Source organism: Brachybacterium sp. P6-10-X1 (genome assembly GCF_001969445.1).
GTDB lineage: Bacteria > Actinomycetota > Actinomycetes > Actinomycetales > Dermabacteraceae > Brachybacterium.
Genome location: NZ_CP017297.1, coordinates 515,693 through 571,565, shown reverse-complemented (window position 1 = coordinate 571,565; position 55,873 = coordinate 515,693). Strand labels below are relative to the sequence as shown.

The 55,873-nt window shown below is 68.1% G+C and carries 55 protein-coding genes and 3 pseudogenes (2 of these 58 cut by a window edge); 23 read left to right on the top strand and 35 right to left on the bottom strand.

All coding sequences use genetic code 11. From position 1 onward, the window contains the following. Positions 1–394: the final stretch of a M20/M25/M40 family metallo-hydrolase gene (locus BH708_RS02545; RefSeq protein WP_076806363.1), read on the top strand. 953 nt of this gene lie to the left of the window's left edge; 394 of the gene's 1,347 nt are visible here — the last part of the coding sequence; the start codon falls outside the window, past its left edge; its stop codon occupies positions 392–394. A 346-nt stretch (positions 395–740) separates the two neighbouring features. Here the strand turns inward: BH708_RS02545 and BH708_RS02540 are convergent, their stop codons facing one another. Genes BH708_RS02540 through BH708_RS02525 form a run of 5 tightly spaced genes read right to left on the bottom strand, consistent with a single transcriptional unit; the run spans position 741 to position 3,204 of the window. Next, positions 741–1,103: a hypothetical protein gene (locus tag BH708_RS02540; protein ID WP_076806362.1), complete on the bottom strand. Its 363-nt coding sequence runs from the start codon at positions 1,101–1,103 to the stop codon at positions 741–743. A 25-nt stretch (positions 1,104–1,128) separates the two neighbouring features. Next, complete coding sequence (locus BH708_RS02535; RefSeq protein ID WP_076806360.1) at positions 1,129–1,455, bottom strand: hypothetical protein; 327 nt, start codon at positions 1,453–1,455, stop codon at positions 1,129–1,131. Continuing rightward, positions 1,452–1,745: a helix-turn-helix transcriptional regulator gene (locus BH708_RS02530; protein WP_076806359.1), complete on the bottom strand. Its 294-nt coding sequence runs from the start codon at positions 1,743–1,745 to the stop codon at positions 1,452–1,454. The genes BH708_RS02535 and BH708_RS02530 overlap by 4 nt, the downstream gene beginning before the upstream one ends. After that, a complete protein-coding gene (locus BH708_RS19685) occupies positions 1,742–1,897 on the bottom strand; it encodes a hypothetical protein (protein ID WP_157235673.1) in 156 nt (51 codons plus the stop codon). Before BH708_RS19685 ends, BH708_RS02530 begins: the two co-directional genes overlap by 4 nt. Beyond that, a complete protein-coding gene (locus BH708_RS02525) occupies positions 1,894–3,204 on the bottom strand; it encodes an ISL3 family transposase (RefSeq protein ID WP_076806357.1) in 1,311 nt (436 codons plus the stop codon). Before BH708_RS02525 ends, BH708_RS19685 begins: the two co-directional genes overlap by 4 nt. 191 nt (positions 3,205–3,395) lie before the next feature. Between BH708_RS02525 and BH708_RS20215 the strand changes: the two genes are divergently transcribed. Together BH708_RS20215 and BH708_RS02520 are read left to right on the top strand one after the other, a co-directional pair. Then, entirely contained in the window at positions 3,396–3,611 is a 216-nt protein-coding gene (locus BH708_RS20215; protein ID WP_253705444.1) for a hypothetical protein, read from the top strand. Next, a complete protein-coding gene (locus tag BH708_RS02520) occupies positions 3,611–4,180 on the top strand; it encodes a DJ-1/PfpI family protein (RefSeq protein WP_253705443.1) in 570 nt (189 codons plus the stop codon). Before BH708_RS20215 ends, BH708_RS02520 begins: the two co-directional genes overlap by 1 nt. A gap of 746 nt (positions 4,181–4,926) precedes the next feature. On the opposite strand, the gene BH708_RS02510 is transcribed toward BH708_RS02520, so the two are convergent. The 4 genes and pseudogenes from BH708_RS02510 to BH708_RS02500 form a co-directional block, all read right to left on the bottom strand. Beyond that, on the bottom strand, positions 4,927–5,145 hold the full coding sequence (locus BH708_RS02510) for a ferredoxin (RefSeq protein ID WP_076806354.1): 219 nt from the start codon (positions 5,143–5,145) through the stop codon (positions 4,927–4,929). Between the two features lie 64 nt (positions 5,146–5,209). Beyond that, entirely contained in the window at positions 5,210–6,253 is a 1,044-nt protein-coding gene (locus tag BH708_RS02505; RefSeq protein WP_076806353.1) for an acyl-CoA desaturase, read from the bottom strand. Positions 6,254–6,409: 156 nt separating this feature from the next. Next, positions 6,410–6,592, bottom strand: a complete 183-nt coding sequence (locus BH708_RS20595; RefSeq protein ID WP_371330003.1) for a DUF4383 domain-containing protein — start codon at positions 6,590–6,592, stop codon at positions 6,410–6,412. Further along, a pseudogene (locus tag BH708_RS02500) lies at positions 6,589–7,427 on the bottom strand (NAD-dependent epimerase/dehydratase family protein). Before BH708_RS02500 ends, BH708_RS20595 begins: the two are co-directional and overlap by 4 nt. Between BH708_RS02500 and BH708_RS20210 the strand changes: the two are divergent. Beyond that, positions 7,353–7,562: pseudogene (locus BH708_RS20210) on the top strand (hypothetical protein); the annotation flags it as partial. The pseudogenes BH708_RS02500 and BH708_RS20210 sit on opposite strands and share 75 nt — an antisense overlap. A gap of 115 nt (positions 7,563–7,677) precedes the next feature. On the opposite strand, the gene istB reads toward BH708_RS20210, so the two are convergent. Genes istB through BH708_RS02470 form a run of 5 tightly spaced genes read right to left on the bottom strand, consistent with a single transcriptional unit; the run spans position 7,678 to position 13,169 of the window. Then, positions 7,678–8,436, bottom strand: a complete 759-nt coding sequence (gene istB, locus BH708_RS02490; RefSeq protein ID WP_216639522.1) for an IS21-like element helper ATPase IstB — start codon at positions 8,434–8,436, stop codon at positions 7,678–7,680. 17 nt (positions 8,437–8,453) lie between these two features. Continuing rightward, a complete protein-coding gene (istA, locus tag BH708_RS02485) occupies positions 8,454–10,097 on the bottom strand; it encodes an IS21 family transposase (RefSeq protein ID WP_076806349.1) in 1,644 nt (547 codons plus the stop codon). Between the two features lie 56 nt (positions 10,098–10,153). Then, positions 10,154–10,765 carry an NADPH-dependent FMN reductase gene (locus BH708_RS02480; RefSeq protein ID WP_076806347.1) on the bottom strand — a complete coding sequence of 204 codons (612 nt, stop codon included), beginning with the start codon at positions 10,763–10,765 and terminating at the stop codon, positions 10,154–10,156. Then, a complete protein-coding gene (locus BH708_RS02475) occupies positions 10,762–11,682 on the bottom strand; it encodes a zinc-binding dehydrogenase (RefSeq protein ID WP_216639493.1) in 921 nt (306 codons plus the stop codon). The genes BH708_RS02480 and BH708_RS02475 overlap by 4 nt, the downstream gene beginning before the upstream one ends. Before the next feature lie 26 nt (positions 11,683–11,708). Next, positions 11,709–13,169 carry a DHA2 family efflux MFS transporter permease subunit gene (locus BH708_RS02470; protein WP_076806343.1) on the bottom strand — a complete coding sequence of 487 codons (1,461 nt, stop codon included), beginning with the start codon at positions 13,167–13,169 and terminating at the stop codon, positions 11,709–11,711. Between the two features lie 54 nt (positions 13,170–13,223). On the opposite strand from BH708_RS02470, the gene BH708_RS02465 reads away from it, so the two are divergent. After that, the gene (locus BH708_RS02465; protein WP_083713221.1) at positions 13,224–13,721 is read left to right on the top strand and encodes a MarR family winged helix-turn-helix transcriptional regulator; all 498 of its coding nucleotides are present in this window, start codon (positions 13,224–13,226) and stop codon (positions 13,719–13,721) included. 43 nt (positions 13,722–13,764) lie between these two features. After that, positions 13,765–14,569: pseudogene (locus BH708_RS02460) on the top strand (SDR family oxidoreductase). A gap of 175 nt (positions 14,570–14,744) precedes the next feature. Here the strand turns inward: BH708_RS02460 and BH708_RS20490 are convergent. Then, positions 14,745–15,413 carry a PGPGW domain-containing protein gene (locus BH708_RS20490; RefSeq protein WP_083713220.1) on the bottom strand — a complete coding sequence of 223 codons (669 nt, stop codon included), beginning with the start codon at positions 15,411–15,413 and terminating at the stop codon, positions 14,745–14,747. Between the two features lie 73 nt (positions 15,414–15,486). Between BH708_RS20490 and BH708_RS02450 the strand changes: the two genes are divergently transcribed. After that, positions 15,487–16,245, top strand: a complete 759-nt coding sequence (locus tag BH708_RS02450) for a GAF and ANTAR domain-containing protein (RefSeq protein WP_253705441.1) — start codon at positions 15,487–15,489, stop codon at positions 16,243–16,245. A 38-nt stretch (positions 16,246–16,283) separates the two neighbouring features. On the opposite strand, the gene BH708_RS02445 is transcribed toward BH708_RS02450, so the two are convergent. Next, positions 16,284–16,712 carry a hypothetical protein gene (locus tag BH708_RS02445; protein ID WP_076806341.1) on the bottom strand — a complete coding sequence of 143 codons (429 nt, stop codon included), beginning with the start codon at positions 16,710–16,712 and terminating at the stop codon, positions 16,284–16,286. A gap of 113 nt (positions 16,713–16,825) precedes the next feature. On the opposite strand from BH708_RS02445, the gene BH708_RS02440 reads away from it, so the two are divergent. From BH708_RS02440 to BH708_RS02410, 7 genes are all read left to right on the top strand, one after another. After that, complete coding sequence (locus BH708_RS02440) at positions 16,826–17,221, top strand: hypothetical protein (protein ID WP_172805728.1); 396 nt, start codon at positions 16,826–16,828, stop codon at positions 17,219–17,221. Continuing rightward, positions 17,218–17,955 carry a TetR/AcrR family transcriptional regulator gene (locus BH708_RS02435; protein WP_076806336.1) on the top strand — a complete coding sequence of 246 codons (738 nt, stop codon included), beginning with the start codon at positions 17,218–17,220 and terminating at the stop codon, positions 17,953–17,955. The genes BH708_RS02440 and BH708_RS02435 overlap by 4 nt, the downstream gene beginning before the upstream one ends. An 18-nt stretch (positions 17,956–17,973) precedes the next feature. Beyond that, positions 17,974–18,810, top strand: a complete 837-nt coding sequence (locus tag BH708_RS02430; RefSeq protein WP_083713218.1) for a GAF and ANTAR domain-containing protein — start codon at positions 17,974–17,976, stop codon at positions 18,808–18,810. Continuing rightward, positions 18,807–19,520, top strand: a complete 714-nt coding sequence (locus tag BH708_RS02425; protein WP_076806333.1) for a GAF and ANTAR domain-containing protein — start codon at positions 18,807–18,809, stop codon at positions 19,518–19,520. Before BH708_RS02430 ends, BH708_RS02425 begins: the two co-directional genes overlap by 4 nt. A gap of 886 nt (positions 19,521–20,406) precedes the next feature. Continuing rightward, positions 20,407–20,871 (top strand): glycosyltransferase, encoded by a 465-nt coding sequence (locus BH708_RS20590; RefSeq protein WP_083713217.1) that lies wholly within the window; start codon positions 20,407–20,409, stop codon positions 20,869–20,871. Then, positions 20,871–21,527, top strand: a complete 657-nt coding sequence (locus BH708_RS02415) for a hypothetical protein (RefSeq protein WP_083713215.1) — start codon at positions 20,871–20,873, stop codon at positions 21,525–21,527. The genes BH708_RS20590 and BH708_RS02415 overlap by 1 nt, the downstream gene beginning before the upstream one ends. A 538-nt stretch (positions 21,528–22,065) precedes the next feature. After that, a complete protein-coding gene (locus tag BH708_RS02410; protein WP_076806330.1) occupies positions 22,066–22,878 on the top strand; it encodes an SRPBCC domain-containing protein in 813 nt (270 codons plus the stop codon). 245 nt (positions 22,879–23,123) lie between these two features. On the opposite strand, the gene BH708_RS19675 is transcribed toward BH708_RS02410, so the two are convergent. Then, the gene (locus BH708_RS19675; protein ID WP_076806328.1) at positions 23,124–23,756 is read right to left on the bottom strand and encodes a hypothetical protein; all 633 of its coding nucleotides are present in this window, start codon (positions 23,754–23,756) and stop codon (positions 23,124–23,126) included. 65 nt (positions 23,757–23,821) lie between these two features. Then, the gene (locus BH708_RS02400) at positions 23,822–24,892 is read right to left on the bottom strand and encodes a hypothetical protein (RefSeq protein ID WP_157235669.1); all 1,071 of its coding nucleotides are present in this window, start codon (positions 24,890–24,892) and stop codon (positions 23,822–23,824) included. A gap of 145 nt (positions 24,893–25,037) precedes the next feature. On the opposite strand from BH708_RS02400, the gene BH708_RS02395 reads away from it, so the two are divergent. Beyond that, on the top strand, positions 25,038–25,289 hold the full coding sequence (locus BH708_RS02395) for a type II toxin-antitoxin system Phd/YefM family antitoxin (protein ID WP_076806325.1): 252 nt from the start codon (positions 25,038–25,040) through the stop codon (positions 25,287–25,289). Beyond that, positions 25,290–25,544: a Txe/YoeB family addiction module toxin gene (locus BH708_RS02390; protein WP_076806323.1), complete on the top strand. Its 255-nt coding sequence runs from the start codon at positions 25,290–25,292 to the stop codon at positions 25,542–25,544. Positions 25,545–25,583: 39 nt separating this feature from the next. On the opposite strand, the gene BH708_RS02385 is transcribed toward BH708_RS02390, so the two are convergent. From BH708_RS02385 to BH708_RS02335, 11 genes are all read right to left on the bottom strand, one after another. After that, positions 25,584–27,752, bottom strand: coding sequence for a DEAD/DEAH box helicase (locus BH708_RS02385; protein ID WP_076806321.1), 2,169 nt, complete (start codon positions 27,750–27,752; stop codon positions 25,584–25,586). Between the two features lie 5 nt (positions 27,753–27,757). Beyond that, the gene (locus BH708_RS02380) at positions 27,758–28,135 is read right to left on the bottom strand and encodes a hypothetical protein (protein WP_076806319.1); all 378 of its coding nucleotides are present in this window, start codon (positions 28,133–28,135) and stop codon (positions 27,758–27,760) included. Next, entirely contained in the window at positions 28,132–29,289 is a 1,158-nt protein-coding gene (locus tag BH708_RS02375; RefSeq protein WP_076806317.1) for a hypothetical protein, read from the bottom strand. Before BH708_RS02375 ends, BH708_RS02380 begins: the two co-directional genes overlap by 4 nt. A gap of 57 nt (positions 29,290–29,346) precedes the next feature. Continuing rightward, positions 29,347–33,027, bottom strand: coding sequence for an ATP-binding protein (locus BH708_RS02370; protein WP_076806315.1), 3,681 nt, complete (start codon positions 33,025–33,027; stop codon positions 29,347–29,349). Position 33,028: 1 nt separating this feature from the next. Beyond that, a complete protein-coding gene (locus BH708_RS02365; RefSeq protein WP_076806313.1) occupies positions 33,029–34,111 on the bottom strand; it encodes a hypothetical protein in 1,083 nt (360 codons plus the stop codon). Beyond that, positions 34,111–34,392, bottom strand: a complete 282-nt coding sequence (locus BH708_RS02360; protein WP_076806311.1) for a hypothetical protein — start codon at positions 34,390–34,392, stop codon at positions 34,111–34,113. The genes BH708_RS02365 and BH708_RS02360 overlap by 1 nt, the downstream gene beginning before the upstream one ends. An 83-nt stretch (positions 34,393–34,475) precedes the next feature. Next, the gene (locus BH708_RS02355; RefSeq protein WP_076806309.1) at positions 34,476–35,054 is read right to left on the bottom strand and encodes a hypothetical protein; all 579 of its coding nucleotides are present in this window, start codon (positions 35,052–35,054) and stop codon (positions 34,476–34,478) included. 170 nt (positions 35,055–35,224) lie between these two features. Then, complete coding sequence (locus BH708_RS02350) at positions 35,225–35,803, bottom strand: hypothetical protein (RefSeq protein ID WP_076806307.1); 579 nt, start codon at positions 35,801–35,803, stop codon at positions 35,225–35,227. 3 nt (positions 35,804–35,806) lie between these two features. Next, positions 35,807–37,294 (bottom strand): PD-(D/E)XK nuclease family protein, encoded by a 1,488-nt coding sequence (locus tag BH708_RS02345; RefSeq protein WP_083713214.1) that lies wholly within the window; start codon positions 37,292–37,294, stop codon positions 35,807–35,809. Positions 37,295–37,357: 63 nt separating this feature from the next. Further along, positions 37,358–40,426 (bottom strand): DUF3854 domain-containing protein, encoded by a 3,069-nt coding sequence (locus tag BH708_RS02340; protein ID WP_076806303.1) that lies wholly within the window; start codon positions 40,424–40,426, stop codon positions 37,358–37,360. A 763-nt stretch (positions 40,427–41,189) separates the two neighbouring features. Next, positions 41,190–41,930 carry a hypothetical protein gene (locus BH708_RS02335; RefSeq protein ID WP_076806301.1) on the bottom strand — a complete coding sequence of 247 codons (741 nt, stop codon included), beginning with the start codon at positions 41,928–41,930 and terminating at the stop codon, positions 41,190–41,192. A gap of 78 nt (positions 41,931–42,008) precedes the next feature. Between BH708_RS02335 and BH708_RS02330 the strand changes: the two genes are divergently transcribed. From BH708_RS02330 to BH708_RS02310, 5 genes are all read left to right on the top strand, one after another. Continuing rightward, positions 42,009–43,892, top strand: a complete 1,884-nt coding sequence (locus tag BH708_RS02330) for an AAA family ATPase (RefSeq protein WP_076806300.1) — start codon at positions 42,009–42,011, stop codon at positions 43,890–43,892. A gap of 134 nt (positions 43,893–44,026) precedes the next feature. After that, entirely contained in the window at positions 44,027–44,839 is an 813-nt protein-coding gene (locus BH708_RS02325) for a hypothetical protein (protein ID WP_157235663.1), read from the top strand. A 4-nt stretch (positions 44,840–44,843) separates the two neighbouring features. After that, positions 44,844–45,290, top strand: a complete 447-nt coding sequence (locus BH708_RS02320) for a hypothetical protein (RefSeq protein WP_076806295.1) — start codon at positions 44,844–44,846, stop codon at positions 45,288–45,290. After that, complete coding sequence (locus BH708_RS02315) at positions 45,287–46,273, top strand: hypothetical protein (RefSeq protein WP_076806293.1); 987 nt, start codon at positions 45,287–45,289, stop codon at positions 46,271–46,273. Before BH708_RS02320 ends, BH708_RS02315 begins: the two co-directional genes overlap by 4 nt. 27 nt (positions 46,274–46,300) lie before the next feature. Continuing rightward, the gene (locus BH708_RS02310) at positions 46,301–46,612 is read left to right on the top strand and encodes an Lsr2 family protein (RefSeq protein ID WP_076810688.1); all 312 of its coding nucleotides are present in this window, start codon (positions 46,301–46,303) and stop codon (positions 46,610–46,612) included. 18 nt (positions 46,613–46,630) lie between these two features. On the opposite strand, the gene BH708_RS02305 is transcribed toward BH708_RS02310, so the two are convergent. Both BH708_RS02305 and BH708_RS02300 read right to left on the bottom strand, forming a co-directional pair. Continuing rightward, positions 46,631–47,647: a site-specific integrase gene (locus BH708_RS02305; protein WP_216639491.1), complete on the bottom strand. Its 1,017-nt coding sequence runs from the start codon at positions 47,645–47,647 to the stop codon at positions 46,631–46,633. A gap of 152 nt (positions 47,648–47,799) precedes the next feature. After that, positions 47,800–48,018, bottom strand: coding sequence for an AlpA family transcriptional regulator (locus BH708_RS02300; RefSeq protein ID WP_172805726.1), 219 nt, complete (start codon positions 48,016–48,018; stop codon positions 47,800–47,802). Positions 48,019–48,334: 316 nt separating this feature from the next. Between BH708_RS02300 and BH708_RS02295 the strand changes: the two genes are divergently transcribed. After that, complete coding sequence (locus BH708_RS02295; protein ID WP_157235661.1) at positions 48,335–49,600, top strand: tyrosine-type recombinase/integrase; 1,266 nt, start codon at positions 48,335–48,337, stop codon at positions 49,598–49,600. Between the two features lie 282 nt (positions 49,601–49,882). On the opposite strand, the gene BH708_RS02290 is transcribed toward BH708_RS02295, so the two are convergent. From BH708_RS02290 to BH708_RS02275, 4 genes are all read right to left on the bottom strand, one after another. After that, a complete protein-coding gene (locus BH708_RS02290; protein WP_076806289.1) occupies positions 49,883–51,259 on the bottom strand; it encodes an NAD-dependent succinate-semialdehyde dehydrogenase in 1,377 nt (458 codons plus the stop codon). Between the two features lie 13 nt (positions 51,260–51,272). Further along, a complete protein-coding gene (gene doeA / locus BH708_RS02285; protein ID WP_076806287.1) occupies positions 51,273–52,481 on the bottom strand; it encodes an ectoine hydrolase in 1,209 nt (402 codons plus the stop codon). Further along, complete coding sequence (locus tag BH708_RS02280) at positions 52,481–53,740, bottom strand: aspartate aminotransferase family protein (protein ID WP_076806285.1); 1,260 nt, start codon at positions 53,738–53,740, stop codon at positions 52,481–52,483. The genes doeA and BH708_RS02280 overlap by 1 nt, the downstream gene beginning before the upstream one ends. Positions 53,741–54,019: 279 nt before the next feature. After that, positions 54,020–54,622 carry a MarR family winged helix-turn-helix transcriptional regulator gene (locus BH708_RS02275; protein WP_076806283.1) on the bottom strand — a complete coding sequence of 201 codons (603 nt, stop codon included), beginning with the start codon at positions 54,620–54,622 and terminating at the stop codon, positions 54,020–54,022. Positions 54,623–54,730: 108 nt separating this feature from the next. Here BH708_RS02275 and BH708_RS02270 point away from each other — a divergent pair, with 108 nt between their 5' ends. After that, positions 54,731–55,873, top strand: partial view of an efflux RND transporter permease subunit gene (locus BH708_RS02270; protein WP_371329953.1) — the 5' portion only. The gene runs 1,053 nt beyond the window's last position; the window shows 1,143 of its 2,196 coding nt (coding positions 1–1,143); it begins with the start codon at positions 54,731–54,733; its stop codon lies beyond the right edge, outside the window.

Sequence of the window (55,873 nt, the reverse complement as noted above, 5' to 3'; positions counted from 1 at the left end):
GGCCACTGCCGCCATCGACGGTCGATTCCTCCCCGGCCAGGAGGAGGCATTTCTCGAAGAGATCGACAGTCTCCTGCCGGAGGGCGTCACCCGGGAGTTCGTACACCGTGACGTCGCGATGGAAACACCATTCGAGGGCAAGCTCGTCGAGGCGATGCAAGCCGCGATCCTGGCGGAGGACCCAGGGTCATCCACCTCAAGCTATTGCAATCCGGGCGGGACAGATGCAAAAGCATTCGCTGATCTTGACATCCGTTGCTTTGGATTCAAGGCACTCCGACTACCTCACGACCTCGACTACGTGCGCCTGTTCCACGGGGTCGATGAGAGGGTGCCGCTTGACGGGCTCACCTTCGGAGTTCGTGTGGTCGGGCGACTCGTGATGTCTTCCTGATCCCAGGACCTGAGGAGGACCTGCCCGTCGAGGCATGCCCACCACCCCGCTCGGGCGTCGAGAACTCTCGGGCAGCGTAGTCATGGAATGTCTCTTTCAGTCCTCGCCGGCGGGCGTGCCGCTCTCGTCCCGCGGGAGCGACGCGCCGCCCACCTCCAGGTGTATAAGGGATCCGACTTCGCGTGACCATTCCTCGACCTCGGGTCTCGACGGACCGTAGAGACTCGGCCCGTCGTCCGGGAGGGACTGGCCCCATCCGCCTCCCATCAGGGCCCCGCCGGCCGCTCACCCCCGGTCGTGGCGGGGCTCTTCACGCGCCCCAAGCAGATACTTCGCTGCCCGAGGATCAGCCACCCCAGGGATGCGCTCGGCGCCATTGGTCGGTCCAGTACGGGTCACGCCGACGGGAGCTGGACTTCAGCTTGGCCCGCTCGAGGTGGACGCGCTGGCGGATCCATTCGCGTAGGAACGGCCGCACCTCCCCGAGGCGGTCACCCCAGTCGTCGACCGACAGCGTGATCTCGTCGTCGCCGGCACGAACGCGCACCGAGTAGCGGTCCATCGAGGTGTCTCGGTGCCAGGGCGTGGAGTCGACGGGCGGGGCGCCTGCCAGGGTCAGCCGGTAGTCGATCAGCGCCGAGCTGACCTCCTGCTCCAGCTTCTCGCCGGCGAAGTGGATGGAGTAGGGGTCATCAGGGCACTCGTTCACTGGCCGAGGATCCCATGCGTGCCTGTCAGGCGATGTCGCGCAAAGGTGCCACGGCGGCCCCGGCCGACTGGTCGGCGTGGCTGGACCACCACTGGGCCTCGAACTGTTCGACGGTGGGTCGGCCGTGCTGGGCGAACCACCGCTGCAGCTCGTCGGAGGCGTAGGCCTCTACCCGGTTCTGCGGACCCATGAACAGGGAGTACGGGTCGATGCGTGCGGCGCGGCCGCGGGCGCCCAGCAGCTCACCGCGCAGCTCCGCGTGCGCGCGGGTGAAGGTGGCGCGCCGGTGCAGCTCGAAGTCCTCGCGCATGCGCTGGTAGGCGGCGAACGCATCGGACAGGATCACGCTCATCGCGACCCCACTTGTCGTGGCCTGGACGCCGATGGACAGGGGTCGCCGCCGATCGATCCGGGGGTCATCGCCAGGGCGGTCTCCAGGCGCGGGATGAGGGCCAGTCTGGGGTCGTACCTGCCCGCCTCGATGGCGACGACGGTAGCGGTCGGAACGCCGAGGCGTGCGGCGAGATCGGCCTGGTCCAGTTCGAGCTCGCTGCGGCGGATCGCGACGACAGCGCCGATGCAGCGCAGCTTCCAGTAACTCGAGGCACTGGCGTCTCGCTGCGGCTGCGTGCGCGGGCTCATGCGGCCCGGTCCGTCCTGGTGACGGTGCCGTCGATCCGGCAGATCCAGGCCCCCGGGGCGGCGCGCATCGGCCAGCCGTGGCACTCCGGCACGTCCTCGGGGGCGATCTGCGAGGCGGGTTCGGTGGCGCGGTGGAGGTGTTCCCGGCTCATCGCATTTGAGGGTGTAGCAGGGGTCTGAAGCCTCCTGCTTCGAGGAGGCCGCGGGCGATGTAGTGGGTGAGGTTGCGGAACCCGAGGGCGGAGCCGCGGAGGTGTTCGAGTCGGCCGTTGATGGCCTCGGTCGGGCCGTTGCTGGTGCCGGGCCGATCGAAGAACGCCAGCACGTCCGCGGCCCTTTTCGTCAGGGTTCGGCCGAGCTTGGCCAGCTCGGGCAGGGCGTCGGGGACCTTCTTGCCAAGCGCCCCGATCAACTTCTCCATCATCACTCTGGCCTTCGCTCGGTCGGGCTCTCGATAGGCGGCGACCATGGCCTGGTAGATCTCCCAGGTCACCTCGACCGCGACGTGCTTCTCGCGCTCGAACAGCGCGCTGAGGCGCTCGCATTGGCGATCGGTGAGCAGCTTGGTGCCGGTGTGGAGGGTGCGGCGGGACTTGTAGAGGGGGTCGTGCTTGCGGCCTCGGCGCTGGTGGAGCTGCTGCTGGACGCGTCGCCGGCAGTCATCCAGCGCGTCCCCGGCGAGGCGGACGACGTGGAAGGGATCCATGACCGCGACCGCGCCCGGGAGCGCCTCGCCGGTCGCGGTCTTGAAGCCGGTGAAACCGTCCATCGCGACCACCTCGATCCGGTCCTTCCACTCTTCGGGGCGCGCCTGGAGCCAGGCCTTGAACGCGGCTTTGGAGCGGCCGGGGATCATGTCCAGGAGCCTGGCCGGCCCGGTCTTGTCCCTGGCGGGGGTGAGATCGATGATCACGGTGACGTACTTGTCGCCGCGCCGGGTATGACGCCAGACGTGCTCGTCGACCCCGATCACGCGGACGGCGTCGAAGCGGGTCGGGTCATCGATCAGCAGCCGCTGGCCCTCGGCCAGGACGGCGTCGTTGGCGGTGTGCCAGGCCACCCCGAGCCCGGCGGCGATCCGCGCGATCGTGAGGTGATCGACGACCAGGGCTTCCAGCGCCCAGCGCATCCCGCCGCGAGAGAGTTTCGCCCGCTCGGGTGCCGCAGCGGTGGTGTCCTCGCGCCACCGGTTCCCGCAGTGATCACACCGGTACCGGCGGATCCGCAGCAGCAGCGTGGTGGGCCGGTGACCGAACGGCTCGTGAGCGAGGGACCGGGTGATCGAGCCCCGCGAGGTCGCTCGTGCCCCGCAGGCGCGGCACCACGGATCCTCCTCAGCGAGCCGGCACTCGAGCACCGCCCGTGAGGCCGTGATCCGCTGCCCCACGGCGACCAGGCCAAGCTCCGCCAGGCGCGTGAAGGTCGTCAGATCGGGGTCGTCAAAGGTAGCGTTGAGCATGTCGAGGTCTTCCAGATGGCGAGCGTCAGAACTTCCATCATCGGGAGACCTCGACGTCTATCCCGGCAATGACGCGCCCACCCCACGCCCCGCGACTACCCCCTCAACTGCGATGAGCCTCAAAAGAGCCCACACCCGATCAGGCCGGGCACAATGCATTCTTCCCCTCCCCCTACTCGCTGGGTGAATACGTGCCGCCCCGCACTGACTTCAACGGGGCCGACCACCCGGAGACCACCGCCGCTCGGCGCAAGGTACTGCTGATCGGAGCCGATGAGCGATACCTGCGGGTAGGAGGCGACCGCTTCTTCTCCACAGGCAACCACCCAGTCGAGACGCTGTTGCCGGTGCTGCACCTGCAGGCCGCTGGCTACGAGATCGAGGTCGCGACCGCATCGGCAATCTGATGAAGTACGAGTTGTGGGCCTTCCCTGCCGAGGACGAGGCCGTCACGGACGCCTACGAGCGACTGCTGCCGCAGACCGAGAGCCCCAGGAAGCTCTCCGACGTGCTCGAGAACGACCTCGGTGACGGCAGCGACTACGCTGCGGTGTTCATCCCCGGCGGGCACGGCGCCATGATCAACATGGCCGATGATCCAATGATCGGCGAGACCGTCGCGTGGTTCCTCAAGAATGACCGCGTGATGATCACTCTGTGCCACGGCCCGGCCGCGCTGTTGGCCGCCAAGGATGACAACGGGAACTCACGGTTCGCCGGATACAGCATCTGCGCCTTCCCCGACGCGCTCGACTCCGGCGCCAACGTCGACATCGGCTACCTGCCCGGCCCGATGACCTGGCTGCTCTCCGAGCGGCTGCGCGAGCGCGGTGTGACCGTGGTCAACAACGCCATGACCGGGGCAGTGCACCGCGACCGCCTCGTAGTCACCGGTGACAGCCCCCTGGCTGGCAATGCCCTGGGCAATCTCGCGGTCGAAACCCTCGCGGAAGCGGCCCAGGGCGGCCGTACATGAGCAGATCACCCCGCGTCCCACTCGTCACCGACACGCTCCGCGCGACCACCCCGCTGCGGGATCGTCAGGCGGTGGTCTTGGCGATGACGTGTTCAGTGCCGCGCCAGCCCCAGTAGATGCGGTGCCGCCGCAACAGCTAGAATCGCCGCGGGTTCCCGGCCTCCCTTCCCCCAAGTCGAGGGCGGGAACCCTCCAGCAGCGACTCGACCGCCCCCGATCTGGCCGTATCGCAGGATCTGGAGCGGTTCGTCATCCGCGACCAACCGTTTGTTCGGTGGTGCAGCGGCATTCGCTTGTAGTCTGTCCCGGTCGCTTCGCGGTGTCCTTGAAACCCCATGGCGAGGCGACCCCTGGGAAGGGACGCCCCATCCTTCTACGGCGGGATGGGGCATCTGCCTCCGGCAGAACAGTCCGGTCATGGGGTAGCACGCAGCATCGACACGACCGGACACGAAAAGCGCCCCCACCCTCCCCTCCTGGGAGGTGGGGGCGCTTTCGTGCGTTGAGAGCTTCGTCCTCAGGCTGTACCGGGCCAGGTCCCCTGCCGCTACGTTGCCGGTTTGGGCTCTCGGGTGAGGGCCTCGTAGTGGAGCGTCTCGAACTCTATTGGGGTGAGCATCCTGAGGGAGCCGTGGAAGTGCCTGAGACGAGTGCGGGAACAAGATAAGAGGGCCTCATGCATATAGTTACGGCTCCGGTTGCCGGTCTTGTCGGTGTCGGGATTGCGTCCGATCTGGTACGTCACCTCACTGCCGCGGCGGGATCGGCTGGTTCTCGATCTGGATCGTCCCTGATGGGCAGAGATACTCTGCCTCCCGGGCCGCGTCCCATTCAGACTCTGGCGGGTTCGAATCCCGAAGTTCGACGAATCCGCCGTTCTCCTCGCGGTTCTGGAAGACATCCGGAGCAACTCGGCTGCAGTTGCCGGATGCGACGCACATGGCAGAGTGAACGGTGATTTTCATCGGGGAGCTTCTCTCGGTGTGTTCAGCGTTTGCATGATGTCTTGCGCCTGTTACGGGCTTCGCGTCACCCGCGGTAGCGCCGCACGAGTGGGCAGACGTACGGGTCGCGGTGCTTGAGGCCGACCTGGTTGAGATAGGACACCACCGTGGTCGAGGCGTCGGTCAACGATCGCTGCGTGTACGGGATGTCGAGTCGGGCGCAGTAGTCGCGCACGTAAGTCTGCAGTGCCGGGAGGGCGGGCCGGGGCGCGGCCGGGAAGAGATGGTGCTCGATCTGGTAGTGCAGACCGCCCATGAGGAAGCGCACGAGGAGGCCGTCCGTGATGTTGCGCGACATCCGCACCTGCCGGTTCAGGAAGTCGAGATGGAGTCCGGCGGGGACAGTGGGCATGCCGATGTGGTTCAGCGCGAACGCGCCGCCCAGGAAGAGCCCGAAGGAGCCGATCTGCACCCCGAGGAAGGCGAGCGCCATACCCCAGGGCAGAACAAGGAACAGCAGCGTCAGGTACGCGGCGAACCGGGTGATGATCAGCGTGAACTCGACGACGCGGTGCTGGACATCCTCGGCAGTGAGGAGCGACCTCAGCGAGGCGACGTGCAGGTTCAGGCCCTCAAGGAACAGCAGGGGGACGAAGAAGTATCCCTGCCGCGCGGCCAGCGCGGAGCGCAGACCGGTGCGCTGATCACTGGCGTCGGGGGTGAAGGCCAACGTGTTGGAGGCGATGTCCGGGTCCTCGCCCTCCTGATTCGGATGCGCGTGATGGGTGTTGTGCTTGACCATCCACCAGTGATAGCCGACGCCCATGAGCAGGCCGGAGATCAGTCGGGAGGCCCACTCGTTCGCGGCCCGGGACGCGAAAACCTCGCGATGCGCGGCCTCGTGGGACAGGAAACCGAGCTGCGCCATCACCAGCCCGATCGTCACGGCCAGAAGCAGCTGGAACCAGGACTCGCCCAGCAGGACCACGCCGACCACCAGCGCCGCCAGAGCCAGCACCCAGCCGATGATCCGGGTCCAGTAGAACCCGTAGCGGCGACGTATTAGCCCCGCATCGTGCACCGCGCGGCTCAGCTCGCGGTAGGACTCCACGTACCGGTCAGCAACCATGGCGGAACCTTATGCAGGCTGGACCTCGTCGTTCAAGCAGGACATCGTAGACGAGGAGTTGATAGCACGCCCACTTGCGGGCAGGGAATCTACCTGGGGAAAACGAGAGTCAGCGACGATCGACCGGCGGCGGACGCCGGTCTGCGCAGCGGCCACCTACGTGAGAAGGAAAAATGGTCCGATCATGCTCACGCCGGGTACGACGTGCAGCCAGTCGTCAGCACTGTTCAGCCGAACGCAGCTCGCCATCGACTCCTTGTCGAAGACCAGACGGTAGAGCCACAGCACCAAGTGGGTACCTCCGCCACCTAGCTCGTCGACCCTCGCGTGGCCGCTCAGCGCCAGCTGTGCTGCTGGTCGAAGCCCAAAACGGTGCGCGCCTTCTCGATTGACAGCAGGGGGCCGTTGCCCCTATGTCGCCATTGACTGGGACGCCCGGAGATGCACTCGGCGACGAGCTCGGTGTTGTCGCGGGACATGACTGTGTCGGCAGCGGGGACGATGAAGAGGTCGAAGCCCGTGGCCCGGTGCGCGAGCGCGAGCCGCTCGGCCTCAGCCCCGTCGCGGCCGTCGGTATAGCCCCACAGGTTCCACTTGCGCAGCGTCGCATCGGCGTCGAACGAGCCGAACGTCTCGTAGTCCGCCTCGTCCATCACGTTCGAGAAGCGCAGCGCGATAATCTTCAGCCCGGGATGCCAGCGCGTGAGCTCGATCGCCATCTGCTCCTCGAGGTGCTTGGAGAGGGAGTACGTCGACTCGGGACGCGCCGCGTACTCCTCGTCGACCGGGATATAGGGCGGCGGGGTGTCGAACGGCAGTCCGAGGACTGTTTCGCTCGAGGCCGTGACGATGTTCGTGATGCTGGCCTTGATCGCGGCGGTGAACACGTTGTACGTGCTGATGAGATTGTTCTGGAACGTCGCGGTGTTGGTCGCGAGGCCAGGGGCCGGGATCGCGCTGAGGTGGACGACCGCGTCGAAACCGTCGGGTGTCTGTTCGTCGATGCCCGTGAGCTCATCGAGCACCTGGCCGGCGTCGCGCAGATCGATGCGCTCGAAGCCCGCTCCCCGGCCCCTGCCTGGTCGAGGTTGATCACCAGGTGACCTGGGCCCCGGGTAGCGGCCGCGCCCGCGAGAGATCCACCCGAGACGGAGAGGCATCCTTCCCGGCCCAGGACCAGCAACCGCCCGGTCTGACGGCGCCGATGGACCCCGAGCCCGACCACGGTGAGCACACCTATGTGGGCCACAGCCGGCTCGACGGTCTGGCAGCCCTGATCACCGGCGGCGATTCAGGGATCGGGCGGGCTGGCTTCGCCGGTCTCGTCCGACACCGCTTGTCGGTGAGTTCTGACACCGCTGGGGCGGATTCGTGCTGGTGATATAGGTTTGGGTCGACACCACGTCCCGCGCTTGGGCAGCCAGTCAGGTCGTCCGCTGCTTGGTGGCTTGGGCCAGGCGGTACGAGTCGGTGCCGGTCTCGAGGATGGTGCCGCCGAAGGTGAGCCGGTCGACGATGGCGGCACATAGCCGAGGATCGGTGAAGGTCTTGGTCCAGCCGCCGAAGGACTCGTTCGAGGCGATCGCGACCGAGGCCTTCTCCTCGCGCTCGGTGAGGACCTGGAAGAGCAGTTCCGCGCCGCGGCGGTCGAGTTGCATGTAGCCGAGTTCGTCGATGCACAGCAGGTCGACGCGGCCGTAGCGGGCGATGGTCTTCGCCAGCGTCATCTCGTCGGCGGCCTCGACGAGCTCGTTGGCGAGCTGGGTGGCCAGGGTGTACTTCACCCGGTAACCGGCCATGGCGGCCTCGGTGCCGAGTGCGATGAGCAGATGAGACTTGCCGGTGCCGGAGTCCCCGATCAGGCAGAGCGGCTGTCCCTTCTGGACCCAATCGCACTTCGCGAGCGTGTGGATCACGGCGGGGTCGATGTTGGGATTGGCGTCGAAGTCGAAAGCTCGTAGCGACTTCTCGCGGGGGAACTTGGCCGCCTTGACCCGGCGCTCGGACCGGCGTCGGGCGCGGTCGTCGCACTCGGCGAGCAGTAGTTCGGCGAGGAACCCGCGGTAGGACATCTGCTCCCGGCTGGCCCGGTCGGCGTACTCGGTGAAGGAGTTGCGGATGGTGGGCATCCTCAGCATCCTGCACGCCTGGTCGATCGCGGCGTCGGCTGCTTCCTCGGTCATTCCACGGCGCTTGGTGGTCACGGTGCGGCTCCTTCGTTCGGGTTCTCGCGGCGGCTGGGCAGCAGCTGGTCGTACTGGTCCACGGTCGGTAGCGGACGATCGTCAGCGGGTAGGTGGGCACGGAGCCGGTGCTCGGTCAGCGACCTGACTGCGGGGGCCTCCTGCGACGCCAAAGGCTCGCCGCTGATCTCGATGACGGCGTCTTCCGTCGAGTCGTCGTGTTTGCGTGCTTCAAGTGCGACGGCGTCGGCGGTGAGCGCGCCAGCTTGCAGCGCCGCGGCAAGGCCTGCGACGACCTGATCGTGTCGCAGATGACGGTGCAGCATCAGCACCTCGATCAGCGCGCGCGTTCCCTCGGCATCACCGTGCGCCTTACAGGCTGCGGCCCACCAGGTGTCGTGGACTGGAGTGAACCGGCCCGCGGCCCGCGCTTGTTCCAGCGCGGTCGCGCCGGGCAGTGCACCGGGCTTGCGGAGCAGGACTTCGAGGTAGTGGTCGAGATCGACACCTGTGCCGCCCTTGGTCATCAGCCGTTCGTGGCGTGCGATCTCGGCCTTGCCGTCGAACACGACCAGGTCGCTGGCGTGAAGCAGGACCCGGACCTGGCGTCCGACGTACTTCACGGGGACGGAGTAGGTGTTCATCCGGACTGTGATCTGGGCGTAGCGGTCGACGCGCGGGGTGAACCAGCGGCCGGTCTCGAATGCCTCGTCGGGGAGGGACTGCAGGAGGGGTTGCTCGGTGGCGAAGTGTTCGGCGACGGTGTGGGCACGGGTGCCGATGCGGCGTTGTTCGTCCTCGATGTCCCAGGTGTCGACCATCGCGTTCAGCACGGTGATCGAGTCAACCTCGGGGATGGGGACGAGGTGGTTGCGGCGGAACCATCCGATCTGGCCCTCGACGCCGCCCTTCTCGTGAGCGCCTTGGATGCCGGGCTGGCAGTAGAAGGCCTCGATGCCGTAGTGGGACCGGAATGCGGTCCATCGGTCGGTCTCGGCGCGCTGGCGGGAGAAGCCGACGACTGATGCGACGGCGGCCTTGAGGTTGTCGTAGCGGATTTTGCCGGTCGGTACGCCGCCCAGCACGTTGAAAGCGTGCGCGTGGCCTTCGAAGAAGGCCTCCTGCCCGGCCGAGGCACTGATCCGGTGGACGGCCTTGCCGGAGTAGGAGAGCCGAAGGCAGAACATCGTGCACGTGACGAGTTGCCCGCGCAGTCGGATGGTCACATCGCCGAAGTCGACCTCTGCCTCGCGGCCGGGAAGATGCTCCTGAGGGACGTACGCGTCCGCCGGCTCGCGTCCGGCCTCGATGCGGATCTCACGGCGGCGGGTCGCGACGTAGTCCCGGACCATGCCATACGACACAGTCTCGCTGGCGTGGTGCTCGTCCAAGAGTCGGTCAAAGATCCTCTTGGCCGTGTGGCGCTGCTTGCGCGGGGCGTCCAGATCGTCGCGCAGCCATCCGTCGATGATCCCCTTGTACGGGTCCAGACGCGAGCCCCGCTTCGGGAGCGGCTTGCGCGGCTCAGGCCACGCCGACGCAAATGCGGCCGAGACCGTGCGGTACCCGACGCCGTGCTTGCGCTGAAGAGCACGGTTGGACATGCCGGTCCTCGCGTCGCGGCGGATCGCGGCGTAGAGGTCAACACGTCGACCGGTCATCTTCGGTCCTTCACCGTGGCAGCTACGTCCATCACGACTCCCAGCGGTTGGCCGATTTACTGGTGGGGGTAGGGCCGCGCTGCTCTTGCGTTTGCTAGCGCAGTAGCCCACCACGTCATTTCGTTGAGAAGGCGCTCGGCCGCGTCGCTGGCCGCTACCGGGTGAGGTGGAAGGCCAGTCTCAGCGAATGCGCCGTGGGGGTTGTGGAAACTGACTGTCTCCCGCAACGTCGCGGCGCGGAGTTCGGCAAAGACCAGGCGTAGGTGTTCGATGGAACGCAGGCCCCCAGATACGCCGCCGTAGCCGACGAACCCGATGGGCCTGCCGGCCCACTCGGTGTGGAAGTGGTCAATGAAGTTCTTCAGGGTGCCGGGGTAGCTGTGGTTGTACTCGGGGGTGACGATCACGATCCCGTCGGCGGCCTCGATCTCAGCGGCGGCATCCCTGAGTTGCGTGCTGGTTCCGATGTGCGCGGGGATGTCGAGTTCGGTGAGGTCAATGTGATGAGTGGTGAAGACCGGGTGTGCCTCGACGTGCTTAAGGAGCCAATCGGCAACCTGGTGGCCGAATCGCTGGGGTCGCGTGCTGGCGGTGATCACGAGCATTCGGAGCACGGCTGCCGTCTGGGACGAGGCGTCGGAGGTCGTCTTCGTGGTCGTTGTTGTCATGGGAGAAGGAGCGTCTTTCCGATCGTGTGGCGGTGTTCGATGGCGGCGTGAGCGTCGGCAGCCTGGTCGAGGGGGAAGGTCTGTCCGACGGTCGGGCGGATGACGCCGTGGGCGGCGAGGTCGAGCGCGCGTTCGGTGAGGTCGAACATGCCCGTCGCCCCGATGGCTGAGAGGCCGATTAGCGTGACTCCGCGTGCGGCTGCTGCGTTCTCGTCGATCGTGCCCCAGCTCCCTCCGGCCGCGCCGTGGGACAGGTAGCGGCCTCCTCGTCGGACGAGGGGAAACAGGGCGTTGGTGGTGTCCGCACCGACGCCATCGAAGGCGACCCTGACTCCGTCGCCGGCAGATTCCTGGATGCGGGTGGGCCAGTCCGCGTCGCGGTAGTTCACGGTCACGTCAGCGCCGAGGGCACGAGCGTGGTCAAGCTTGGTGCGGCTTCCTGCGAGGGCGATCACGCGCGCGCCGGAGGACTTGGCGAGTTGGACGAGGATGCTCCCCACGCCGCCGGCCGCGGCGGTCACGACCACGGTCTCGTCCGACTCGATACTGGCGGCCTGGTGCAGACCCACGGCGGTGCGGCCGTCGGCAAGCAATGCGGTCGCCTCACGCAGACTCAGCCTGTCGGGCACCCGGTGCAGATCGTGCGTGGACGCGATGGCGAGGCTGGCGTAGCCACAGCTGCCTCCTGTGGTGGTGACGACACGGGTGCCGATGCATGTGGGGTCCACGTCTGGGCCGACCTGGTCGACGGTGCCGCCGACGCCGTTGCCGAGGATGACGGGAAACGTCACAGGCGGCGCAACCGGACTGCCTGCACGGATCAGGGTGTCGACGAAGGTGATCGCGGCGACCTCGACGTTCACACGAACTTGCCCGGCGTCGGGATCGGGGTCCAGCAGGGTGACCGGGTGCAGCACCTGTGGGGCTCCGGGGTGGTCGGCGACTACTGCTCGCATGTGGCGGTCCTCGATTCGGGTGTCGTGCGGTCAATGGAGGGCGGCGTTGGTGGTGTGTTGGGTAGGAAGAACACCAGGAAGAGCACGATGGCAAGGAGGCCTAGTGTCCAGGCGAAGGTGAAGGCGAACGCTTCGTACACGGCGCGCTGTCCGGCCGTTGCGTCGAGCGAGGCGAGCTGCTGGTGGAGGATGCTCGCCACGACGACTGTGCCGAAGGATGCGCCGACACGCTGGACGATGTTGAGCAGGCTCGTTGCCCGAGGTATTGCCGTGGGCTGGACATCGCGGTAGCTCGTCGCCGAGACCGCAACCCCGACCGCACCGAGCCCGGCCCCCAACGACACCAACCCGACGGAGAGCACGAACAGGGATGCGTCGCTTGCGATGACAAACACGGTGACGCCAGCAGCGGCCAGGATCGTCCCGGCGAGTGCCACGACTCGTGGGCCGATGCGATCTGCTGATCGTCCCGCCACCCAGAGCCCGGCCATCAGCCCGAGACCTTGGGGAGCCAGCAGCAGTCCGACCTCGGAGACCGGGATGCCGCGGGCCTGTTGGTAGAATAGAGGCAGGAGCAGCATCGGGCCGTACAGGCAAGCTCCAGACAGCAGCATCAGCAGGGCGGCGACGCGGAACGACCGAAACCCCAACAGTTTGAGATCGATGATCGCTCGGTCGCCGCGGCTCTTGGCGTGCAGGACGAAGCCCGCGAGCAGCACCACCCCGACGACCAGCAGTCCCGCCGGACCCGCAGACGCGCTCGACACCCCCTCGATCATCGACAAGCCGGCCAAGATCGTGACGATCGCCGGGATCATCAGCAATGCACCGGTCCACTCCAGCCCTGCCGGACCTCGATGGTCTCTCACGTGCAGGTGACGGTGCGCCAACACGATCGCGAGCAGGCAGATGGGGATGTTGATCCAGAAGATCCACCGCCAGCCGAGGGAGCCGAGGATCAATCCACCCAGCACGGGGCCGAGGATCGGCGCGAGCTGCCCGGGGATGCCGATCGTCCCCATGACCCTGCCCATCCGTTGCGGTCCGGCAGCACCGGCAAGGACGGCCTGGACCATGGGAAGGATGAGGCCACCCCCTAGGCCCTGCACCACCCGAGCGGCAATCAGGCTCTCGATGGACCAGGCGAGCCCGCACAGCAGCGAGCCGAGCAGGAACAGAGTCAGCGTCGCCAGCCAGACTTGCCGGGCACCCCAGCGGTCGGTCAGCCAGCCCATCATCGGGATCGCCGCTGCCATCGCGAGCAGGTAGCCGGTAGTAGTCCACTGCGCCGTCTGGACCGTCGTGCCGAATGCCTGAGTCAGGTCGTCGATCGCGATGGCCACGATCGTCGTGTCCAGCAGTGCGACGGACGCGCCAACTAGCAACACACCCATGAGACGCCAAAGGTCTCGGTCCAGGCGTCCGGCGACCGCAGGGGTTGTTGGCATGCCAACAGAATAGCAAATTGCTGGCCTGCCAACAATCCCGCTATCCTGTGACTTGTGACTGGCTTGCCGGACGACCCCACGACGGAGACCCGACCGCACGTCGGCACCAGCATCGAAGGCGCCCCTATCGGGTCGCTGCTTCTTCAGGTCATCCGTGCCCACGCACGGGTAGGCACCGAGCTCCTCAACGAAGCAGGAGTCGCGTCGCCGCACGAGATCGTGCTGCTATACCTCGACGCCCACGGCCCCTTACCCCAGACGGACCTCGTCCACTACATGGGCCGCGATCGCTCCACCGTCACGGCCACGCTCCAGGCGATGGAGCGAGCCGGGCTCGTCACCCGGGCCTCGTCCCCGTCTGACAAGCGCGCCATGATCGTTCAACTCTCCCGGAAGGGACGCGCCGCCGTCCCGCGCGCGCAGGCAGCATGGCACGAACTCGAACGCCGCACCACGAGCGCTCTCACGCCAAAGCAGCAGGCCGACTTGATGAGCGCGCTCTCAGCAATTCGCGACGCACTCAACGACCCCACAAAACAGAACCGTCGCTGAGCGTCACCGGCGCCATCCGCCACCTGGATCGAAGTCCTCACGGGTGGTGTCGAAACTGATCGACAACACCACAGGGAGTAAACGGAGTGGTGCCGAGACTCACCGACATCTGCTGTCGGTTGAGACCGACGGAGCCAGGCGGGCTGTCGCCATCGCCTATGCCCGAGAGGGGGCCGACGTCGCGATCTCCTACCTGCCCGAAGAGCAGCTCGACGCCGAGGAGACCGCATCGTGGGGCGAGGAAGCGGGTCGCGACCCCATGTTGCTACCCGGCGACATCCAGGACCAGCAGCACACCCGCTCGCTGGTGCGACGAACGGTCGAGACCTTCGGGCGACTCGACGTGTTGGTCAACCACGCCGCCTTCCAGTGGGGGCGAGCCGAGCCTCAGGGCCTGGCAGGCATCGACCCGCAGTGACTGCACCGCACGCTGACCACGAACCTGGAGGCGATATTCTGGATCAGCCAGGAAGCCCTGGAGCATCTCCGCCCCGGATCCTCGTCCATCAACTGCTCCTCGATCCAGTCCTACGACCCATCGGTGATCCTGATGGACTAAGCGGCCACGAAGTCCGCCATCAACAACGTCACGGTCAACCTCGCCTCGGACCTGGGCCCGAAAGGCATCTGCGTCAACGCCGTCGCCCCCCGGGCCGATCTGGACACCGCTGAACGGGGCGACCCGCACCAGCGAGGATTACGTGGCCTTCGGCGGCAATACGCCGCTGGGACGCGCCGGCCAGCCCGCCGAGTGCGCACCCGCCTTCGTGTTCCTGGCCAGCCCAGCCGAAGCGAGCTACGTGTCCGGAGCGGTGCTCGGGGTGACCGGCGGCCAGCCCGTCTTCTGAGCCCTGATGTACCGTGTCAGAGACGTTCCGCGCTTGAAGCATCCCGGGTCTGGTAGAGGCTCTGAGCCGACGTCGGCGGCGGGCGCAGGCAGGTGCGGGCGAGCGTTGAGGTCTTCGAGGCCCTGGGATGGTCCGTGAGGACGTGACTCATTCCAGCGCAGGCTGAGCTGCGTTCTCACGTGCACTGGTCATCGTCGGCCCCGGTCGCTTCCGCCTCGGGGTCGGAGGCATTGCGGAACCTGCGGTAGCTGTAGACCAGAATCGCCAGCGCGACGAGGCCGGAGAAGATGAGTGTCGCGCCGGTGCCCCACCCTCCCAGGAGCCACCAGCCCTGGGGCAGGGGCCACCAGTTCGGTGCGGCCGGGCGGACGCCCCACACGATCCCTGCCCCGATCAGCGCGCTGATGCCGAGCAGGCTCGCCAGGATCCGTGGCGTCGTCTGCACGCTGTTGGCGGCGGACTTGAACGCGGCGCGCTTGAGCGGCTGCACTCGGCGCCTGGCCCACTGGTACTGCTGGGACAGCAGGACCATGCCGGCGAACAGCGCCAGCAGGCCCGGGCCGGGAAGGACCAGCGCCGTCAGCCCGAACACGACCAGCACCCACCCGAGGGCGACCTTGGCGATGCGTGTGCTGGGTCCCGCTGCGATAGCGTTCCTCGTTCGTCGTCTCAAGTCACTGCGCCCGGGCAGTGCATGGCGCTGACTGTACTCGGGGTGCCTGTCGGGCCCCGCGTGGGGGCAAGAGGCAGCGCAACCGGAGGACAAGAGCTCGGGACGAGGCAGCTGGAGGCGGGGTCGCGCCCTGGCCTGGCCCCGCGCGGCCGTAACGAAGGCTTGTGTCATATCATGGCAGCACCGCTCAGGGGCGCCGGGAAACAATGACGTCCTGGTCAGCGAGCAGGAGGAGGAAAGTGACATGCAGGCTCGGAGCGAGGCCGGCCACGAGCAACGGTCGACACACAATGAGGGTCAGTGGTCTGGTCAGGACGAACTGGCTATTGCGCTGGCTGATCTGGCGCGTGAGCTGCAGCAGCAGGATCCAGAAGACACGTTGGAGGCGATGGTTCGCTCGGCAGTGGAGATGATCCCGGGGGTCGAGGAAGGGTCGATCAGCATCGTGCTGGGGCGAAAGACGGTCACCGCGCAGGTTCCCACCAGTGAGCTGCCCAGCAGAGTCGACGCGATCCAGACGGAAGAGGGCGAGGGGCCGTGTCTGTCTGCTGTCTACGAGCACACGACGGTTCGGATCCCCGACCTGGAGACCGAGCAACGGTGGCCGGCGTTCGTGCGGCGGGCCATGGCCGAGACCGACGTGCGCGGCATGCTGGCCTTCCAGCTGTTCGTCGAGGACGAGAACCTCGGAGCGCTGAACCTGTTCTCCCGACGCCCCCATGTCTTCGACGATGAGTCCGAGCACGTGGGCCTGCTGGTGGCGGCGCATGCGGCCGTGGCGTTCGCGGATTCGCGACGCAACGCCCAGCTCGAAGAGGCCATCGCCAGCCGCGACGCCATCGGTCAGGCCAAAGGCATCCTCATGGAGCGCTACAAGATCACCCCGCAGCAGGCGTTCTTCCTGTTGACCGAGGCCAGCAACCGGACCAACACCCAGCTGGCGAAGGTGGCCGATCATCTCGTGACCAGTGGTGAGCTGCGCACCGGTCCGAACCGGGGATAAGCGGCCACGGTCAGTCACAGCCACCCACCGCATGAGTGCTACTTCTTTCGTCCTCGCCGGCGAGACCGGGAAGAGGCACCGGCTGTGCGCCGGGCTTGTTCCAGCGTCCGCTGTGCGCGCGCCAGAGGGGTCTGCGACGCGGCGGCCCGTCGTCGCTGAAGGACGACGACAACGACGACCGTCGCTGCGATCGCCACGACGACGGCCCCCGAACCGGACAGCACACTGGCCTTCGGCCGACCCGCCTCGTCGGTGGCGAACTCCTTGACGCGAGCGACCGCGTCATCGCCGCGTTCACGAGCAACCGCCAGCTGCTCCGCGGCGCGACCCGCGGACTCCTCGACGCTCTGCTGTGCGCGTTCTGTACCGTCTCGCTGCTGCGACGACGCCTCATCGCTGTCGCCGAGCTCCTTGCCGGCCTGCTCGATGTTCTCTTCCGACGGCTCCGGGTTGGCGGATGTGCTCATGACCCTGCTCCTTCCGTGTAGGCCTCATCGTGGTTTCGGCTACGGGCAAGGCTATAGTGACCTGCCTCTCACTGGCCAGGGTAGCGCTGCACAGGTCTTCACTATTGGCCCTGGTGCCCACTCTGGTATCCTGTGTGCTGGTCGAGGAAACGGCTCCGACACTTCGTGGATGCGAGAGCCTTCCCATGCCTCACTCATTTTCCGTCACCGTTCGCGCGACCATCGACCGCGGTGCTATCGAGCTGGTCGTGACCGGTTGTCTCACCGAGGACACCCAGCAGGAACTCTTCCCCCTCATCCGCAGGGCGCGCATGCTGGGGCCGGTCACTCCCGTCACTGTCGACCTCACCACCGCGGACCACATCGACTCGACAGCGCTCGTCCATCTACGCGCATCGATCGATCATGACGACCCAGATCGTGAGCGCGACCGGATCCAGTTCCTCCTACCAGGCATCCTGCCGGCCTGTGCGAAGGCCAGCGATCTCGTCACGGGAGGAACACGATGACGATGCAGGCCCCCTCCCCGCAGCTTTTGTCACCGAACCTCGAGAGCGAGAGCTGGCTCCGGGCCATCCCCCGGCAGCCCGGGCTGGCTCCCGCCGAGGCGGCTCCCCCGGGACACGAAGCTCGCACGCGTCGCGAGAGAATCGTCGATGGAGCGGCCGAGATGTTCGCTGATCATGGCTACTCCGGGACGAGCCTGCGTGCGCTCTCGCGGCATGTGGGCATCTCTCACCCGGGATTGCTGCACCATTTCGCCTCCAAGGCTGACCTGCTCGATGCAGTCGTCGACCGTCTGGAGGCGCACGCGCAGCAGGCGCTGGAGCGCATGGACGAGTTCTGCTGCGACCCCGGCGCGCTGCTGGAGGGGCTGGCCCGGGTATGGGACCCCACCTTCGGGTCCCTGCAGCTCCTCGCAACGCTCGATGCCGAATCCGTCAGCACCCAGCACCCGGCCCGGTATCGCATGGCCCGGCTACGCAAAGTGCACGAACACGTCCTCGAGCACTGCTTCAGCCGTCTTGCCGATCGTGGCTGGCTCCGCGACGGCATCGACCCCGCCTTCGCCGCCCGCGCCATGTTGGCCTTGGTCCTCACGCACGCTGTGCGAGAGAGGACAGTGCGCCCCCTGCAAGGCGGCACCCACGATGACTCTTCGATGACCGACCTTCAAAGACTCGCGCAAGCCTTCCTGGCACACCCCAGCACGACACCTGCCCCCCGGCATTCAGCTGGGTAAGGCGGATAGGCTGACGCAATGCTGGCAGATACCCCGGGCCCCTCGGGTCCCGATCCCGTGGAGGGAGAGTCGGCGTCCCGGAGATTGGCCGGGCTGATAGAACAGCGTCCCGATGCGGACGGCCATGGGGTAGTGGAGTGGCTGAACCGACTATGCGGGGCTCTTGCCGACGAGATCGACGTCGCCGTGGTCACCGTGGTGCTCGGAGCGCCCGGCGAGAGTTCCGCAGTCCTCGCCGCGAACACCCCATCGCATGCGCGTCACGCCGAGACCGAGTTCGATGTCGGCGAAGGCCCCGCGCAGCAGGCCTGGACGCGTCGACGCCCGGTCCTCGTCTCCGAGCTGGACGGTCCGGACGGCAACGCCTGGCCCGGCTACACGATGACCGCGGTCGCCGCGGGAGTGCGTGCCGCCTATGCCTTTCCCCTGCAGATGGGAGCCGCCCGCGTCGGGGTGCTCGCCATCTACCACGATGAGGCCCGTGGACTGACCGAGTCGGACCTGAACACCTGCCTGAGCATGGCAGAACTCGCCACGCAGAGATTGATCGACGCCAGCGGCCCTCCTGCTGGCCAGGAGATCGGCACCGTACCGGAGATCGATCCGTCTCTCGGGTGGCCCCTGCATGTCCGCGACGAGGTTTACCAGGCGCAGGGCATCATCGCCGTCAGGCTCAGGGTCACGCTGACCGAGGCTCTCGCTCGGATACGAGGGCACGCCTTCACCGCGGGGCGTGACCTGATCGACGTCGCTGCCGACATCGTTCACGCTGGTTTAGCACTGAACGACGTTGCGCACGACACTCCCGGCGCCCCTGCGGATGATCCCGACGAAAGGAACGAGGGACTCTCATGATCTCCATGGAGAAGCTGGCCGACGTGCTCGTGGACGTCACCGATACCATGGTCGAGGATTTCGACACCATCGACTTCCTGCACACCCTGGCCCAGCACGCGGCCGCGGTCAGCGGAGCCGATGCCGTCGGCCCCATGCTGGCTGATCACCACGGTCGCCTGCAGTTCATCGCGGCCTCCAACGACGCCGGGAAGCTGCTCGAACTCTTCCAGCTTGAGGCGGAGGAAGGTCCCTGCGTCGACTGCTACTTCAGTGCAGAACCGGTGGTGAACGCGGACCTCGCGACGGCCAGCGAGAAGTGGCCACGATTCGCCCCCCGAGCGATCGACGCCGGCTTCGAGTCCGTGCACGCCTTCCCGATGCGTCTGCGAGATTCCGTGATCGGTGCTTTGAACCTGTTCGGCCGGCCGCAGACGAACTTCACCGACGACGAGAGTCGGATCGTGCAGGCCCTGGCCGACATCGCCACGATCTCCATCCTTCAAGAACGCAACCTCACCCGCGTCGAAGCCCTCACCGAGCAGCTGCAAGGCGCACTGAACAGCAGGATCATCGTCGAACAGGCAAAGGGCGCCCTTGCCCAGATGGAAGGGATCACCCCCGCCCAGGCGCTGGATCAGCTGCGCTTCCAGGCCCGCTCCTCGAGTCGACGACTCACCGACGTCGCCACCGAGGTACTCGAGCAGGCCGGCCTACCCCCCCCCTCCTGACGGCGATCACCACCGCGAGCCAGTCGCTCTGGTCCCGCACGCACGTTGGAGGGAGACAACGGTCAGCCGAGCGGCTGCCTCGACGCTGCACGGCCCGCAGAGGCGGACATCGGGCCCGAGCGGCTCGGAGAGGTAGCGACGCTGACGAACATCGATGATCTCATCGCTGCCGAACGCCTCGACCAGCAGGCGGCTCACGCGCGACTGGTGCTCCAGGCAAGAAATCATGACGGGATCCTGCACGGACTGATCGGCCCAGACGAGGTAGAACTGTCCGTGTCATCAGGCTCTCCATCCCCGGTCAGTTGGTCATCTTCCCGGTCCTCCCGTAGGGTCGGGTGCACGGTTCAGTAGGGTGCCGCCTCTTCGAGTGCGTAAAAGGCTGCTGCTATGAACCACAAACTCTCTGTTGCTCTCCGATGGGGCGCCGCCGAATCCGGGATCCAGCTCCTGGTCACCGGGTGCCTCACCGCGGAGACTCAACGGCTAATGCACCCACTGATCCGGCGGCTGAGCAGGTCACATCCTGATTCGCGAGTCACCGTCGACCTGACAGACGCCGATCATATCGAGACGGCCGGGTACGACCTTCGGAGCCAGGTACTTGTGGATCGGCATGGCGCGACGAAGGCACCGACGCTCTCCTGCTTCCAGACGTGATCCCGACGTGCCCGTCCCGACGGCATCTCGCACCCGGGCCGGTGATGGCGTGAACGACAGGCCGCCAACGCGACGGTGAAGAAGTTCTGACTGAGGAGACACGGGTCTGTTCGCGACGCGGAGACCGATCTCTGCTGTAGTACCTTTCGACGTGTCGGGTAGGTACTCCAGTAGCGCGTCCACCGCTGAGGGAGGATGCTTGGAGTGATACGAAAAGGGGGTCTCGATGACGAAAGGCCAAGGGTCAGCCCCCGTCGGAGCGGTCACCGCCACCACCGCTGACATCGTGCCTGTTGCGGGTGCACCCGCCGCCGCGGGGCGGACGGCCGCTCAGCCTCTGGTCTCCTTCGTCATTCCTTGCTTCAACTCAGCGGCCTATGTGGATCGCGCAGTGGCGCCGCTGCTTGCGGCCAACGAACGTATCGAGATCGTGCTGGTCAATGATGGCTCCACCGATGACACCCCCGCCCTGTTGGATCATTACGCGCGGTGGCACCCGGATCGGGTGATCTCGGTACACCGCGACAACGGCGGCCATGGTGCCGCAATGGGTACCGGCATCACAACCACGCCACCGGCATCTACGTCAAGATCCTCGACAGCGATGACTGGACCGACCCGGCCGCTTTGGGCAGTTACCTGCAGTATCTGCGGCGATGGGTCGAAGCCGGTGACGGCCCAGACGTGGTAGTGACCAACTACGTCTACGAGAAGGAGAGTCACAGCAGCCACGGTGTGCGCTACAGGTCGTTGATCCCCGAGGGGCGCATCTGCACGTGGCGGGACCTGCGCCGCCCGCGCGTCGGGCGCTACTTGCTGATGCACGCGCTGACCTACCGCGCCGATGTTCTACGCCGCAGCAACGTTTCCTTCCCGATGCACACGTTCTATGTCGACAACCTGTTCGCAGCGATTCCGATGCGTCAGGTCCGCACTCTCGCCTATCTTGACGTCGACCTGTACCGGTACTTCATCGGCCGTGCCGATCAGTCCGTGCAGGAGCCCGTGATGATCTCCCGGCTGGAGCAGCAGTTGCGCGTGAACCGCCTGCTGGTCGAAGCGATCCGCAGCGACGAGATCACCGACGCCCGCCACCGCCGCTACCTCCTGCACTACTCCACCATCGTGTGCAGCATCTCCCTCACGCTGACCGCGCTGGCCGACACCGAGCAGGCCCGCTGCGAACGCAAGGCACTGCTGCGATACATCAAGGCCACCGATCTACCCGCCTACAAAGCCTTCCGACGCTCTGCCCCGGGTTTGCTACTGAGCATCACTGGCCGCGGCGGAGAGAAGATGGTGCGATTCTCCTACCGCCTGCTTCGCCGCCATGTCGGCTTCAACTGAGCAACCGGGCCCGCCCCAGTGGCGACTCGCTGAAGAACTTGAGGTAGGGGGCATATCCCGCGGGCTCACCCTGCTTCGTTCTCGACGAGTCGGGCGAAGACCACGGTGTTGTCTAGGTGCCCCGTCGAAGAACCCCGCCACTTAGTAGAGAACGGAGAGTTGCCCAGGCGCTCACAGAGCGTCCGCTGTGTTCCTTTGGTGTATAACCAGTGCGTCAGATGTGTCGCCAAGGTGCTCGAAAGGACCTGTGAATTTCTCCGCTGAATGGCGGGGTTCTTCGGACGCTTCGTGGCTGCGTCGCCGACGAGCAACGGTCAGCCAGCCTACGGTCCCGCAAGGGGATCCCCTACGGAGACAGATGCGTGGCAGGGTCTTTCTCGAGACGGACACTACAACAAGTTGAGCCGCTGAGCCTCGGCGGGAGGCGTGAAGTGGAGACCGGAACCGTTGACGTTGTGCGACCCACGGCTTGACATGCACCCGTTTGGCTGCTTATCTAGTCATGCAACTGTATGGCCGCGTGAAAGGTACGGGTGAGGTGGACAAGGTCTTCAAAGCGTTGGCCGACGCCAGCCGACGCCGACTCCTCGACGGCTTGAACGCCCGCAACGGTCAGAGCCTGCGCGAGCTGTGCGCAGGACTGGACATGGCCCGGCAGTCGGTCAGCAAGCATCTGGTGGTGCTGGAGACGGCCAACCTCGTGACCACGATCTGGCGCGGTCGGGAGAAGTTGCACTATCTCAATGCCGAACCGATCAATGCCATCACCGAGCGCTGGATCAGTCAATACGACCGGGAACGAGTGCACGCACTCGTTGACCTCAAAACCGCATTGGAGCAGACCCCCATGAGCAATACCGACGCATTCGTCTACACGACCTACATTCACACCACGCCGAACAAGCTCTGGCAAGCGCTAACTGACCCGACATTTACCAGCCGTTACTGGGGCGTGACCTTCGAGACCGATTGGCTCCCGGGGTCGACCGTGATTTGGCACGAAAATGGACACCGAATCGCAGACGCGGAGCAAGTCGTCCTCGAAGCCGATCCAGAGCGCCGACTGTCCTACACCTGGCACACACCCACGCCCGAATGGGCGCAGGCTGCTGGAATCAGCAACGAACTGCTCACAAACCTGCGCAACGAGCATCGGTCAAAGGTAACCTTCGAAATTGAACCTCTCGGCGACATGGTCAAACTGACCGTAATCCACGACGATTTCGACCCCGACAGCACCATGCGAGAAATGGTCGGTCAAGGATGGCCGGCTCTGCTGTCCAGCCTTAAGACGCTACTGGAGACAGGCGAAACACTGCCCGAACCGGAGACAGCCGAACGGGCCGACTGACACGCTGCGCGGCGTCCGTAGGCGCAGCGGCAAGCGGACCCACTCGGCGCCGGTTGAGGGCGTCTCACAAGCGGGTTCACCGTCCCGTAAGAGGAACCTCCACCGGGACGGCGAGAGCGACTCGGTCCAGTACTCGAACCGGACTCGCCCCGCTGGTATCCAGGAAGGTGAAGCCCGTCGGGGTTCGATGTCGTGCATCGCCCCTCCGCCTCCGGTCGCGGGTGTTCACCGGGCGTCGATGCAGGTCACCACGCCGGCGGTCGGCGGATGCTGGGCGGTATGCGCCGCACCCCGATGCCGCGGAGGTAGGCGTCGCGGGCCGCCTCGTCGGGGTCTTCGAAGGATTCCTTGACCCGATCCTCGGCCGCACCGTCGTCGCGGGAGAAGTCGCGCACCAGCGTCCGGATCTCCGTGGCCGCATCGTCCGACTCGAACGGAACCTCGAGCGTGGCGTCGTCGCTGCAGCCGGGATAGCTGTCCTCGAAGTCGTAGGTGAATGTGGCCTTGCCGGTTCTCAGGTCGAAGGTGGCCTGGTCCAGCGTGCCGTCGTTCTGCTCGCGGTTCATCAGGTACTCGACGTGGATGCGGTCGGGGCCGTCGGGGCGCAGGTAGTACTCGCGGGCCCCGTCGTCGGCGGCGACCTCGAGTACCCCTGCGTAGCCGTCGCGCTCTTCGTCGATCTCGGGGCAGATGTCCGCGATGGCCCGGCCGGACCGGCCCTGGGCCCGCATGCCCTCGACCGGGTCGCTGCCCGTAGCAGGCGGCGCGATCGTCACCTCGGCTTCGCCGCGCGGGGTGGACCCGAACTCGCCTCGATTGCCCTGCTCGCCGGTGTCGCGCTTGCGCGTGATCGTCCCGTTCGTTCCGGTGGTGTTCATGGTGCCCGCCCTTCCTCGGTGACCGGATACGGCTCTCACTCGGCAAGTGGGCGGGGCCGACTGGGTTATGCGGCCTGGCGGTCCCGGTAGGTCACCCCAGCGGACAGGTCCTCCAGCACGGAGGCCAGGAAGGCGTCGGCCTGCTCGGGGCCCAGGCGTTCGAGGACGGAGAGCACCAGGTCCCGGTCTTCCGGCTGATCGGCGCCGAACACGCTCGTCAGCGGCGAGAGGCCGTGGGTGCGCCACAGGGCAGCGGCAGCGTGGGCATCCAGGTGGTCGCCGTAGAAGGTCAGTATGTGGTCGGCGACCTCGCGGGCCCGGCGGATCGCGGCCTGTCCCTTGGGCCGAGAGAGCCGGTAGGCGAAGGTGATCATCGCTCCGATGGACTGGCCCCTGGCGGCGCGGCGCTCGACCAGGCGCGCGATCGACTCGGACAAGTCGGCCGGGCAGGTCTCCGGATCCCGATCCAGGGCGGCATCTGCGGTCGGGTCGGGAGAAGCGAGGCGCTGGTGGGCGTCCTCGGCCAGCTGGTGGCAGTAGGCGTGGGCCTGCTCGCGCCTGGACAACTGGTAATCGCGGGTGGGGCGGCGACCGACCGGGAAGGAGTCGCGGATCCGCTCGGCCATCTGGTCGAACCGCCGCATGGAGGCCACTCCCCCGGCGCCCACGTGCTCCTCCCACTGAGCCATCAGCAGCTCGCGGCCCTGCCCGGATTCGGTAGAGACGTAGCGGCCATCGCCCTCGGAGCGGTGGCGCATCACGCCCCGGACGATCCAATACACCAGCCCCTCGGGCACCAGCGCTTCCGCGCCCGGGCACTCGGCCTCCGCCCGGCACATCTTGGACAGCGCAATCACGCAGGCGTCCTGGACGATGTCCTCACGGTGGCGGAACGTGTACGCCCACGCCCTGGCTTGCAGGTCGAACACCCGTCGGCACGCTCCCAGCAGCGTCTCGCGGTCATGGACCCGCTCCTGGGCGACGTCGCGGAACCGCACCGCGTGCGGCTCGGGGTCCACGAGCACCACTCGGGCGCGGCCAGGCCGTTCCGCGGCCGGGCAGGCGGGTTCGTTGCGCTGGTAGCGCGTGACGATGTCTCGATGCTGGGCTCTGCCCTTTTCTGCTTCCGTCCTCATGCCCTGGCAGTGGGCACGCGGACATCCTCGGGGGACGCTTCCCGGTGGGCTCGTTCCTCGTCCACGGGAAAGGCCCGATCACGCGAGAAACACCATACCCGAGTGGTACCATAATGCCGTACCGGTTCAACGAGAGGGTGTCGTCATGTCCATCAGTGCCAGCGAAGCGCGCAAGACGCTGTTTCCGCTCATCGAGCGCGTCAACGACGATCGCGACGCCGTCGAGATCGTCTCCCGCCACGGGAACGCCGTCCTCATGCCCGCCGAGGAATACGCGGCCTGGCAGGAGACCGCCTACCTGTTCCGCTCCCCCGCCAACGCCCGCCGACTGCTGGAGGCCTACGAGCGCGCCCGCACCGGCGACACCCAGACGCACGACCTGGACCGGGAGGCGTGAGTGCGCCTGGTCTGGGACCGCTCCGCCTGGGAGGACTACAAGCACTGGCAGACGGCCGACCGCAAGATTCTCAAGCGGATCAACACGCTCATCGACGCCTGCCTGCGCGACCCCTTCACCGGTATCGGCAAGCCCGAACAGCTCAAGTACGGCGCACAGGGGGCGTTCTCCCGGCGGATCACCGATGAGCACCGTCTCGTCTACCTGGTAAGCGGTGAGGACCTGGTGATCCTCCAGGCGCGCTACCACTACTGAACCCGCCGAGTCAGACTTCGCCGTCTGCGGCTCCACGTCTCATGCCGCGGTTCTCTGTCGTCTCGCGGCGGTCTTCTCGCAGCGGCGCAGCAGCGGTTCCGCGAGCTCCCACATCACATCGCCGATGGCGCGGGAGTCCACGTCGGTTTCCGTGACGGCGACCTGGTGTCCGGTGCCGCCGATGACCTGATCGAGTACCTCGATGTTGCCACGCAGCACTTTCTGGATGGTGTGGTCCAGGGTGCCGGGGGCGACCATGGTCGTGACCATGACGGTGCAGTCCTGGCCGATGCGGTGCTGGCGGTCCTCGGCCTGGGAGATCAGGTCGGGCAGCCATTCGGTCTCGACAAACAGGGCGTCGGAGCCGCGGGTCAGCGTGATGGCGACGCCGGCGGCGACGATGTTCGCCAGGATCACCGCGATCGTGCCGTCCTGGTAGTCGGCCCGGATCCGGTCGCGCTGGGCCAAGGATGTCTTACCGTTGATGACGGCGTGGGGCACGCCGAGGGTTTCGAGGTGTTCGTCGAGGGCGTCCATGACGACCTGGTGGATGCCCCAGACGATCAACGGCCGGTCGAAGACCATCTCGCCGCCCTCGTCGCGGCTGGTCGAGTCGACCCACTCGGCGACGTGGTCGGCCGCCGCGGGGATCTTCGCCAACCCGGCAGCGCGGCGCAGCTGGGAGACGCAGCCCATCTGCTCGGCGCACCAGGCCCGCACCTCCGCCTCATCTGGTGCTTGGTCGAGTTCGCGGGTGCGGTCGCGCAGGTAGGTGTGGATCTTCTCGCGGACCTCACCGGTGGCCTTGCGGTATTCGGTGGTGGGGACGTCGACGATCATCGTGGAGTGAACCTTCTCCGGAAGGTCGGGCAGCACCTGGTCCTTGGTGCGCCGCACCCACACGTCTTCGCGCAAGATGCGACCGAGCTCTGGAAGATGTTTCTTGACCGGGATGATCTTCTCGATCCTCTGGTTGCCGACAGGGATCTCGTAGCTACGGGTGTAGCGGGCCATGAGCGCGGACCGCGATCCGAAGGTCGACTTGAGGACCCCGGCGATGGCGAGGATCGGGGGCAGGTCGGCGGGGTTGGACATGATCGGGGTGCCGGTCAGCACGACGCGGTCCGTCGCGGTGACGGCGAGCTCGCGCATCGCCGTCGCCCGGCGGGTCTCCCAGTTCTTCGCCCGGTGGCCCTCGTCGTAGATCAGCACATCCGCGCCCCAGCCCTGCAGGTCTTCGAGCAGGCTGTGGCGGGTGGAGGCCGCCAGCAGGGAGTCGGTGACGATCACGATCCCGGAGGAGGGCAGGTCGGGGACCTTCCGGCCCGGCCGGATCACGGCCACGTTCGCCTCGCCGTCAAGGTTCTCCGGGACGTGACAGCGGTCGATCTCGCTGGCCCACCCGGACTGCGCCACCGGCGGGCACACGATGATCCAGCGCCTCGCGCCGAGCAGAACGGCGGCGAGGATGGCCTGGACGGACTTCCCCAGCCCCGGTGCGTCCGCGAGCAGGCGGCGGCCACCGGCGGCGACGCACAGTGCCCCGATGCGCTGATACGGGTACGGGGTCATCCCGAACCAGTCCGGGACGTCCCCGACACGGTCCGTCAGCAGCTCGACCTCGCGCTCCATTCCGGCGGCGTCGGCGGCCTCGGCGAGATTCTGCGCGGCCTGGGAGGGCGTGGTCGGGTCCTCGATGCGCGATGTCTGCGGCACGTCGAGCTGCGTCTGTCGGGCGGTCGTAACGCCGTTCTCGGAGGGGGCCGGCGCGGAGGGGCCGTGTCCGTGCAGGGTGGTGGGCAGGAGGTGGTCGGGCCAGTCCGCCACGGCGGCAGCGGGTGCGGTGAACGCACCACGGGAGGGGTCGAAGGTGGCCTCGTCCCCGAGGTCGAAGGTGACGCCGGCGCGGCCCGCCAGCCGGGGGAACACCTCGATCCGCCCCTGGCCCGCGTCGACCACGAGCGGGCGGCGCAGGGAGGCGAGGGTCTCGGGGAACTCGAAGGCGTCCAGCACGATCCCGGCCTCGCGCAGCTGGCGGATCAGCATGCTCGTCGGGGCGTGCGCGATGCAGCGGCGCGTCTCGGCGTCGACCTCGAACCCCATGGTGTCTCGCAGACGTGCCGCGAGGAGCTCCCCCACAGGCCCGGCGGGATACTCCAGCTCCACTCGTGGCCGCTGACGGGTGCCGGCAAGGACGGCATAGACCATCGCCGTCAGTCCGTCTCGGCCTGTGCCCGGCGGTGGCGGTGCCAGGCGCGGGCGGCGACCAGGGTGTATCCGCCGACCAGCAGCAGTGCCCCGTAGGCGGGGACGGAGGTGAGGTACAGCAGCCACACCAGCGCGTACTCGTGCCAGCACCGACGCTCACGACGGGAGGCGAGGACCGCGACGGCGCCGGGCAGGGCCACCAGAGCGAGGACCAGTGCTGCGTTGCCGGTGGCGTCCGTGACCGCAATGATCACCATCAGCCACACGGTCGCGGCGATTCCCGCCACGGCCAGCGGCAGCAGCCAGTTCTCCAGCCGAGACAGCAGGGAAGCGAGGCCGGTGCGCAGGCGGTGGAGCCGGGCCTGGGTCGGGGATGTGGTCATGTGGGAAACCTCCACGAGGTCGGAGTGAAGTAGCGGGCATCGACGACCGGCAGCGGTTCGGTCAGCGCCCCGATCAGGCCCGAGAGCACGTCCAGGCTCGTGATGCCGATCTGCCGGGCCGCCTCGACGCACAGGTCGGGAAGGGCGGCCGGCGAAGCGTCCCGGCGAGATCGTTGCTCGGCCGTCAGGGGGCGGCGGATGCGGTCGAAGTCGGTGTAGGTCTCCACCTCCGCGTCGATGAATGTCTCCAGTGCGGCCATCACGGCCGGTGCGGCCCGGAAGGGCACGGCCTCGCGGACACGGGCGCGGATCCGCTCGAGCTGGCCGGAGCGGGCTGTCGGTCGGGGCAGGGGGCGTAGCGCTGCGTGGCACAGCAGGTGCGGGATGTCGCGGGCCGGGGAGGAGAGGGCGGCCATCGCGTCGACGTCGTCGCGGGACCATCCCTCCCACAGAGCCCGGATCCAGGCCGACCCCGGACCGTCGTCGACATCACAGGTGGCGCCGGTCAGGACGCGGGTGGGCAGCTGCGGGTCCTTCGATACGGCCGACAGCACCTCCCGTCGCTGGGACGGGGTGAGTGCCCAGGTGCGCAGCGGCGGCAGGCCCAGCAGCTCGTGCAAGGCGGAAGCGTGGATCAGCCGGACCGTCGCACTAGTGGTGGGCATCCCCTTCGTGTGCTCCTGGACCTCGGGCACCTGCGTGCTCAGCAGCTGCTCCTCGGCGCTCGGGGCCGGTGCCTGCTCGAGCGTTTCGGGGTCAGTGAGCAGGGAGGTCTCCGCGTGCATCTCGCGCAAGATCCTCGTGGGGCGCATCGCCCCGATCACCTTGCCGACCCACCCGGATGCGGACGTGGCCCCGTCGGCGAACCGGGTCACGTCCAGGTGCCCGGCCCGCCTGGGGGTCTTCACGGCGTAGTCCACGAGCATCGACGTCACCGAACTGGTGATCTCCTCGGTGTCCCACGCAGCCGCGAGGCCCCGATGGTGGCGGGCGCACATGGCCGCGACCACCCCGGCCTCGACCGCATCGGCCAGCACCTGACAGGCCGCCTCATGCTGTGACGTTTCCCCCGCCAGGACGTCTCGCCCCAGGTTCCGGGCATGCTCGTCCAGCCGGCTGGTGCCGGCGGTGAGGGTGCCGCGAGAATCGCTCATGCCCGACCAGTGGGCGAGGCGACCTCCTCGCGGGACGCGACCGCACCGCGAGGCCGGTCAGATCACGGCGCGACCTTCACGCTTCGCCCGGTCCAGCGCGTTGGTGGAGGCCTTGGCCAGGAAATCCGGCGGGATCTTGATCTCCACGTCCACCGCCCGGTCATCGAGGTCGCAGTACAGCCCCACCGCGCCGCGCAACAAGCCTGTGCGGTTGTCGCGGTCGTCGTAGGTGAACAGCGGCTTGCGGGACTTCCAGTTCGCCCCGCCCTTGCCGATCCGTTCCGGCGCGGTCGTGAAGTCCATCCGCTCCTGGGTCGGCTCGACGCCGAACAGGCGGAACGCGGCCTCGGCCTCCTTGGGGTCCTTGGTGTGCAAGATGATGCCGCGGGCAATGTGGTTGGTCAGGTTCGCCTCCAGCAGGTCCGAGACGCGCTGGGTGAACAGGATCGGGAACACCTCCAGCGACCGCGACAGCCGGCCCAGCCGTTCCATCTCCTCCGCTCCGGCACCGAGGAACACCCACGCCTCATCCAGCATCAGCACCCCGCGGCGGTCCCGCAGCGCCTCGGCGGAGCCGAACACGAGCATGCGGATCAGCGCCGCGGAAATCCGCTGCGTCAACCCCAGGGAGGCCTGGTCCACGCCCATCGGCGGCAGCTCGAGGTTGGCGTTGCCGACGCGGATGTAGGTGATGCCCTCGCTGGCGCTGAGCACCTCGCCCTTGTCGTCCAGGCCCACGATCGCGCCGAACATGGGGTCGGTGCGGGACTGGCGCAGAATCGGATCGGCCAGCTCAGCGGAGGCCTCCCCGTCGGCCTTGGCGATCTGAAGCGCGGTGCCGATGGCCTTCGCCCCGTGGGCCACGCCGTACTTCAACGCCGCCTGCAGGTCGGCCTCGAGGTTCTGCCGCGACCCGTGCGGCCACACGTTCACATCGTGCAGCACCGACACGGCGGTGTTGATCCCGTCGGCGGGGGTCTTCGAGAACCGCAGCGGGTCACACACGCCGGTGCCGCCGGATCCGCCCAGCCCACCGGAGGAGCCGGCGAACGAATCCAGCGAGTAGGTGGTGCAGTCCTGTCCGAACGCGGCCGAGAGGTCCGAGCCCTTCTTCGGGTCGATCACGATCACCGGACGGCCCTCCAGCGCGTACTGGAACGCCGAGTACGCCAGGAACTGCGTGTTCGAGGTCGGGACCATGCCCCGACCGACCAGGTAGGTGCGGTCGGTGGAGTCGACGGTGACGCAGGCCGCCGGCTCCGCGGCGACCTTCTCGATCGACGCGACATACAGCCACTGGCTGGTCTCGGGCACCTGATCCGGCAACCGGGCGTTACTGTCCTCGCGGCCGAACACGGGCTGTGCGGTGGTGAAGGCCACCCGGTAGCCGGCGGTACTGGCCTCGGGTGTGGCCGGGGCGTCGGTGAGAGTGGCCTTTATGCCGAGGGACCGCACCAGCTCCAGCGCATCGGTAGCAAGACGCTGACCGGTCAGGGTCAGCTCGACGTGGCCGGACCGATCCGCGACCGTGCCTGCGGCATCCGCCAACCCCTGCAGCAAGGCCAGACGCTGGTCGTAGGAGGCGCGCAGAAACGCGACCGAGATACCGGCGTCGGGCGCACCGGGTCCGCCAGCGAGACGGGCTCCCACCGTGTAGGGGTCGCCCGGGGGGCAGATTTCTGGCAGTTCGAGGGGTGCGGCGATGCGGATCGCGAAGTTCACCGCACCGCCGGGCAGGTGCAGGCCGTCGGCGAGCATCTCGCCGGTGGTCATCCGGCGCTCACCGACTGCGGTCCGGGGCCGGACGGCGTACTGCTGCCGGATGCGCCCGGCCAGGGCGGACAGCGCCTCCCGCGTGGGATAGATGCCCCGACCCCCGCGGCCGTGACCGTCGCGCAGCGGGGCGAGGTCCATCATCGCCAGGGACGCGACGACCCGGGCCGCGTCCTCGATGCCCGTCCCGGAAACCCCTCGCATGATCTGCGCGAGGTCGGCGGCGGTGCTGACATGCGTGCCGCTGTAGCTGCCTGCGGTGCGTGCGACCGCGTCGGCTGCGGCATGGGCCGCCGTCCACGCATCCAGGGCACGGTTCCGCTCGGCGGAAGTGTGGCCGTGGCGGTCGCGATGGTCGGAGACGACCCACTGGTGGTCGTAGTCCGCCAGCACGGACTGGCCGTCACTGAAGCTCACCCGGTACAGATCCGGCTTCTTCTTCACGGGCGACTTGGCCGCGACTCGCACCGGTCGACCATCGCGTCCGATCACCTCCTGACCGGGCATGACCTCGCCCATTGTGGTGTACCCAGTCGGCGTTGGCAAAATAGTTGAAAGCGAACAGAGCTTTCCCGATCCTGAGCTGCCTACCACGGCTCCGATGGGGTAGATGTCCTGGTCAGAGGACTTTGTGGCGGACATGAGGGCTTCCTGCCGATCATGGACGGTGAAGCCCACGTTGATGCCGCGGGCATCACCGACGGTCGACAGCGATGGCAGCCCCGAATAGGCGACCGTGGAGGAGGGCAGGTCCATCAGGTTCGGGTTCGCTCGGGCTGGCGAGCCGAGCCAGGATTCGGCCAGTGCCAACTCCTGGCGGTTGTCCATCGAGGCGACCTCGAACGCCGTCCCACTGCCCAGAGAATCCAGGCGCTTCTTGCCCTGCCCGGTGAAGGCCGCGACGACGCTGGTCTCGACCAGGGTGGGGAACGCCTTGCCGGAGGAGTAGGCGCCCTCGACCGACTCCAAGGTCGCGAGCATCTCCTCTTGCTGCTGGTCATCCATCCGACCCTCGGCACGGGCGGTGTGGATGTCGCGCAGATAGCGCTCACGCTGGCGACGCAGCTCCTTGCGGGTGATCGGGCTGGGCTCGACCTTCCCGCGGATCGAGACCATCACCGCGCCCCGATCCAGCAGCGACGTCGCCCACGCCGACAGGGAGTTCTTCGCGGCCGCGAACGGCAGATCGAGCCCGTGGACCGACCCCATCCGCAGCACGTGGTGTCCCTCGATGCCGGTCGGCCAGTCCTTGCACGAGTTCACGTCCAGCCGCGCGGCGGTCTGGGCCCCGGCGACGGTGCGGAAGACGTGCAGATGGTCGGCGTGCGGGAGGATGGTGGCGTCCGCGGACCCACCGGCGGCCCACCAGGACTCCGCCAGGTGGAAATCCTTCGGGGTGGGGATCGTGAACCCGGAGCGAGTCAGCATCCCGTCGACGTCCTCGAGGTCCCCGGCGTAGTCGGACATCGGCACCTCGGCGGTGGCCAGGGAGGTCACCACCGAGTCGAACGCATCGCGCAGCGACCGGTCGGAGCCGCCGAGGGTGTCGGTCAGCTTGGTGCCCATCAGCAGCACCCGGTCCTGGACCCGCTCCCCGGCGAACCAGTTCTGCAGCGTGGAGGAGATCCGGGAGTCCTCCGGCGGGGAGTAGCGGCGCGGAAGGTTCACCAGCAGCAGGTGGAAGGGCCGGTATCTCGAGCGGGCCATGGAGCGGCGCGCGGTGGTGTACTGCGTCTCGGCGGCGATCTCCTCGAACGCCGCGGCGATCGGGTCGCCGACCTCCAGGGCGCGGGCATGGGACTTCGCATCCCGGGCCGGGGCCATCGGGGCCTTGCGGTACAGCCACAGGCCGCCGCCGACCGGCAGGATCCGGCCGTCGCCGTAGCGGACCTTGGTCGCCGTCGGCATCGAGGGCACCTTGTGGTCCTCGAGGCGGATCGGCGCGGGCTTGGTCGTCGCGCTCATCTCAGTTCTCCTCCGCGTCGATCTGCTGGTCCGCTCCGCCACCGTCGGACGGTTCGCTCTGCCCAAACGGTGCTTCTCCCCCGCCGTCGGACGGGCTGATCTGCCCGGCAGGTGCGTCATCGACCGTCCCGTCCAGGGCGGCCGCGTTCTCGTGATCGGTCAGGGACGTGCCGGAACCGGCCGGCCCCCAGGCGGTCACGTACGGGGCGGCCGTGTCGGCTCCGCGAACCAGCACGTCATAGGTGACCGTGGTGGTCTTCTCCTGCTCACCGGCGGCGTCGTCGGCCACCAGTTGGACGCTGACCGTGGCGACCAGGGTGGAGGTGTCGACCTCGCCCTGGCGGCTCTCGGGCGAACGGGCCTCAGCCACGCTGACCTCGGAAGCGGTCACGCCGGTCAGCGTCGCGTACACGTGCGATGCGTTCTCGTCGCGGGTGGTGAGCTTGAGGTCCTGCGGGGAGGACATCAGTGCCGTCGCCCAGGAGTCGATCGCATCGGTGGCTGCGGCGGAGGCCGACGCCTCCCGCCAACCCTCGGCGGGTTCTTCCGGCTCCCAGTCGGACACCGCCGTGGGCGCCAACGGCGTCAGCGTCGGGCTCGAGATCACCTTCACACCCTTCGACGGGGCGTAGGCGGTACGCACCGCGGCCCGGTAGGACGTCCCCTCCTCGGTGGCGATCGTGAAGTCGTGAGTCATCAGCTGGTAGCCGATCTCGCCGTCGGTGGCCTCGACGTCCTCGGTGTTGGAGACCCCGTCCCAGGACGTGATCCTCGACCCCGCGAGAAGCGAGTCCTCCCCGTCCAGCCAGTCCTGCAAGGCGCTGGTGGCCTGGGTGCGGCCGGTCTGCGACGCGGACACCTCACCCGCGGCCTGGCTACCTGCCTGCATGTTCTGGATCAGCATGCCGACGACGATGAACGCCACCAGGGCGCAGAACGCCGTCATGAACGGCGAGAGGGTCAGTGCCCGGCGGATCAGGCGGTAACGCCGCTTCGCACGCCCGGCGGCCTCCGCGTTGGGGGTCACCTCCGCGGTGTCGACCATGTCGTCGACCTGGTTGCGGCGACGCTTCTTGGCGGCCATTAGTGCTCACTCCCCCATCGGTCTTCGGTGTGGTTCTGGTCAGCGGTCAGCTTCTCGAGGCGGGCACGGGCGTCATAGGCCACCGGGGCGTGCATGTCCTCGGCCAAGTCCTCAAGCACGTCGAGGGGGACGTCGGCGCGGGAGGCCACCGCGGCCCTCACCCGCCCGGCGGGATGAGCGGCCAGCAGCAGCCAGCACGCCGAGCAGAACGCGGTGCCGGGGCGAGGCTCTGCGAAGCACGGCTGCCAGCAGGCCCGGCAGGACCCGGGCTCGTGCGTCACCGGATGGCTCTCCGGCCTCGCAGCGGGTCGCCACGCCCGGCAACGACCCCGCAACGGATGACGGATCGAGCGCATGCGGTTCCTCACTTCGCCAGCAGCTCCTGGAGCTGTCCGAGCGCTGCCTGGTCGATCTGCGCGGCGCGGATCGGCTCGACCAGCGCCACGGCGGCCTCGGTCGACTTCGCCGGCACCCTCGTGGGCAGATCGACGTCCGACAGCGCGCCGACCAGATCCACCAGCGCCTGCAGCTCACCCCGGCTCATCCCCACCAGGTGCACGGTCGCCTCGGGGACGGACCCGGACTGGACCCCGGACAGGTCGGCGATGGCTGCATCCACCGGGGACCGCTTCGACTCCATCACCGCCGTGGTCAGATCGGCGATACCGGCCGAGCGGGCACCGGCCAGGCCAGCAGCCAGGGCCCGGGTGTCCTCGTCGGCTTGGCTGATCTGCTCGGCCTTGTCCGCGATCCGCCGCACCGAGGCCTTACCTGCCTTGCCCGTGGTGCGGCTGCGCCCGGACGGACGCCGCTTCGCCGGTGCCGCCTCCGGACCCGGTTCCGTAGCCTCCTGCTCGGCGTCCACGGAGGTGTCCTGCTCGGTCTCGGCAAGGCTCTCCTCGGTCGCGTCGATGTCGGCCTCGGTCAGGGTCTGTTCGCTCATCACATGCTCTCCTCGGCGGCGCGGCTACGATCTCGCTGGCGCAAGTGGGCGGATATTCCGCGGACCTGTCGTGAACGGGCATCCGCCCTGGTCAGCCGCCGTTCGGGACGGCAGCAAGCGCGCCACCCCAGGGCTCGTCAGGCCCAGAGGTGGCGCGCCGGTTGGTGGTCTCAGGCCGCGACGGAGTTCGACTCGGCGTCGTAGCGGTCGTCGGCCCCGAGATCCATCAGATGGACCAGCACGCGGGTCTTACGATTCGCGTCGCTGGCCCACGGTTCGAGCACCACCCACACCAGGACGCGATGTCCCAGCAGGGCCTTCGCCTCGGAGGCGACCATCAGCCCCTCGGGATCATCGGTGCGGTCGGTGCGGACAATCTCGTACCCGGCGGGGAGGTACTTCTTGGACCCGTCGGCGTTCTTGCCGTCCTCGACGTCCTGCTTGGTGCCGGTGTACAGCAGCAGCTTCCCGCGAGTGGAGGACTTCTCCCTGGTCACCTTGGTGATGGTGCCCACGAAGTTCTTCAGGTCCAGCCCCTCGGCCTGGCCGGTCATCTTGTCGATCAGCTTCCAGGAGGCCGACCCCTCGGACAGTTCGGCGACCAGTTCCCGGATCGCCTTGGACACCGCCACCTGCCGCGGCACGGCCTTCTCGATCCCGGGCACCCTCACCAGGGAATCCTCGGTGGTCTCCAGCTTCGCCACCCGGTCGTGGGCGGCCATGATGATCTGCGCGTGATCGGTGCTCATGGGTCAGTCCTCCTCGCTCGTGGGGGCGATGGTCGCCAGGGTGTCGGTGTCGGCGGTGTGCTCGTCGGCATCGGCCAGTCGCACGGCGGCGGCGGCGATCGAGCGAGTGTGGCCGGTGGTCATCTTGATCCACCGCTGCCAGGTCGCCTCGTCCTGCCCGAACGGGGGCGGGACCGCATCGAGCACGGTGCGCAGCACGCCGCGGACGCGCGTGTTGGTGCCGTCCTGGAACGACGCCCGCCCGGTCAGGCCGCTCTGCACGTCGGTGATGATCGCCGCGAGCGTGGTGGTCAGGGCGTCGACGGCGACGCGCTGGATCGGCACGTCATGCTTGCCCAGCAACTCGTAGGCCAGCGACGCGGTGCCGAAGTAGCCGATGGTCGCGTAGCTCGCGCCGTTCAGCGTCCCGGCGACGTCCTCCTCCCACGGCTTGCCCTCCGCCAGTTGGTACTCGGCCATGTCGATTCCTTCCCTCGCCTCTGCGGTATCCGTCCCCGGCTCCTCCGGGGTCACCTCGGCAGTGGGCGCAGCGCGACTCTCGCAGGACGCCTCAGCGGCCTCGATGTCGATCAGGTCCGTGGCCTCGAGCGCGGTCTGCCCCTCGGTGCGATCCGTGTTGAACGTCGAGGCCTGCGCGGCCGGGCAGAGATTCACCAGCGGGCACCAGCCGCACAGCGGAGACACCTTGGTCGGGAACATCCGGCTCTCGGCCATCTCGTTGTGCAGGTCCCAGGCGCGGGAGAACTCTCCCACCGTCTGGGCGACGCGCTTGTTCGAGACCGCCACCACGCGGGACTTGCCGTGGCGGGTGTAGTAGATCCGGCCCTCCAGCAGGGGCTCGTCGGTGACCTGCCGTAGCCCGGCGGCGTACAGGCGGATCTGGTCGCCGTGGTCATCGCCGAACCGTTCGATCTTGTGCTTGTCCGGCACTCGCCCCGTCTTGTGGTCCACCGCCCGCAGCCCTGCCTTGCCCCGCGCCGCCACGCGCTGGGTGAGGTCGACGAACCCCAGGAACGGGACCCCTCCGACGGTGATGTCCCGCAGCGCCCACTCGGTGGCGGCGACGTCGACCTCCCGGGGGTCCTCGATGTCGAAGATGCCCTGGTACTTGCCGATCACGTCAGCGAGGAACAGCTGCCTCGTGACCGGGTCGGACAGTGCCGGCAGCTCGCCGTGGCGCCACTGCGCCACCCGCGAGATCAAGATGTTGGCGGCCTTGCGGCGGGTGCGCCTGCCGCGCGGCAGCGAGTACAGATCCTCCAGCACCGCATGCGCACTGGTGCCCTGCGTGGTCGCGGCGAACGGGTCGGGGGCCTGCTCGCCGACGAGCTTGCCGAACGCATACCCCGCCGCGCAGTTGTGAGAGAGGGTCTTGGCCGTCGACGGCGACAGCGCCGTACGCCGCACAGCGGCGAGGTCATCACCGTCCAGATGCAGCCCCTCGCGGGTCAGTGTCGAGGCCACCCGGCCCCCTTCCATGAATGTGGTCATCTCACCGGGCAAGTGGGCGCACCCGCGCTCCGGCAGGACGCCCACTTGCCCGGGCGAGCGGGATCAGGTGCCGTAGAGGGTGTCCATGTCGATCGGCACCCCACGCACCCGGCTTCCACCGGCTCGGGTCTCGATGTCCCCAGCGGGCGCCCCGTTTCTCACCCGCTGCTCCCAGACGCCCTCGGCCGCGAGCCCCTCGTGCCAGACGGACTTCCAGCTGGTGCGGGCCGTCTGCCCGGCCGGGATCAAATGACGAGCCCGCGTCCGGGCGACCTGGAACGCATCGCGGGAGAACACGACCACGTCACGGCCCTTGCCCCGGGCGTCGGGGACGTAGCGGCCCAGGACCGTCCCGCGCGGCTCCCGGCCCGCAGGCCAACCCAGCCGCAGATCCACACTGGGATTGCCTGTTGGCGGGGTACCCACGTCGCTGGGCACCAGCGGCTCGACGTAGCCCTGTTGCGTCTCGAGCAGGTACCGCAGCGCGTCGACGAGGGCGTGCCCGGAGGTGCGCTGCTGCTGGGTGCGCGAGAGGTCCGCGGTCAGCGCCGCTAGGTCATCGCGCATGTCCACGATCCGGTCGACGAACTCCTCGTCCATCTCCAGGTGCGCGGCGTACAGCTCGAGCATGGCCACACTGATCAGGTACTCGGAGACGATCTGCGAGTGCCTGGTGGCGTTGACCTCACCGCCCAGCTCAGCCTCGACATGCTGGCGGGCATCGGAGGCCGAATCATCCCGCTCACGCACGAACGCAGCCCGCACCTGCTCGTAGGAGTCCTGCGCGGCCCAGCTGGTCATCCACCGCAGCATCTGCGCCGACACCCGCGCCTGGTCCCCACGCCGCGACATCGCGTTCAGCTCGCTCAACGGATCAGCGGAGGCCGGGTTGATGAACCCTCCCCCGTCGTCGGAGTACAGAGTCAGCATCCGATCGCGCACCGAGTCGATCTGCAGCTCGTTCTCGGCGGTGACCACCACGAACGATCGCGGAGGATTCTGCACGCGGGTCTTCATATCCGCAGTCATACGGCCCTTGCCGGTGCCGTTGAACGCACTGCGGATCATCGACTCGAGGTCGCTGGTCTGCTTCTCCCACTGGCGCTGGTCGGAGTTGGGGGCGAAGTCGTCGATCACCCACATCATCGACTTCGACACGGCGTTCTCCATCCAGGCCCGGGTGTCCATCGCCGAGCCCGGCAGCCTCTCCGCGCTCCACGCCCCGCCGCGCGAGGCCCAGAACCCCTGGATCATCGAGGCCAGCCACGACTTGCCGGACCGGCGCCCACCGACGATGTACAACACGCTGTGCGGTGTGATCGGCACGATGGGCCGGACCCCGGCCAGCAGGGCGACCATCCCGAACCTCGGGTCGACGAACGTGTCGGAGCTGGTGTAGGCATCGACCACCCGACGCAGCAGGTCCCGCTGCTCCTCGGCGCTCATCTCCGCGTCGATCACCCCGAAGTCATCGATGTTCGGGAAGTCATCGGCGGTCAGCCCAGCCTGTGCACGCCCATCCCCCGCGCCGTCGGGGCCGACCACGCTTCGTCCGGCGATGAACGCGGGGATGCCGTCGCGGGTCGGCACCCAGCCCTGGCATCCCCACAGCACGTCGTCGGTGGTCTCGGAGGCGCGGTAGTCCTTGATCGCCCGCGTCCAGGAGATCCCCGAGCGGGGCGGCCAGGACGGCAGCGCCGAGACCTTGGTGGGCACGTCGGCCCGGTAGCGGCCCTCCCACTTCGCGGGGTCCTCGTCGAGCATCGACTTGGGGCCGCGGATGATCGCGGAATCCACCAGGCCCTCGGCGTCGCGCCACTGCACCTGGATCACGGCCTGCCGTTCGGCACGGGAGACGGCGCCGGGGATGATCCGCCCGCCCTCGAGCTCATCCGCGGTCGGCATGCGGAACTCCTCGAAGCTGACGAGGCGCCCGCCGATGTCGTCGACCTTCTTCCAGGTGATGATGTCCGGCCCTCCGGCCGGGTCGGCGCGCACATGGCACATCTCGATGCTGAGCCCGTCCTGGGCCACGCGGGTCTGACCCTTCTCGCCGGCATCGTCGACCGGCCGCTCGGGCAGTTCGCGCTCCCGCAGGTCGAGGGCATCTGCCCAGGTGCCGGAGTAGGCCAGGAAGTCGTCGATCCCGCGCTTGGGGTCGACGGTCTCATCCCCCCGCGGGGACAGGTCGATCAGGCTGACCTGGGAGGTGTTGCGCTTGGACAGGAACTCCATCAGCCCGTAGGCCGCGTCCCACACCGACGCGTTGCGGGCGATGTCGCCGTCGAAGCAGATGATCGCCTCCCGCTCGCGCAGGCCGAGAGTATTCCACTCGTCGTTGCGCCGCCAGGACTGCACCCCGGGGATCGCCAGCACCAGGATCCGATCCTCGGCCGGGACCTGCCCCAGCAGCTCCCGCAGACGGTCACGGGGGTCGGTGGCGCCGACCGCGGTCGACAGCTCGGCGTCGTCGATGCCGTTATGGCGCAGCATCGCCGTCAGCGCCGAGTCGGCCTTGACCACGCCCTCGGTCAGCAGCACCGGGATCGAGGCGTCGGTGAACCAGCTCGTCGGGGTCGCGGGGTGGGCGTCGATGGCGGTCCCGGATCCGGCCAGGAACATGTACTTCGCCCAGCTGGAGCCCTCGGGCGGGTCGTCCTCCGGGCGCAGCTGCAGCGTGCCGAGGATCGGTTCACCGCGGGCGATCGAGTCGAGCTTGAAGTACGGGATCTCCATCCACGCGCCCTGCTTTGCCAGGGACAGCAGATGGCGCCCGGGCCGGGAGCGGCCATCGAGGCCGTGCCGACGCTGGGCATCCCGGGCATCCTCGGTGCCGGTGATGGTGCGGTACCCGCGGGCCTGGGCGACCAGCGGAGCGACGATCGAGGAGCGCAATTTCGCCACCGACACGTCGCCGATGGATCCCGGGTAGTGCGAGGCCGGGAACGGCTGCTCCCGCAGCTGCGTCACGGCGGTGTCGATGTCGGCCACCGACAGGCCGGCACCTTCATCCTCGAAGGAGGCTTCCTCCTCCGGCTCGGGTGCGGCGTCTGAACGGTCGCCGGTCGGAGCGTCGAGGATGTCGTCGTCGATCGGGTTCTGGACTGGGTCGCGCGGCTCGGATGTGGTCATGCCCGGGGAAGTGGGCGGGGCGAACCTCTCACAGGACGCCCCAGGGGATCACCCCAGGCCGCGCCCAGCATCAGTGCGGGTTGGCGGCCTGGGCGCGCCGTCTCGGGTGCCTCGACCGGGTCGGAGCCCCGCCGGGCCGGCGTGCGGGGTCTCGTCTGCGATGGCTCCGATCCATGGCCCCACCCTGGGTGAGAGCCATCGTCCGTGCAGGTCACGGCGGGTTTCCGGTGCTTAGTCCCCACAGTCCCGACATGCTCCACCCCCTGCTCCACCCATCGAACCTGCTGGTCAGAGCCCAGATACCCCCACTACATACATACATACCTATGACTCTCTAGATTAGTATATATTTATATATATATGGGGGTACCCCCACATGTATGTATCTCCACTTCCCCTATATGTGTACTGTGCACCGTCGGGATGTACGGAATGAGGGTATATGGGGTCTGACCAGCGACGATGAAGCCTCATCCGCGTCGGGGTGGGGTGGGAGCAGGGTGGGAACGCGCTCTGACCTGCACCGATGATGTTGGGACCGCAAGCAGACGTCGCCACGGCCCGCCGGAGAAATCAACATCAACGCCCCACACGTATGCACACGCACCGTACGGGATGTACGGAATGAGGGTATATGTGGTCTGACCAGCGACGATGAAGCCTCATCCGCGTCGGGATGGGGTGGGAGCAGGGTGGGAACGCGTCGTGACCTGCACCGATGATGTTGGGACTACGGAAGCGGCCAGGTGGGCCAGCTCCTTCATCAGATGTCCCTGTGGCCTCCGAAGGGCTCGTCCGGGTCGGGCAGACCGGCGGCGAGGCGGTAGTCCTCGTCGGTCAGCGCGGCGGTGAAGATGTCGGGGTCGATCACCTCGTGCGGCACGGGCTCGCCGTCCTCGACGGCCTGGGCGTAGGACAGCCACGCGTACATCATCGACAGCGGGAACTCGTCGTCCGGGCCGACGTAGGCGCGGCGGCGCCACAGCGACCACAGCACGATCGCCTGGGCGATGTCGGAGGTGACCGCGTCGCGACGGGAGGTGGCCTGACGGCGGGCTTCGGTGAGGGCGAACTGACCGTCTTCCGCCCCGGCCGCGCAGGCAGCCAGAACGCCTGCGGCGCCGGGTGGCAGAGGGTCGGTGATGGCCGCGAGACCTAGGTCCAGCAGCATCCGGTCGCGACTCCAGTCGTCCTCGTCGTCGGGGGTGAAGGTGACGTCGGCGGCGTCGCGGAAGGTGCCGAAGCCGGAATGCGGGGCCCGCCACGGATCGGACGGCGGGAGGGTGTCGAGGATCGTGGCGGTCACGCCGGTGGCCCAGGCGATGGTGAACGTGGGGGTGCGGCGGGTCCACTCGCGCAGGCGCCGGTCGATGTCGACCCGGGTGGACAGCGGCAGCAGCGGTTCGTGAGCGGCGCCGGCCCACTGGGCGAACGTGCGGCGTCTCGAGGTCGCTTCCTCGCGCGTTAAGTCCATGATTCCGCCCATCAGTCGTCGCTCGTGCATGTGTCCATGTTTCCACGTCCGACCAGGGGTGACGAAACCGCCACGGACTTGATCGGCCGAACTTGGCATATAACCAGTATGAGCACTTTTCGCGTCGGCCTCATCGGACTGCCCCACATTCGTGACGCCTTCGAGCAGCTGGGCGTCGAGACCGTCTCCGCAGACACGTTCCTGGAGACGACCCGCACCCTGCGTGAAGCAGCCGCTACGGGCTCTCTGCCGGTCCTGGTCGAGGATCAGCGACAGACCGGTCTGGCCCAGCTTCTCGCCCGCCTTGCCGAGACCGGGACGGTCACCGTCGCCCGCCGGGAACGGCCCGTGCTCGAGGACTCCTGGGCGTCGATCCCGATCGCCTCCCCGCTTGCGGACTACCTGCGTGCCGCAGGCCGTGCCGATGAGGACATCGATCCGGCTCTGGAGCAGGTCATGGTCGATGAGGACGGGGCGATCGACGGGCAGCTTCCCGCCGCGGACACGGTCGCAGTCGCCTCCGCCGACCCGGTGGCTGACGACTCCTCGGCCCAGGCCGAGCCGGAGGCCGCCGATTGGCTCTTAGACACCGACGACCCCGTCCCGACCTCTGACGGCACCGAGCCCGTCGACGCGCAGCCCGTGACCGCCCCTGAACCCTCGCCGCAGGATGGCCGGTCCGAGCCGTCGGAGCTGACCGATTGGCTCTCCGACGGAACCGATAGCCCCGAGCCACTGCCCGAACCGATAGCCGAGCCCGTCGTCGAGACCCCGGGTACGGACGATGAGGACGAGGATTTCGACGGCCTCTACGAGCCTGCACCGAGCCCGGAGACGGCCACGAATCATCCCGCCGACCCCGAACGCACTCCCCCGCCGGCCTCGAGCGAGGATGAGCCGCGACGGGCCCGGCGGAGGATCGCCCTGCCCACGTTCGCCCCGCGCCCCGAACCGGCCGAGCCCGAACCGGCGATGTCGGCTGACCAGTCGGTGGACGAGGATCTCTTCGACGGCGTGCCGGCCCGCGACGTGGAACCCGGCGAGACGGACGAGGAGGTCGAGCTCGACGTCGATGACGCCCTCGACGGTCTGGCCGGTCCTTCTCGCGCCACCGTCACGAGGCAGAACACCGCCCTGGGGCTGCTGCTGGTCATCTACGCCGGCAAGGGCGGGGTCGGCAAGACCACCCTGGCGATGTGCCTGGCGCAGGCGGCCGCCGAGACCGGCGGGCTGTCGGTGTGCCTGATCGACGCCAATCGCGGTCAGGGCGACCTCGGGTTGTACATGCGGGTGCGCAAGTCGGAGCTGCCCTCGATCTACGACGCGGTGACCATCGGTGACCTGTCCTCGGCGATCATTCCGCCCGAGCAGATCAACACCGCCCGCGGTGGCGCCGGCGACCAGATCGCGTTCTGGTTCGTCCAGGCCCCGCGCCCCCAGCGCGAGGGGGACATTTCCCTGGAAGTCGCCGCGACCCGTCCCGAGGATTACGCCGAGATCATCGCCGAGGCCCGCCGACGCTTCGACCTGGTCATCGTCGACACCCAGATCACCGAGGCGCTGGACACCTCCGGGCTGATCGACCGCGCCGTCGGCCCCGCCCTGGCCCGCGGCGGCTACGCGCTGGGGATGGTCGAGCTGTCCACCCCCGGGGTGGAGAACCTGCTGACCTCGATGACCTACCTGCGCGGTCTCGGCGCCGACCCCGCCCGCATGATGACCATCGCCAACAACATCTCCCCCGACGTGCGCGAGCTCGGCAAGATCCCGCAGCTGCTCGGCCAGCACTCGCGGTGGAAGGGGGCGATCAGCCACGACCAGCGCATCTATGAGGACATGGTCCAGCGCCGTATCCCCCACGCGGTGCCGCCGATGCACACGGTCGTCCTCGACGTGCTGGAGACGATGACCGGCATGGCCGAGTTCACCGCGCCGCCCGATGAGCCAGGCCGGGCGCGCAAGCCTTGGTGGAAACGGTGGCTGCTGCGATGAGGGCGACGACCACCACCATCTCGACGTCTTCCAGTGACCTGTGCACGTTGCTGGATCGGATGAGCTGGGCCCGCGCCGCCGCCGAATACGCTCGCCCGAGCCGCCCGGTTCGTGTGCATGCTCTCCCGCCGACCATGTGGATCCGACCCGCCCGGGGGACCGGCGGGGCCAAGGCCGCCGCTGACGGGGTGCTGCCCGCCGCGATCACCTGGCACGGCGGTACGGTCCGCCTCGCCGGGACCGAGGAGAGCCCCAGCACCGAGTGGGGAGTGGATGCCGCCGGCACGACACTGTCCGGATCAACCCGACTCGCACCCGGGGAAGGCCTCGTTGGCCGTCCCGAGGAGCGCATGTGGCCGATCCACCACGCTCCCCCGCTCAGCCCCCGCGAGGCCGGACGCATCCTCGATGGGCTCCAGGAAGCCGGTCAGCTGGCCCGCTGGCAACTGCTGTCCAGCCTCGAGAGCCTCGCCCACCGACAGATCCCCGCAGTGGCGACGTCGATCTTCCGAGAAGTCGCCGACGTCGACGAGGCCCAGGTGGCGCCAGCTCTGCTGGATGCGCAGCAGCTCGAGGTCGTCGTCACCGACGTGATCTACGGGACCTCCGGGGCGGACAGTCGCATCCTGCGCAGCCTGGAGCGCTGCCTGGATCCGGCCACGACTCGCAAGGTCGACCCGATCCGCTACCTCACCGCCCAGGTCCGTCGGGATCTGGCCGACCAGGTGCGGGTAGCGATCGGTGACCCGCAGGTCGGGCCCCGTATCCGACGCGTCGCCCGCGCATTGCCCGCCGGCGCGTCACTCGAGTCGATCATCAATCGCTACAACCAGGTCCACCCCTGCGATCGCATCTCCACCACGCGGGCGATCCGCGCGCTCACGGTCGCCCCGTCCATCGAATCAACCGCCCTCCGAGACGTCTTCGAGGCCCGCCACCATGTGTGAACCCATGCCGAACACCACCGACATGCACCAGCTGATCGAGCACCGTCGCCGAGCCAACACCGCCCGCGGCGAACTGCTTCAGCTGATCTCCGACGGGATCCTCACCCCGTGGGAGGGGCTGGTCGCCGCCGCCACGGCGGGCGAGAAGGCGCTGCTGCGCCTGACCCTCGATCAGCTGGTCACCGCCGGGCCCGGCATCGGTCAGGCCCGCGCCCGCGACATCACCGCCCAGGTCGCCCATATCCTGGCCACCACGGAGGCGCACACCACCACCGGGCGCGTCACGATCGGCTACATCCTGGACGAACGGGCTCGAGGCAGGAGGCTGCTGGCGGTGCTGGACGCGTTCATCTCCCACGGTCTAATCCGCCAGAACGCAGACCTTCCGGTCTGGACCGGCTTCCCCTTCACCCCTCGCCCCGTCGACGCGAAGGTGCAGGAGCAGCGATGAGAACCCACCCTGACACCTCTTCGAAGGTCCGCAAGACGGCGCGGCACCACCGTCGCTGCGAGTGCGACCGGGACACACTGGATACGCCGTGGAAGGCGCAGGTGTGCCAGATCCTGCACACCCGCGACCAGGCCGCGGCCCGGGCCCTGTTGGATCAGTTCCTGCTGGCCAACGAGGTCGAGATCGCTCGCGTCATCCGCCGCGCCCAGCGCGTGGCCCACCTCGACTACCGAGACAAGGACACCGCCTACTCCTACTTCGGCCAGGCGCTGATGAAGATGATCGACCAGCGCTGGCGCGCCAAGACCGGCCCCGGCACCAGCCAGGTCTTCAACTACTCCCGCAACCTGCCTTCGATCCTGGAGGCCGAGACGCGCTACGTGGTGCGCGAGGACCGCCGCCGCGGACTGCTGGACGGCACCGCCGGCGTGCCCGGCGACAGCGCCCACGACCGCAAGGCCAAGGCACTGGCGCGGTCCCGGCAGCTATTCGAGCGCGAACATGCCCGCACCCCCGAGGACGACGAGCTCGTCACCTTCCACAACGAGCGGATGCGCGACACCCGCAAGGACCCCGCACGCCAATCCGTCCTCGCCACCGCCAGCGACCTGCGCTCATTGACAGCAGTCCCGCTGCAGGACCCCGACCTGACCACCGAACCCGGACTGGTCTCCGAAGACGCCCCCGACCTGGGCCTTCCCGAGCGCCAGCAGCGCCTCAACGCCGTCATCGCCGAATGCCAACAGAAGGACATCGAGCGCGAACGGACACGACGTCGCGCCCTGAAGCGAGAACCGGTCCAGATGGCGACGGTCGCCCGTGTCTACCTCGCCGACCACGCCCACGGGGAGCTGGCGACCCGGCAGGAGATCATCGACAAGCTCGGCATCACCCAACAGGCTGCTCGACGCGAAGTCGGCTCCCACCTCCAAGAGATCATGACGCTGTTGAAAAATGCCTTCTCCGACTACCATCGCGCATGACACGAGAACTCGATCATGGAGGTCCCCATGGCTCGCAAGACGAAGATCACCCTGGTAGATGACACCGACGGGTCCGACGCGAACAGCGCGGTTACATTCGCGCTGGACGGTGTCCGTTACGAGATCGACCTGAACGACGAGAACGCCTCCGAGATGCGCTCGGACTTCTCGAAGTGGACGTCACCCGCTCGTCGCGTCGGGGGCCGTGCTAAGCGCGGAACGGGCAAGAGGAACGAGACGAAACTGATCCGCGACTGGGCAGCGCAGAATGGATACGCGATCTCCGATCGCGGGCGTATCCCCGCCACAGTTCGGGAGGCATACGCAAAGGCCAGCTAACGCCGCCGCCTCGATCGGCTATAGACCGATCTGCCCGGCAGTGGAGTCTTCGACAGCGCTGGCCGGACGGACATATCTGGCAAGGGAGTCCAGTCGCCGGTGCCTGGTCGTGCGCGAGATGGCCATCGGATCAACGCCCGCCTCCGCGGCAGAGGTTGCGTGTCCTGCGCGCAGGGAATGGCCAGACACCCAGGACTCCCCCGCACCAGCCGCCTGCGCGTAGTCCTTTCCGGTGATGCCCGCGGCCGTGGCGCGGGCCCGGATGATGCGGGCGATCGAGCGGTCCGACAGCGCAGTGTCGGCGATGCGCAATCGGTTGTAGATACGGGAGAAGACGGGGCTGTCGTCACCGAGGCGTCGTCCACTCACCTCGAGCCAGTCCTCGAGGGCGCGCACTGGGCAGGTCTCGGGGTGTGTGCCCAGTGGGATGCCGACGAGGTCGCCGTGACCGGACTGGTCGGTCTTCGAGCGACGGATGCGCAGAAGCAGTCCGGCTTCCCGGCGGGTGAGGTCCTTCGTCGTCAAGGCGGCGATCTCGCTTCTGCGTTGAGCGGCGGCGAGCCCGACGAGCAGGATCGCTCGATCCCGCTTGCCGACGGGCGAGTCAAGGTCGCCCATCGCCTCGATGATGCGTCGCATGGTGACGGTGGTGATCGGAGCTGCACGACGCGTCGCAGCCGTCCCGAGCATCCGACCGGCGGAGCGGAGCGCCTGTCGGACTCCGTGGTGGGTAGCGGGGTCCGCCAATCCGTTGTCAAGATGTGCGGCCGAGATGGCGGCGACATCTCGCGAGATCGTCGCATGGCACACGGTGTTCGATCGATAGGCGATGTAGGCCGCGATGACATCGGGTGCGGCCGGGTAGCCGTGGTACCCGCGTTCGCGGCACCAGATGGTGAAGGTGCGGATGGCGGAGGCGTAGGAGCGGCGCGTCTCCGCGGACCTACTGCATGCTAGGAGGTCCCCGACGCGCTTGACGTCCTCCGGGCTGATCGCAGGGATACGCGGGGACGTGGTGTCTACCTCTGCACCCACGACATCTCCCTCTGAGTCCTCGGGCCGGAGCGAGCCGAGCACGAATCCAGCCCCTTGGCCCCGCACGATCCGGGTCATCATCATCGATCAGCGCAATCGGGACAACCAGGGGGATCCTGTTCGCCACCGAGTATCAGGCTGATGCGTGGCGCTCAGCCGACAGCGTCGTGCTCCTGCTCCGCGATCCAGTCGTTGACGCTTGAGGCACGGTACCTGACGCGACCGCCGACCTTGAAGTTGGTAGGGCCGATCCCGAGGCTCCGCCAGTTCGCGAGTGTGCCTGCGGAAAGCCCGAGTATCTCTCCCACTTCGCGGGCCGTGAGCAGTTCGTCGATCTTCACGCCATCGCGGGACTGGGTCTTGCGGGGCATCGTGTCCTCCGAATCAGACCGGGGCCGCGACTCGGCCCCTCGTACTTGCATCAGTGGGCGGGGGCGGGGACTCATGGGACATGTCGCGGAGGCAACGGCAGACACCGCTGGGCTCATGGTGCTTCACGCGGAGTGCTCCTGGTTCAACCTGCGCCAGACGCAGGCGGTGTGCCTTATGAAGGGATGCCGTGATTTCCCGGTGGGAGGACAGTTGGTCTCCTCGTCAGCTGAAGGTTCATCCCCCTGGTCGCGGATGCTGATCTCCCGGCGGGGTCGGCACAGGGGGCTACGCCGACGATGATCGCGGCTTAGGCTGATGTGGACGACGAGAGGAGTTGGGAGCATGTCCCGAGCCGCGACCACCAGGTTGGAACCCGGGGAACACAGCATCGACAGGGCTCAGGTCTTCCCGTACCGCGACGGCTTCGCTATGCGATGGTCGATTCGACTCCATGGCGGACGGCTCATGCGCCCACTCACCCAGGGGCCGACGAAGGGCAAGGTCAGGGCTCGAGCGAGGGCTCGGGCTGCGGATCTGCTGAGCAGTTCCGGCGACGGTGGATGGAAGGGCGCCAGCAAGGCCCTCGACTATCTGGACAAAGTCACCCTCCCGGCTATCCGTGCCGAGCGTCTCGCCGACAGCACCACGAGACGGTACGAGCTGGCCCACCGGCTACTGCGCGGAGAGTGCGGGGACGAGGCATGCAGGCACACCCATGCTCTGGCCGGTCTCTCGCTGCGAGAGGCGATGCGGCCCCGGGCCCTGACCTCGTGTCTCGAGGAGATCGGGAGGCTGCACGGTGCGGTCAACGCGAAGCATGCGAAGACCGTGGCGAAGAAGTACCTGGCGGCACCGCTGCGCGTGGACGAGGTGATCGAGTACAACCCCCTCACCGATCTGGAACTCGACCTGTCCGGGGCCAAGAATCCGGCATACTCGAGGGGTGGGCGGGCGCTGACTGCGGAGCAGTACCGCGCAGCCATCGAGTACTTACTCGCCGCCGATCCGGAGAGCGTGAAAGCTCCGAAGCGCGGACGGTGGACGCGGGAGCAGCGGGTGATCGAGCGTGCCGCATGCATCGACATCGTGCTCGCACAAGCAACGACGGGGCTGCGCACCTCTGAGCTGTGCATGAGGCCCACGGAGGACTGCCACGTGGACGCCTCCGGCACGTTCATCGTCGAGTTGTCTCCGGAGGCCACGAAGACGCGTACGGGCCGTCCAGTACCTGTCCTCGCTCCCGCGGTCAGTAAGCGTCTCGCGACGCGGCTGGATTCTGGGAGTCCGTGGCTCTTCCCTTCGCCGACCGACCAAGCGAAGGTCTGGGACCCCCGCAACCGTGATCGGAAGCTCGCGGCGCTCTACCGGGAGCTCGCCGAGCAGCTCCACATCGAGATGTTCGAGTACGAGCGGGGGCACTCCTGGCGCACCACGAACAACACGCTGCTGTACGACGTGCTTCCCGAGGCGACGCGCACCCGGCTCTTCGGCCACACAGCGGCGATCAACCGGCAGCGGTACACGGCCGTGACGAGCACCGAGGCTGTGGTCTCTGCGGCAGCCGGCATCTTCGAGAAGTGACCGCTAAAGTGACCGCTAGCAACGGGATTTGCCGGTCACATCCCGGAGCCTCCGTGAAGTTCCCGAGCACGCGCATCCGCTCACTGCCTGCGATTTCTCCGATCTACCTGGTCGTCCGCGCTTGATCGACGCAGAGTCACGGGGTCGCAGGTTCAAATCCTGTCAGCCCGACCGATGTCCTGAAACCAGACACTGTCAGCCCGACCGAGAGGGAACACCCTCCCACCTGCACCAGCAGGCGGGAGGGTGTTCTGCATTCCCCGTCGTCCGGGTCAGGGCGAGTCAGTCCTTCGCGGGCCCCACCCACACCTGCTGGGCGTTGGTGAACTCGCGGATGCCGTGCGGTCCCAGCTCCCGGCCGTAGCCCGAGCGCTTGATCCCGCCCGAGGGCAGCCGGGGATCCGACTTCACGATGCCGTTGACCGAGACCTGCCCCGCTTCGATGCGCCGGGCCATCTCGACCCCGCGCTCGGTGTCGGTCCAGATCGCGGCGCCGAGACCGTAGGGGGTGTCGTTGGCCAGCGCCAGGGCGTGCTCCGTGTCGTCCGCCGCCATCACCACGGCGATCGGCCCGAAGGTCTCCTCGGTGCAGGCGGCCATCCCCGGCTCCACGCCGGTCAGCAGGGTGACCGGATAGAAGAGGCCCTCCCCCGGAGGCATCTCGCCTCCCAGCACGCAGGTGGCCCCCGCCTCGACGCTCGAGGCGACCTGACGGTGGAGGCTTTCGCGCAGCTCCTCCCGGGCGATCGGCCCCACGGCCGTGGCCGGATCGCGGGGATCGCCGACCACCAGGTCCCGCAGCTGCGCGGCCAGCAGCCGGACGAACTCATCGTGCACGGAGCGTTCGACGATCACGCGCTTCGCGGCGATGCAGGACTGGCCGGCGTTGATGATCCGCGACAGCGCCGAGACCTCCGCGGCCCGGGGCAGATCGGCGTCGGCCAGCACGATGCAGGGATCGGAGCCGCCGAGCTCGAGCACCGCAGGCTTGATCTCGCTGGCCGCGATCGCGGCGACCTGGGCACCGCCGCGGTCCGAGCCGGTGAACGACACCGCCCGGATGCGCGGATCGCGGATCGCCTGCTCGACGTCCTCGGTCTGCGCCAGCAGGGTCTGGAACACCCCCTCGGGGGCGCCGACGGCCCGGAACACCTCCTCGAGCGCGGCGGCGCAGCCGGGCACGTGGGGGTCGTGCTTCATGACGCAGGTGTTGCCGGCCATGAGCGCCGGGGCGCAGAAGCGGAACGCGACCCAGAACGGGGCGTTCCAGGGCAGGATCCCGAGCACCGGGCCCAGCGGCAGGTACTGGACGTAGGAGGAGGTCGCGTCGGAGTCGAGATGCTCGTCGGCCAGGTACGCGGGGGCGTGCTCCGCGTAGTGCTCGGCGGCCCAGGCGGCCTTGCCCACCTCCCCCCGCGCCTCCCCGATGGGTTTGCCCATCTCCTCGGTCATCAGCGGCGCCAGCTCGTCGGTGTGCTCGCGCATGTGGGCGGCGACGCGACGCAGCACGTCGGCCCGCTCGGCGAGGGTGTACTCCTTCCAGGAGGTGTAGGCGGCGTCGGCGCGGTCGATGACGGCGGTGATCTCCGCGGGCGTCGCGGCGGGCACCTCGCGCACGACGGCACGGGTGGTGGGGTCGATGGCGGTCAGCATGGTCATGAGGCCGCTCCTCTCAGAAGCCGTGCGGGACGGCGGCGGGGGTCGGGAACGAACGGGCGGAGCTCTCGTGGACGGTGAAGTCCTCGGGCAGGGTGAAGAACGACTGACAGCCGTCCTCGGTGATGCGGACGGTGTCCGAGATGCCGACGGTCTTGTTCCCGTCCACACCCCACATCCACGGGAGGACATGGAGGGTCATGCCCTCCTCGAGCGGACGGTCGTCCCCGTCCATCAGGGAGAGGATGTAGCCCTCGTCCCAGGAGGGTGGGAAGGCGATGCCGATCGAGTAGCCGGCGCGGGTCACCAGCTGCGCGCCCACGTCGTTGCTCTCGATCATCGATCGGGCGAGCCGGTCGACCTCGGCGACGGTCACCCCCGGCTTCATCAGGCTGCGCAGCTCCGCCAGCGTGTGCTTCATCAGCTCCTGCGCGGAGTGCATCGAGTCCGAGAGCGCCCCGTTGACCGCGGTGCGCATCAGAGCGGTGTGGTACCTGCGGTAGCAGCCGCCCACCTCGAGATACACGTGCTCGCCGGGGCGGATCATGCGGCCCTCCCAGGTGGAATGGCCGATCATCGAGCGCGGACCGGAGGCGACGTACGGCAGCACCGCCGGGAACTCGCCGCCGGAGCGGAACATCGCGGCGGTGACGGCGGCTGCCACCTCGTTCTCGGTGGCCCCGGCCACCGCCGCCTGGAGCCCCGTGGCCATTCCGGCCTCACCCGCATAGGCGGCCAGCTGCATCACCTCGATCTCGGCCGGCGACTTGCGGATCCGTCCTTCCTCGACGATGCCGAAACAGTCCACCGGGCCTTCGCCGAAGGCGTCGTGGAAGCGGTCCTGCTGGTAGGCGGGGAAGTAGTAGCTGTTGCGCTCGTACCCCACCCGGGAGTCGCTGAGCCGCAGATCCCGCAGGGTGCTGACCAGCTCGAGGATCGCGTCCCCGGTATCGGGATAGGGCCGGGAGTGCTCCACCCACGTCCTCGCGACGACGTTGGACTCCTCGAGCGCACGGGTGATCATCACCGCGTCCGCCTCCAGCGGCACGATCAGGGCCTGGAAGAAGGAGTACCCGGTGGTCTGATGGTCGGTGAGATACATCAGGTTCTCGGGATCGGTGATGATCACCGCGTCCAGCTCGCGCCGGACCATGCGTTCCCGCAGCTCCCGCAGACGACGTTCGTACTCCTCGGGCGCGAACGTCATATCGGACCGGCGGCGCATCAGTCCTCCCCCGCAGCCGCGGAGATCGCCTGCTCGAGCAGGTCCAGCCCCTCGGTCAGATCGCGCTCCTCGATGGTCAGCGGCGGGATCAGCTTGATCACCCGCCCGCCGCTCCCGCAGGGGCCGATCAGCAGCCCGGCCTCGAAGGCCGTCTGCTGGACGCGCTTGGCGAAGGCCCCGTCGCCCGTGTCCAGGGCCTGGATCATGCCGCGACCGCGGACCTCCCAGCCCCGGCCCGGGTTCGCCTCCACGATCTTCGCCAGCCGCTCGCGCATCCGCTCGCCCTTGGCCCGGACCTCGTCGCCGAAGGTGTCGTCGGTGAAGTAGTCCAGCGCCACGGCGCCGGCGACGAAGGACAGCCCCGGGCCGCGGAAGGTGCCGGTGTGCGCACCGGGCGACCAGTGGTCGTCGACCTCGGGCTTGTTGAGGTTCATGGCGATCGGGGTGCCGAAGCCGCCCAGGCCCTTGGCCAGGGTGATGATGTCCGGGTCCAGGCCCATGCCGTCGAAGGAGAAGTAGCTGCCGGTGCGGCCGATGCCGGCCTGGATGTCGTCGAAGATCACCAGGGCGCCGATCTCCCGGGCGAGGTCCTGGACCTCGTGCAGCCATTCCTTGCTGGCGACGTTGACGCCGCCCTCGGCCTGGATCGGCTCGACCAGGAACGCCGCCGGGGGCAGCAGCCCGCTCGAGGGATCCGCCAGCGCGGCCCGGTAGTCCGCCAGCGCCGTGTCCCCGCCCGGGGCGGTCTCGAACGGCAGGCGATGGATGTTCTCCAGCGGCACGCCGGACCACTGCCGGAAGGCGTCGTTGGCGGTGGCCGCGAGCGAGCCCAGCGTCATGCCGTGGAACCCGTGGCTGAACGCCACGATCTCCCGACGGCCGGTGGCCTTCCTGGCGAGCTTCATCGCCGCCTCGACCGCGTTCGAGCCGGTCGGCCCCATGAACTGCATCCGGTGGTCCATGCCGCGCGGTGCCAGGACCACCTCGTGGAAGCGGGAGACGAAGTCCCTCTTGGTGGTGGTGTAGGTGTCCAGGCTGTGCGTGACGCCGTCGGCCTGGATGAAGTCGATCAGGGCCTGCTTCATGCGGGGATTGTTGTGCCCGAAGTTCAGCACGCCGGCGCCGGCGAAGAAGTCGATGTAGGACCGACCGTCCTCATCGACCTGCCGCGCGTTGGAGGCCGAGGCGAACACCGTGGGGTAATTGCGGCAGTAGCCGCGGATCTCGGATTCGTGTGCTTCGAAAACAGTGGTGTCCATGGGAGACCTCTCTACGGTGGAAGGCGATCCCGATCTCCATGCGCGGCCCTCATAGCGAAGATCGCCTCATCTGGCAAGGGTGAGCCGGTATGCCGACTTTCACCTCCCGTGTCGCACCCCGTCAAGATCCCCATCGCCGGGAGGTCTGGACGAATGTCCCGCTGCAGGTCACTCGACCGACCACACGGTAGGTCGCCGTTCTGGGAACGCCGCGAGAGGGGGCGGTGGCCCCGTCGCCCCGAGGGAAGGATCGAGGTCTCTCCTGCGTCCCTGGGACGGTCAGGACGGCCCGTCGGGCTCCCCCGACCGTGCGGCCCAGTCCACCCCGTCCACGGAGATCTCCGCGGCCATGTCCTCCAGGAAACCGATGACGACATCGCGCTCCGCCGGGTCCAGGCGTCGAGCGGCGAGCACGCGGCGCGCCTGCTGCGCGCCGACGGTGCGCATCGCCGCCTCGCGCGTGGCGGGCTGGATGCCGATCACGAGCGCGCGACGGTCCGAGGGATGCGGGCGACGTCGGATGTGCCCGGCCCGTTCGAGGCGGTCCAGGAGCTTGGTGGTCGAGGCGGTGGAGATCTCCAGGGCCAGCGCGATGGCGCTGGGCGTGGCGAGGGTCCCGGTGTTCTCGCAGGCGATGACGAAGTGCAGGGCGCGCATGTCGGTCTCGCCGAGATCCATGTACCGCAGCGAGGCGTCGGCGAGCTCCTTCTCCGCGGTGCGCAGCTGTCCCAGGGCGGCCATCAGGGCGTCGATCTGGAGGAGGTCACGTTCCGAGAGCCCCGAGCGATCCACCAGCTCGGCGCCGGGATCGCTCGCCGCGAGGCTGTAGATCGAGCGCGGGGAGAGAGGTTCCGAGGCCGACCCGGGCTCATCGCTGGTCATGTCCGCCAATATACCTCGACGGCATCACGCCGGGTTATTATCTCGCCAGGCTAACGACATGTGGCACACTGGGTCCGGCCCCCACTCGCCCTCCGAAGGATCCCTCCTGTGACCGAGCAGCCCCGCTCAGCCGGCCCCGCGCATCGTCGGCCCCTGCCCCGCACACCACGGGCACTGCGCATCCTCCTGCCCGCGGTGCTGATCCTCGTGTGGCTGGCAGCGGCGGCCATCGGCGGGCCCTACTTCGGCCGGGTCGACGAGGTCTCCTCCAACGACCGCACCGCCTACCTGCCGGACTCGGCGGAAGCCACCCAGGTCCAGGCGCTCGCCAAGGACTTCACGGGATCGGAGGCGATTCCTGCGATCGTCGTCATCACCTCCGAGGACGAGATCAGCGAGGCGGAGATGAACGCTCTGGCCGAGGCCACCGAGCAGCTCGCCGAGATCGACCAGGTCTCCGGCGACATCTCCCCGCCGATCCCCGCCGACGACTCCCTGGCGGTCCAGGTGTTCGTCCCGATCGACGCCGACGCCGACATCGGCGCGGTCGTCACCCAGCTCGACCAGGAGCTGGCCGCGGACCTGCCGGAGGGGCTGACGCCCTACGTCACCGGTCCCGCCGGCTTCTCGGCCGACCTCGCCGACGCCTTCGCCGGCATCGACTTCCTGCTGCTGGGCGTCGCGCTGGCCGCGGTGCTGGTCATCCTGGTCATCGTCTACCGCTCTGTGCTGCTGCCGCTCATCGTGCTGTCCACCTCGCTGTTCGCCCTGTGCGCGGCGCTGCTGGTGATCTGGCACCTCGCGGCCAGCGGGGCCCTGCTGCTGAGCGGGCAGACCCAGGGCATCCTGTTCATCCTGGTCATAGGAGCAGCCACCGACTACTCCCTGCTGTACGTCGCCCGCTACCGCGACGAGCTGCGCCACCGCGAGGGGGCATGGGCAGCAACGGTCACAGCCCTTCGCGGCACCATCGAACCGGTGCTCGCGTCCGGTGGCACCGTGATCGCCGGCCTGCTGTGCCTGCTGCTGTCGGACCTGAAGTCCAACAGCACGCTGGGTCCGGTCGCGGCGATCGGGATCGCCTTCGCCATGCTCGCAGCGCTGACGTTCCTGCCCGCCCTGCTGTACGCCACCGGCCGCGTGGCCTTCTGGCCGCGGCAACCGCGATACGAGCCCGCGACGGCCGACGCGAGCTCGACCGTGGCCGATCACGGAAGGTGGGGGCGGGTCGCCCAGGCGGTCTCCCGCCGG

What these genes read in the sequence shown, in the direction of transcription:
- BH708_RS02520 (WP_253705443.1), top strand. Translation starts at nt 3,611, where the DNA reads ATGAAGTACGAGTTGTGGGCCTTCCCTGCCGAGGACGAGGCCGTCACG.
- BH708_RS02510 (WP_076806354.1), bottom strand. Translation starts at nt 5,145, where the DNA reads ATGAAAATCACCGTTCACTCTGCCATGTGCGTCGCATCCGGCAACTGC.
- doeA (WP_076806287.1), bottom strand. Translation starts at nt 52,481, where the DNA reads ATGCGCCGCCGGTCCGATATGACGTTCGCGCCCGAGGAGTACGAACGT.
- BH708_RS02350 (WP_076806307.1), bottom strand. Translation starts at nt 35,803, where the DNA reads ATGAGCACCGATCACGCGCAGATCATCATGGCCGCCCACGACCGGGTG.
- BH708_RS20590 (WP_083713217.1), top strand. Translation starts at nt 20,407, where the DNA reads ATGACGAAAGGCCAAGGGTCAGCCCCCGTCGGAGCGGTCACCGCCACC.
- BH708_RS02330 (WP_076806300.1), top strand. Translation starts at nt 42,009, where the DNA reads ATGAGCACTTTTCGCGTCGGCCTCATCGGACTGCCCCACATTCGTGAC.
- BH708_RS02365 (WP_076806313.1), bottom strand. Translation starts at nt 34,111, where the DNA reads ATGGCCGCCAAGAAGCGTCGCCGCAACCAGGTCGACGACATGGTCGAC.
- BH708_RS02505 (WP_076806353.1), bottom strand. Translation starts at nt 6,253, where the DNA reads ATGGTTGCTGACCGGTACGTGGAGTCCTACCGCGAGCTGAGCCGCGCG.
- BH708_RS02535 (WP_076806360.1), bottom strand. Translation starts at nt 1,455, where the DNA reads ATGAGCGTGATCCTGTCCGATGCGTTCGCCGCCTACCAGCGCATGCGC.
- BH708_RS02300 (WP_172805726.1), bottom strand. Translation starts at nt 48,018, where the DNA reads ATGCCCCGCAAGACCCAGTCCCGCGATGGCGTGAAGATCGACGAACTG.
- BH708_RS02340 (WP_076806303.1), bottom strand. Translation starts at nt 40,426, where the DNA reads ATGACCACATCCGAGCCGCGCGACCCAGTCCAGAACCCGATCGACGAC.
- BH708_RS02425 (WP_076806333.1), top strand. Translation starts at nt 18,807, where the DNA reads ATGATCTCCATGGAGAAGCTGGCCGACGTGCTCGTGGACGTCACCGAT.
- BH708_RS02445 (WP_076806341.1), bottom strand. Translation starts at nt 16,712, where the DNA reads ATGAGCACATCCGCCAACCCGGAGCCGTCGGAAGAGAACATCGAGCAG.
- BH708_RS02430 (WP_083713218.1), top strand. Translation starts at nt 17,974, where the DNA reads ATGCTGGCAGATACCCCGGGCCCCTCGGGTCCCGATCCCGTGGAGGGA.
- BH708_RS02370 (WP_076806315.1), bottom strand. Translation starts at nt 33,027, where the DNA reads ATGAGCGCGACGACCAAGCCCGCGCCGATCCGCCTCGAGGACCACAAG.
- BH708_RS02325 (WP_157235663.1), top strand. Translation starts at nt 44,027, where the DNA reads ATGTGGATCCGACCCGCCCGGGGGACCGGCGGGGCCAAGGCCGCCGCT.
- BH708_RS02335 (WP_076806301.1), bottom strand. Translation starts at nt 41,930, where the DNA reads ATGCACGAGCGACGACTGATGGGCGGAATCATGGACTTAACGCGCGAG.
- BH708_RS02400 (WP_157235669.1), bottom strand. Translation starts at nt 24,892, where the DNA reads ATGAGGACGGAAGCAGAAAAGGGCAGAGCCCAGCATCGAGACATCGTC.
- BH708_RS02395 (WP_076806325.1), top strand. Translation starts at nt 25,038, where the DNA reads ATGTCCATCAGTGCCAGCGAAGCGCGCAAGACGCTGTTTCCGCTCATC.
- istB (WP_216639522.1), bottom strand. Translation starts at nt 8,436, where the DNA reads ATGACCGAGGAAGCAGCCGACGCCGCGATCGACCAGGCGTGCAGGATG.
- BH708_RS19685 (WP_157235673.1), bottom strand. Translation starts at nt 1,897, where the DNA reads ATGAGCCGGGAACACCTCCACCGCGCCACCGAACCCGCCTCGCAGATC.
- BH708_RS02470 (WP_076806343.1), bottom strand. Translation starts at nt 13,169, where the DNA reads ATGCCAACAACCCCTGCGGTCGCCGGACGCCTGGACCGAGACCTTTGG.
- BH708_RS02320 (WP_076806295.1), top strand. Translation starts at nt 44,844, where the DNA reads ATGCCGAACACCACCGACATGCACCAGCTGATCGAGCACCGTCGCCGA.
- BH708_RS19675 (WP_076806328.1), bottom strand. Translation starts at nt 23,756, where the DNA reads ATGAACACCACCGGAACGAACGGGACGATCACGCGCAAGCGCGACACC.
- BH708_RS02480 (WP_076806347.1), bottom strand. Translation starts at nt 10,765, where the DNA reads ATGACAACAACGACCACGAAGACGACCTCCGACGCCTCGTCCCAGACG.
- BH708_RS02435 (WP_076806336.1), top strand. Translation starts at nt 17,218, where the DNA reads ATGACGATGCAGGCCCCCTCCCCGCAGCTTTTGTCACCGAACCTCGAG.
- BH708_RS02450 (WP_253705441.1), top strand. Translation starts at nt 15,487, where the DNA reads ATGCAGGCTCGGAGCGAGGCCGGCCACGAGCAACGGTCGACACACAAT.
- istA (WP_076806349.1), bottom strand. Translation starts at nt 10,097, where the DNA reads ATGACCGGTCGACGTGTTGACCTCTACGCCGCGATCCGCCGCGACGCG.
- BH708_RS02355 (WP_076806309.1), bottom strand. Translation starts at nt 35,054, where the DNA reads ATGAGCGAACAGACCCTGACCGAGGCCGACATCGACGCGACCGAGGAG.
- BH708_RS02385 (WP_076806321.1), bottom strand. Translation starts at nt 27,752, where the DNA reads ATGGTCTATGCCGTCCTTGCCGGCACCCGTCAGCGGCCACGAGTGGAG.
- BH708_RS02530 (WP_076806359.1), bottom strand. Translation starts at nt 1,745, where the DNA reads ATGAGCCCGCGCACGCAGCCGCAGCGAGACGCCAGTGCCTCGAGTTAC.
- BH708_RS20490 (WP_083713220.1), bottom strand. Translation starts at nt 15,413, where the DNA reads ATGACACAAGCCTTCGTTACGGCCGCGCGGGGCCAGGCCAGGGCGCGA.
- BH708_RS02315 (WP_076806293.1), top strand. Translation starts at nt 45,287, where the DNA reads ATGAGAACCCACCCTGACACCTCTTCGAAGGTCCGCAAGACGGCGCGG.
- BH708_RS02345 (WP_083713214.1), bottom strand. Translation starts at nt 37,294, where the DNA reads ATGACCACATTCATGGAAGGGGGCCGGGTGGCCTCGACACTGACCCGC.
- BH708_RS02310 (WP_076810688.1), top strand. Translation starts at nt 46,301, where the DNA reads ATGGCTCGCAAGACGAAGATCACCCTGGTAGATGACACCGACGGGTCC.
- BH708_RS02380 (WP_076806319.1), bottom strand. Translation starts at nt 28,135, where the DNA reads ATGACCACATCCCCGACCCAGGCCCGGCTCCACCGCCTGCGCACCGGC.
- BH708_RS02525 (WP_076806357.1), bottom strand. Translation starts at nt 3,204, where the DNA reads ATGCTCAACGCTACCTTTGACGACCCCGATCTGACGACCTTCACGCGC.
- BH708_RS02275 (WP_076806283.1), bottom strand. Translation starts at nt 54,622, where the DNA reads ATGACCAGCGATGAGCCCGGGTCGGCCTCGGAACCTCTCTCCCCGCGC.
- BH708_RS02290 (WP_076806289.1), bottom strand. Translation starts at nt 51,259, where the DNA reads ATGACCATGCTGACCGCCATCGACCCCACCACCCGTGCCGTCGTGCGC.
- BH708_RS02280 (WP_076806285.1), bottom strand. Translation starts at nt 53,740, where the DNA reads ATGGACACCACTGTTTTCGAAGCACACGAATCCGAGATCCGCGGCTAC.
- BH708_RS02375 (WP_076806317.1), bottom strand. Translation starts at nt 29,289, where the DNA reads ATGAGCGATTCTCGCGGCACCCTCACCGCCGGCACCAGCCGGCTGGAC.
- BH708_RS02295 (WP_157235661.1), top strand. Translation starts at nt 48,335, where the DNA reads ATGTGGACGACGAGAGGAGTTGGGAGCATGTCCCGAGCCGCGACCACC.